Origin of the sequence: Streptomyces sp. MMG1533, assembly GCF_001279775.1 — a bacterium.
In the GTDB taxonomy this organism is placed as follows: Bacteria; Actinomycetota; Actinomycetes; order Streptomycetales; family Streptomycetaceae; genus Streptomyces.
This window is the reverse complement of record NZ_LGDG01000231.1, coordinates 1-56867: the sequence shown is the minus strand read 5'-3', so window position 1 is coordinate 56867 and position 56867 is coordinate 1. Positions and strand designations below refer to the sequence as shown.

Annotated in this window: 51 protein-coding genes, 3 tRNA genes and 3 pseudogenes (1 of these 57 running past the window's edge); 17 read left to right on the top strand and 40 right to left on the bottom strand. The window is 71.2% G+C overall.

Features of this window, described 5'->3' with window-relative positions; all coding sequences use genetic code 11:
• From ADK57_RS29015 to ADK57_RS28965, 12 genes are all read right to left on the bottom strand, one after another.
• Window positions 1-302, bottom strand: the start of a protein-coding gene (locus ADK57_RS29015; RefSeq protein WP_053752561.1) for a polyprenyl synthetase family protein. 766 nt of this gene lie to the left of the window's left edge; the window shows 302 of its 1068 coding nt (coding positions 1-302); it begins with the start codon at window positions 300-302; its stop codon lies beyond the left edge, outside the window.
• Between the two features lie 62 nt (window positions 303-364).
• Complete coding sequence (gene hpnE / locus ADK57_RS29010) at window positions 365-1792, bottom strand: hydroxysqualene dehydroxylase HpnE (RefSeq protein WP_053752560.1); 1428 nt, start codon at window positions 1790-1792, stop codon at window positions 365-367.
• Entirely contained in the window at window positions 1789-1929 is a 141-nt protein-coding gene (locus tag ADK57_RS52600) for a DUF6380 family protein (protein WP_420711909.1), read from the bottom strand. The genes hpnE and ADK57_RS52600 overlap by 4 nt, the downstream gene beginning before the upstream one ends.
• Window positions 1929-2879, bottom strand: coding sequence for a presqualene diphosphate synthase HpnD (hpnD, locus tag ADK57_RS29005; protein WP_053752559.1), 951 nt, complete (start codon window positions 2877-2879; stop codon window positions 1929-1931). Before hpnD ends, ADK57_RS52600 begins: the two co-directional genes overlap by 1 nt.
• Window positions 2876-3787: a squalene synthase HpnC gene (gene hpnC / locus ADK57_RS29000; protein WP_053752558.1), complete on the bottom strand. Its 912-nt coding sequence runs from the start codon at window positions 3785-3787 to the stop codon at window positions 2876-2878. Before hpnC ends, hpnD begins: the two co-directional genes overlap by 4 nt.
• Before the next feature lie 388 nt (window positions 3788-4175).
• The gene (locus ADK57_RS28995) at window positions 4176-4955 is read right to left on the bottom strand and encodes an ABC transporter ATP-binding protein (RefSeq protein ID WP_053752557.1); all 780 of its coding nucleotides are present in this window, start codon (window positions 4953-4955) and stop codon (window positions 4176-4178) included.
• Complete coding sequence (locus tag ADK57_RS28990) at window positions 4948-5877, bottom strand: ABC transporter permease (RefSeq protein ID WP_053752556.1); 930 nt, start codon at window positions 5875-5877, stop codon at window positions 4948-4950. The genes ADK57_RS28995 and ADK57_RS28990 overlap by 8 nt, the downstream gene beginning before the upstream one ends.
• 96 nt (window positions 5878-5973) lie before the next feature.
• Window positions 5974-6819, bottom strand: coding sequence for a glycosyltransferase family 2 protein (locus ADK57_RS28985; RefSeq protein ID WP_420711911.1), 846 nt, complete (start codon window positions 6817-6819; stop codon window positions 5974-5976).
• A gap of 44 nt (window positions 6820-6863) precedes the next feature.
• Window positions 6864-7643, bottom strand: a complete 780-nt coding sequence (locus tag ADK57_RS28980; RefSeq protein WP_078973398.1) for a CDP-alcohol phosphatidyltransferase family protein — start codon at window positions 7641-7643, stop codon at window positions 6864-6866.
• Window positions 7621-8682, bottom strand: a complete 1062-nt coding sequence (locus ADK57_RS28975; protein WP_053752554.1) for an iron-containing alcohol dehydrogenase family protein — start codon at window positions 8680-8682, stop codon at window positions 7621-7623. The genes ADK57_RS28980 and ADK57_RS28975 overlap by 23 nt, the downstream gene beginning before the upstream one ends.
• Entirely contained in the window at window positions 8670-9422 is a 753-nt protein-coding gene (locus ADK57_RS28970; RefSeq protein ID WP_053752553.1) for a sugar phosphate nucleotidyltransferase, read from the bottom strand. The genes ADK57_RS28975 and ADK57_RS28970 overlap by 13 nt, the downstream gene beginning before the upstream one ends.
• A complete protein-coding gene (locus ADK57_RS28965) occupies window positions 9419-11206 on the bottom strand; it encodes a DUF5941 domain-containing protein (RefSeq protein WP_053752552.1) in 1788 nt (595 codons plus the stop codon). The genes ADK57_RS28970 and ADK57_RS28965 overlap by 4 nt, the downstream gene beginning before the upstream one ends.
• A gap of 287 nt (window positions 11207-11493) precedes the next feature.
• On the opposite strand from ADK57_RS28965, the gene galE reads away from it, so the two are divergent.
• From galE to idi, 3 genes are all read left to right on the top strand, one after another.
• Window positions 11494-12465 carry a UDP-glucose 4-epimerase GalE gene (galE, locus tag ADK57_RS28960; protein ID WP_053752551.1) on the top strand — a complete coding sequence of 324 codons (972 nt, stop codon included), beginning with the start codon at window positions 11494-11496 and terminating at the stop codon, window positions 12463-12465.
• A gap of 156 nt (window positions 12466-12621) precedes the next feature.
• Entirely contained in the window at window positions 12622-13572 is a 951-nt protein-coding gene (locus ADK57_RS28955; protein WP_053752550.1) for a cation diffusion facilitator family transporter, read from the top strand.
• 187 nt (window positions 13573-13759) lie between these two features.
• Window positions 13760-14353: an isopentenyl-diphosphate Delta-isomerase gene (gene idi, locus ADK57_RS28950; RefSeq protein WP_053752549.1), complete on the top strand. Its 594-nt coding sequence runs from the start codon at window positions 13760-13762 to the stop codon at window positions 14351-14353.
• Between the two features lie 3 nt (window positions 14354-14356).
• On the opposite strand, the gene ADK57_RS28945 is transcribed toward idi, so the two are convergent.
• A complete protein-coding gene (locus tag ADK57_RS28945) occupies window positions 14357-14866 on the bottom strand; it encodes an ATP-binding protein (RefSeq protein WP_053752548.1) in 510 nt (169 codons plus the stop codon).
• 280 nt (window positions 14867-15146) lie between these two features.
• Here ADK57_RS28945 and ADK57_RS28940 point away from each other — a divergent pair, with 280 nt between their 5' ends.
• Window positions 15147-15902, top strand: a complete 756-nt coding sequence (locus ADK57_RS28940) for an enoyl-CoA hydratase/isomerase family protein (protein ID WP_053752547.1) — start codon at window positions 15147-15149, stop codon at window positions 15900-15902.
• Here ADK57_RS28940 and ADK57_RS28935 read toward each other — a convergent pair.
• Window positions 15889-16524 carry a DJ-1/PfpI family protein gene (locus ADK57_RS28935; protein ID WP_053752546.1) on the bottom strand — a complete coding sequence of 212 codons (636 nt, stop codon included), beginning with the start codon at window positions 16522-16524 and terminating at the stop codon, window positions 15889-15891. The genes ADK57_RS28940 and ADK57_RS28935 overlap by 14 nt on opposite strands.
• A 10-nt stretch (window positions 16525-16534) precedes the next feature.
• A complete protein-coding gene (locus tag ADK57_RS28930; RefSeq protein WP_053752545.1) occupies window positions 16535-17494 on the bottom strand; it encodes a GlxA family transcriptional regulator in 960 nt (319 codons plus the stop codon).
• A gap of 149 nt (window positions 17495-17643) precedes the next feature.
• On the opposite strand from ADK57_RS28930, the gene ADK57_RS52040 reads away from it, so the two are divergent.
• From ADK57_RS52040 to ADK57_RS28920, 3 genes are all read left to right on the top strand, one after another.
• Complete coding sequence (locus tag ADK57_RS52040) at window positions 17644-17775, top strand: LPFR motif small protein (protein ID WP_252100555.1); 132 nt, start codon at window positions 17644-17646, stop codon at window positions 17773-17775.
• A gap of 96 nt (window positions 17776-17871) precedes the next feature.
• Window positions 17872-20244, top strand: a complete 2373-nt coding sequence (locus ADK57_RS28925; RefSeq protein WP_053752544.1) for a Tex family protein — start codon at window positions 17872-17874, stop codon at window positions 20242-20244.
• Between the two features lie 81 nt (window positions 20245-20325).
• Window positions 20326-20883 (top strand): putative glycolipid-binding domain-containing protein, encoded by a 558-nt coding sequence (locus tag ADK57_RS28920; RefSeq protein ID WP_053752543.1) that lies wholly within the window; start codon window positions 20326-20328, stop codon window positions 20881-20883.
• Here the strand turns inward: ADK57_RS28920 and ADK57_RS28915 are convergent.
• Entirely contained in the window at window positions 20880-22520 is a 1641-nt protein-coding gene (locus ADK57_RS28915) for an ABC-F family ATP-binding cassette domain-containing protein (RefSeq protein ID WP_053752542.1), read from the bottom strand. The genes ADK57_RS28920 and ADK57_RS28915 overlap by 4 nt on opposite strands.
• A 49-nt stretch (window positions 22521-22569) precedes the next feature.
• Window positions 22570-23592 (bottom strand): hypothetical protein, encoded by a 1023-nt coding sequence (locus ADK57_RS28910; protein ID WP_053752541.1) that lies wholly within the window; start codon window positions 23590-23592, stop codon window positions 22570-22572.
• A 66-nt stretch (window positions 23593-23658) separates the two neighbouring features.
• On the opposite strand from ADK57_RS28910, the gene ADK57_RS28905 reads away from it, so the two are divergent.
• Window positions 23659-24609, top strand: a complete 951-nt coding sequence (locus ADK57_RS28905) for an FAD-dependent oxidoreductase (protein WP_053752540.1) — start codon at window positions 23659-23661, stop codon at window positions 24607-24609.
• Window positions 24610-24629: 20 nt separating this feature from the next.
• Here the strand turns inward: ADK57_RS28905 and ADK57_RS28900 are convergent, their stop codons facing one another.
• From ADK57_RS28900 to ADK57_RS28890, 3 genes and pseudogenes are all read right to left on the bottom strand, one after another.
• Window positions 24630-26330, bottom strand: a complete 1701-nt coding sequence (locus ADK57_RS28900; protein WP_053752539.1) for a BCCT family transporter — start codon at window positions 26328-26330, stop codon at window positions 24630-24632.
• An 88-nt stretch (window positions 26331-26418) separates the two neighbouring features.
• Window positions 26419-27321 (bottom strand): annotated as a pseudogene (locus tag ADK57_RS28895) (hypothetical protein).
• Window positions 27318-29270 (bottom strand): annotated as a pseudogene (locus tag ADK57_RS28890) (Xaa-Pro dipeptidyl-peptidase). The pseudogenes ADK57_RS28895 and ADK57_RS28890 overlap by 4 nt, the downstream one beginning before the upstream one ends.
• A gap of 198 nt (window positions 29271-29468) precedes the next feature.
• Between ADK57_RS28890 and ADK57_RS28885 the strand changes: the two are divergent.
• Entirely contained in the window at window positions 29469-30983 is a 1515-nt protein-coding gene (locus ADK57_RS28885) for a M1 family metallopeptidase (RefSeq protein ID WP_199830706.1), read from the top strand.
• A gap of 100 nt (window positions 30984-31083) precedes the next feature.
• Here ADK57_RS28885 and ADK57_RS28880 read toward each other — a convergent pair whose 3' ends face one another.
• From ADK57_RS28880 to ADK57_RS28870, 3 genes are all read right to left on the bottom strand, one after another.
• Window positions 31084-32034, bottom strand: a complete 951-nt coding sequence (locus tag ADK57_RS28880; protein WP_053752537.1) for an adenosine kinase — start codon at window positions 32032-32034, stop codon at window positions 31084-31086.
• A 143-nt stretch (window positions 32035-32177) separates the two neighbouring features.
• On the bottom strand, window positions 32178-32657 hold the full coding sequence (locus ADK57_RS28875) for a macro domain-containing protein (protein ID WP_053752536.1): 480 nt from the start codon (window positions 32655-32657) through the stop codon (window positions 32178-32180).
• 43 nt (window positions 32658-32700) lie between these two features.
• Entirely contained in the window at window positions 32701-34167 is a 1467-nt protein-coding gene (locus ADK57_RS28870) for an amino acid permease (protein WP_053752535.1), read from the bottom strand.
• 234 nt (window positions 34168-34401) lie between these two features.
• Between ADK57_RS28870 and ADK57_RS28865 the strand changes: the two genes are divergently transcribed.
• On the top strand, window positions 34402-35103 hold the full coding sequence (locus ADK57_RS28865; protein WP_053752534.1) for a MerR family transcriptional regulator: 702 nt from the start codon (window positions 34402-34404) through the stop codon (window positions 35101-35103).
• 221 nt (window positions 35104-35324) lie between these two features.
• Here ADK57_RS28865 and ADK57_RS28860 read toward each other — a convergent pair whose 3' ends face one another.
• The 5 genes from ADK57_RS28860 to ADK57_RS28840 form a co-directional block, all read right to left on the bottom strand.
• On the bottom strand, window positions 35325-37499 hold the full coding sequence (locus ADK57_RS28860) for a 3-hydroxyacyl-CoA dehydrogenase NAD-binding domain-containing protein (RefSeq protein WP_053752533.1): 2175 nt from the start codon (window positions 37497-37499) through the stop codon (window positions 35325-35327).
• 47 nt (window positions 37500-37546) lie between these two features.
• Window positions 37547-38761 (bottom strand): acetyl-CoA C-acetyltransferase, encoded by a 1215-nt coding sequence (locus ADK57_RS28855; RefSeq protein WP_053752532.1) that lies wholly within the window; start codon window positions 38759-38761, stop codon window positions 37547-37549.
• Between the two features lie 20 nt (window positions 38762-38781).
• On the bottom strand, window positions 38782-39924 hold the full coding sequence (locus tag ADK57_RS28850; RefSeq protein WP_053752531.1) for an acyl-CoA dehydrogenase family protein: 1143 nt from the start codon (window positions 39922-39924) through the stop codon (window positions 38782-38784).
• Window positions 39921-41075: a CaiB/BaiF CoA transferase family protein gene (locus tag ADK57_RS28845; protein ID WP_078973396.1), complete on the bottom strand. Its 1155-nt coding sequence runs from the start codon at window positions 41073-41075 to the stop codon at window positions 39921-39923. The genes ADK57_RS28850 and ADK57_RS28845 overlap by 4 nt, the downstream gene beginning before the upstream one ends.
• 116 nt (window positions 41076-41191) lie before the next feature.
• Entirely contained in the window at window positions 41192-41572 is a 381-nt protein-coding gene (locus ADK57_RS28840) for an MmcQ/YjbR family DNA-binding protein (RefSeq protein WP_053752575.1), read from the bottom strand.
• Between the two features lie 93 nt (window positions 41573-41665).
• On the opposite strand from ADK57_RS28840, the gene ADK57_RS28835 reads away from it, so the two are divergent.
• Window positions 41666-42844: a saccharopine dehydrogenase family protein gene (locus ADK57_RS28835; protein WP_053752529.1), complete on the top strand. Its 1179-nt coding sequence runs from the start codon at window positions 41666-41668 to the stop codon at window positions 42842-42844.
• 7 nt (window positions 42845-42851) lie between these two features.
• On the opposite strand, the gene mmpA is transcribed toward ADK57_RS28835, so the two are convergent.
• Both mmpA and ADK57_RS28830 read right to left on the bottom strand, forming a co-directional pair.
• Complete coding sequence (gene mmpA / locus ADK57_RS50615; RefSeq protein ID WP_199830705.1) at window positions 42852-42998, bottom strand: morphogenic membrane protein MmpA; 147 nt, start codon at window positions 42996-42998, stop codon at window positions 42852-42854.
• A gap of 185 nt (window positions 42999-43183) precedes the next feature.
• Window positions 43184-43873, bottom strand: a complete 690-nt coding sequence (locus ADK57_RS28830) for an endonuclease V (RefSeq protein ID WP_053752528.1) — start codon at window positions 43871-43873, stop codon at window positions 43184-43186.
• A gap of 49 nt (window positions 43874-43922) precedes the next feature.
• Here ADK57_RS28830 and ADK57_RS28825 point away from each other — a divergent pair, with 49 nt between their 5' ends.
• On the top strand, window positions 43923-44219 hold the full coding sequence (locus ADK57_RS28825; RefSeq protein ID WP_053752574.1) for a YciI family protein: 297 nt from the start codon (window positions 43923-43925) through the stop codon (window positions 44217-44219).
• Between the two features lie 2 nt (window positions 44220-44221).
• On the opposite strand, the gene ADK57_RS28820 is transcribed toward ADK57_RS28825, so the two are convergent.
• Both ADK57_RS28820 and ADK57_RS28815 read right to left on the bottom strand, forming a co-directional pair.
• The gene (locus tag ADK57_RS28820; protein WP_053752527.1) at window positions 44222-44551 is read right to left on the bottom strand and encodes a hypothetical protein; all 330 of its coding nucleotides are present in this window, start codon (window positions 44549-44551) and stop codon (window positions 44222-44224) included.
• 71 nt (window positions 44552-44622) lie between these two features.
• Window positions 44623-45735, bottom strand: a complete 1113-nt coding sequence (locus ADK57_RS28815; protein WP_234390452.1) for a WD40/YVTN/BNR-like repeat-containing protein — start codon at window positions 45733-45735, stop codon at window positions 44623-44625.
• Between the two features lie 245 nt (window positions 45736-45980).
• On the opposite strand from ADK57_RS28815, the gene ADK57_RS28810 reads away from it, so the two are divergent.
• Entirely contained in the window at window positions 45981-46397 is a 417-nt protein-coding gene (locus tag ADK57_RS28810) for an SsgA family sporulation/cell division regulator (RefSeq protein ID WP_053752525.1), read from the top strand.
• Between the two features lie 12 nt (window positions 46398-46409).
• Here the strand turns inward: ADK57_RS28810 and ADK57_RS52285 are convergent, their stop codons facing one another.
• The 3 genes and pseudogenes from ADK57_RS52285 to ADK57_RS28800 all read right to left on the bottom strand — a co-directional run bounded on the left by ADK57_RS52285 (window position 46410) and on the right by ADK57_RS28800 (window position 47624).
• Window positions 46410-46742 carry an isocitrate lyase/phosphoenolpyruvate mutase family protein gene (locus tag ADK57_RS52285; RefSeq protein ID WP_324612212.1) on the bottom strand — a complete coding sequence of 111 codons (333 nt, stop codon included), beginning with the start codon at window positions 46740-46742 and terminating at the stop codon, window positions 46410-46412.
• 140 nt (window positions 46743-46882) lie between these two features.
• Window positions 46883-46948, bottom strand: a pseudogene (locus tag ADK57_RS52280) (hypothetical protein); the annotation flags it as partial.
• A 37-nt stretch (window positions 46949-46985) separates the two neighbouring features.
• Entirely contained in the window at window positions 46986-47624 is a 639-nt protein-coding gene (locus ADK57_RS28800; protein WP_053752524.1) for a GOLPH3/VPS74 family protein, read from the bottom strand.
• A 296-nt stretch (window positions 47625-47920) separates the two neighbouring features.
• Here ADK57_RS28800 and ADK57_RS28795 point away from each other — a divergent pair, with 296 nt between their 5' ends.
• From ADK57_RS28795 to ADK57_RS28780, 4 genes are all read left to right on the top strand, one after another.
• On the top strand, window positions 47921-49543 hold the full coding sequence (locus ADK57_RS28795; protein ID WP_053752523.1) for an ABC-F family ATP-binding cassette domain-containing protein: 1623 nt from the start codon (window positions 47921-47923) through the stop codon (window positions 49541-49543).
• A gap of 10 nt (window positions 49544-49553) precedes the next feature.
• The gene (locus tag ADK57_RS28790; protein WP_053752522.1) at window positions 49554-51809 is read left to right on the top strand and encodes an ATP-binding cassette domain-containing protein; all 2256 of its coding nucleotides are present in this window, start codon (window positions 49554-49556) and stop codon (window positions 51807-51809) included.
• Window positions 51810-51894: 85 nt separating this feature from the next.
• The gene (gene ddaH, locus ADK57_RS28785) at window positions 51895-52671 is read left to right on the top strand and encodes a dimethylargininase (protein WP_053752521.1); all 777 of its coding nucleotides are present in this window, start codon (window positions 51895-51897) and stop codon (window positions 52669-52671) included.
• Between the two features lie 210 nt (window positions 52672-52881).
• Window positions 52882-53859 carry an acyl-ACP desaturase gene (locus ADK57_RS28780; protein ID WP_053752520.1) on the top strand — a complete coding sequence of 326 codons (978 nt, stop codon included), beginning with the start codon at window positions 52882-52884 and terminating at the stop codon, window positions 53857-53859.
• A 22-nt stretch (window positions 53860-53881) separates the two neighbouring features.
• On the opposite strand, the gene ADK57_RS28775 is transcribed toward ADK57_RS28780, so the two are convergent.
• The 5 genes from ADK57_RS28775 to ADK57_RS28755 form a co-directional block, all read right to left on the bottom strand.
• Window positions 53882-53957 (bottom strand) — tRNA-Trp (locus tag ADK57_RS28775).
• Window positions 53958-53970: 13 nt separating this feature from the next.
• The gene (locus tag ADK57_RS28770) at window positions 53971-55158 is read right to left on the bottom strand and encodes a ribonuclease inhibitor (protein WP_053752573.1); all 1188 of its coding nucleotides are present in this window, start codon (window positions 55156-55158) and stop codon (window positions 53971-53973) included.
• Entirely contained in the window at window positions 55155-56483 is a 1329-nt protein-coding gene (locus ADK57_RS28765; protein ID WP_053752519.1) for an SDR family oxidoreductase, read from the bottom strand. The genes ADK57_RS28770 and ADK57_RS28765 overlap by 4 nt, the downstream gene beginning before the upstream one ends.
• A gap of 28 nt (window positions 56484-56511) precedes the next feature.
• Window positions 56512-56586: transfer RNA gene (locus ADK57_RS28760), tRNA-Asp, on the bottom strand.
• Window positions 56587-56597: 11 nt separating this feature from the next.
• Window positions 56598-56669 (bottom strand) — tRNA-Ser (locus ADK57_RS28755).
• Window positions 56670-56867 lie beyond the last annotated feature (198 nt).

Below are 56867 nucleotides of genomic sequence, written 5' to 3'. Positions count from 1 at the left end.
GAGAAGTTGTGGACCAGCTCCACGGCGACGGCGCCGGGGATGCCGGCCTCGGGCTCGGCTCCGGTGACCTCCGCGGAGAGCACCGCGAGGGCGGGGCGTACGGCCTTGCCGCCGTCCCCGGCCGCGGGGTTGCCCTCGGCGTCGATCCAGCCGAAGTGGTAGGCGGCGACAGTGTCCATGGGAGGTGCCAGGCGGTCGATGGCCGCCCGCAGTACCGGTGTGGCAAGGGTCCGGCCGCGCTCCAGGAGCGCGGACACGTCCACCGCGTCGGCAGCCGTCGAGGCCGGGGGCACAGTGGGCACAGTCTCTCCTCTTGTTGCGGTACCGAAGGTGCGGGGGCCTGCCGTGCCCTGTTGATCGAGCGTCACGCCGCCTCCTCGAATTCGAAGAGGTGACGGGGGCGGGGCCGGCCCAGGGCGTCGAGCGCGGCGTCCGCCGCACTCACACCACTGCGGACCGCACTCTCCATGGTCGCGGGCCACCCGGTGGCGGTCCACGCTCCGGCCAGGTAAAGGCCGGGTGCCTTGGTGCGGGCGCCGGGCCGCAGCCGTCCGACGCCGGGAGTGGGAGCGAACGTCGCCGTGCGTTCCCTGGTCACGAAGAAGTCCTTCACCTCGGCCCCGCGCGCGCGGGGCAGCAGCCGCTCCAGCTCGGGCAGGTAGCGCTCGCGCAGCGCGGCGACGGGCTCGTCGATCTCGTCCTGCGCGGCCGACTGCGACAGCGCCAGATACTGACCGGCCTTCAGCCCGGAAGCCTCGGTCCGGTCGAACACCCACTGCACCGGGGTGCCGAGGGCCGCGAAGAACGGCCGGGAGAGCACCTTCCGGTCGTACACGACATGCACGTTGAGGATCGGTGCGGTGCCGATCTCCAGCACCCGCTCCGGGGCGTCGAGCGCTCCCGCGGGCAGCAGGTCGTGGGCCTCGCGCGGCGGTACGGCGAGGACGACCGTGTCCGCCCGGAGCGTCTCGCCGGGAACCTGAACGCTCCAAGTCCCGTTTTCGTCAGTAGAGATGGAGGTGACGCGTGTACGGACCTCGGTACGCACGCCCGCGGAGTCGAGCGCCTTGCGGGCCAGCCGGTCATGCAGTTCGCCCAGCGGGACGCGCGCCCATCCGATGTCGGCCGCGCCCGGGTCGGACAGCAGACCGGTCTTGAACACCATCGCGGCGAGCCCGAGCGAGGCGTCGCCCGCGACCGCGTTGAGAGTGGCGACCCCGACCAGGTCCCACAGGGCCTCGACGGCGCGCGCCGACTGACCGTGCGCGGTCAACCAGCTGCCGAAGTCCTGCGTGTCCAGGTTCGGATCGGCGAGGTCGAGCCCCTTGAGCGCGAGCGCGGCACGCCCCACCCTGGCCCGCTCGGCGAGCGAGAGATGCGGGTACGTCGCGAGGCTGCGCCCCAGATGCAGGGGCACCGGCAGCGCGTCGCGCCGCAGCCTGCCGAGCCGCCGTCCCTCGGGCCGGTCGACGTCGAGTACGGGCACGTCGAGACGATCCTGCAGCGGAGCCAGCGCCGCGCCCTCGATGCGGTCGAGGAACCAGCTGTAGGCGGTGCAGCAGCGCAGGTACACGTGCTGTCCGTTGTCGACGGTCAGTCCGTCGCGCTGGAAGGAGAAGGCGAGCCCGCCGAGTCGCGGCCGGCCTTCGAGCAACGTCACCCGGACTCCGGCGTCGGCGAGCGCGAGCGCGGCGGTGATGCCGGCGAGCCCTCCGCCGATCACCACGGCGTCCCGGCCGGGCCGCCCCGCCGTGTCCGCGAGCGACCCACCGGACCACGTACCGTCCGTCATCGTGCACCCTCCCCCGAGCGCCGGCCGTGCGCGGTGAACCGTGCACGGCCGGCCGTTGCAGTCAGGGACGCTGTCCCCACCCGGAGGGTTGCGTGCCACTTTTCGCCACCGGCACCACCTTGGACCGAATTGTCCATCAGGCGCGCCTCCTGACGGTCCTGCGGGTCACATGCCGGGCGTCCAGACCGGACAGACCGCGCACCGCGACATACGCCTTCTCCCGCCCGGGCAGCGAGACCCGGCCGCGCAGCACGGCCTCGGGGTCGCGCTCGATGCGGTCGAGGAGGCGGCGGTAGATGCCGGCCATGGCGGCGACACAGGCGCCGCTGCGCCGGTCGAGCATGGGGAGCAGCCGGTAGCCCTCGGCGAAAAGGGCGCGGGCCCGACGCACTTCGAAGTGCACGAGGCCCGCGAAGTCGGCGCCCTCCGGCGGTTTCGCCCCCTTGAAGCCGGCCGAGCAGCCGAACTTGGCGAGGTCGTCGGCGGGCAGATAGGTACGCCCGCCCACGGCGTCCTCACGGACGTCTCTGAGGATGTTGGTGAGCTGGAGTGCGAGCCCGAGCGTGTCGGCGTACTCCGGCGCGCGCTCGGCGCCGCGCGCCCCCGCTTCCGCACCGAACACGCCGAGGGAGAGCCGCCCGATGGCGCCCGCCACACAGCGGCAGTACACCTTCAGGTCGTCCCAGGTCTCGTAGGTCTCGCCGCGCACGTCCATCAGCACGCCGTCGATGAGTTCGTCCAGGCCGCCGAGCGGGATCGGGAAGGTCCCGGCGGCGTGGGTGAGGGCGACGGCGACCGGGTCGGTGTCGTCCTCGGCGACCGAACCGTCGCGCACCCGGGCCAGCATGGCCCGGGTGTCCTCGAGTCTCGCGCTCTTGACGTCGTCGGCCAGCGCGCCGTCGCCGATGTCGTCGACGCGCCGGGAGAAGGCGTAGAGCGCCGACATCGCGCGGCGCTTGGGCGTCGGCAGCAGTCTGATGCCGTACGCGAAGTTGCGGGCCTGCTGTCCGGTGACGGCCTCGCAGTAGCTGTAGGCGGCGAGTACCGGTGCGGACACGTCTTGTTCCGACTCCACGGTCCGGATCACCCCTCTCCTCGCAGAGTCACGCCCACCTCACGCAGCAACCGGAGCTTGCCGGGCTTGGGCGGGCCGGGAAGTACGTCGTATTCGGTGGCGGCAATCGCGTGGATTGCCGCCCTTCCCCCCGCCACGAACCCTGCGAGCAGCAGCCTCAACCTGCCGTGGACGCTACCCACCAGGGGGGCGCCTTCATTCAGGAGATCGCTGGCGCGTTGCGCTTCGTATGCAACCAGTGCACGCACGGATGCGCCTCCGGTTTTCGCGGCGAGATCCGCTTCCTGGACGTGAAAGCGCTTCATGTCCTCGGCGGGCAGGTAGATGCGGTCGCGGCCGAGGTCCTCGGCGACGTCCTGGAGGTGTTCGACGATCTGGAGGGCCGTGCAGATCGCGTCCGACAGACGGACCCGCTCGGGGGTCGAGGTGCCGGTGACGGCGAGGACGAGACGACCGACGGGATTGGCGGACAGTTCGCAGTAGGCGACGAGGTCGTCGTAGGTCTCGTAGCGAGTGACGAGCTGGTCCTGGCGATTGGCGCCGATCAGACCGAGGAAGGGCTCGGGGGTCAGCGCGCGGCGGCGAACGGTCGGCCGGAGGCGGCGCAGCAGCGGATGGCGCGGCCCTGGGCCGGCCGCGTCGAAGACCCGGCGGAAGTCGGCCTCGAAGGCGTCCAACATCACCAGGCGGTCCTCGGACTCCGCGGGCGACACCCCGAGCAGACGGGCGTCGGCGCCACCGGGGGCGAGGTCGCCGTCGCCGATGTCGTCGACGAGGCGGGCGAAGCCGTAGACGGCCATGAGGTCGTCGCGCCAGTTGCGGGGCAGGAAGAAGGGGGCCACGGGGAAGTTCTCCGCCGCGGCCTTGTCGAGCGTGCCGCGCTCCGTCCGGTCGGGGCGCGTCGTGCCGGTTCCCGTCACCGCCGACTGCCCGGGGCGGGGACGGCACGTGCTGCGTGGAGCTGGGGAGTTTCCGTAGCCATCGCCGTCACATCTCCCGTTCTACACCGCGGACCCAATACACACTATTTCGGACACGCCGCCCGGCCGTGCGCGCGGCCGCCCCAGTTAGAGGGTGTCGCGCATTATCGCCCTACTTGCCGCGATTCGGGACCGGTACAGCTTACGTTGTACAACGCGTCACGGATCTCCGGGGTGTCCTGCGCATCACAACAACACACCGATTGGCCCCAAGATTCCTAAGGCGGGCCGAAGTTGACGTTTCCTTTGCAGACGCGGAGCCCCGCCGGAGCAGTTCCGGCGGGGCCCTGGGAAGCGGGGTGGGCTCTTTCGCCCGAGTCCGGGTGGACTACTTGCCCGTGAACTTCTCGTACTCCTTGAGGACCTCGTCGGTCGGGCCGTCCATGCGCAGCTCGCCGCGTTCCAGCCACAGGACGCGGTTGCAGGTGTCACGGATCGACTTGTTGTTGTGACTGACGAGAAACACGGTCCCGGCCTCCTTGCGCAGTTCCCGGATGCGCTCCTCGGAGCGCTTCTGGAACTTGCGGTCGCCGGTGGCCAGGGCCTCGTCGATCATGAGGACGTCGTGGTCCTTGGCGGCGGCGATGGAGAACCGCAGACGGGCCGCCATGCCGGAGGAGTAGGTGCGCATCGGGAGGGTGATGAAGTCGCCCTTCTCGTTGATGCCGGAGAAGTCGACGATCTCCTGGTAGCGCTCCTTGATCTGCTCCCGGGTCATTCCCATGGCGAGCCCGCCCAATATGACGTTCCGCTCGCCGGTGAGGTCGTTCATGAGGGCCGCGTTGACGCCGAGCAGGGAGGGCTGGCCGTCGGTGTAGACCTTGCCCTTCTCGGCGGGGAGCAGACCGGCGATGGCGCGCAGCAGGGTCGACTTGCCGGAGCCGTTGGAGCCGATCAGACCGATGGCCTCGCCCCGGTAGGCGACGAAGGAGACGCCCCGGACGGCGTGCACCTTGCGCACGCCGCGTTCCTCGCCGCGCTTGACGATGCGGCTGAGGGCGGCGGTGGCGCTGCCCTTGCCGGCCTTGGCGCCGTTGACGCGGTAGACGATGTGCAGCTCGTCCGCGATGACGGTGGGGATCTGCTCGTCGATGGTGTGCTCAGCCACGGCCGTACCTCTCCTCCGCCTTCCAGAAGTACACGAATCCGCCGAGGGCCAGGAGCAGCGCCCAGCCACCCGCGGCCGCCCAGACGTGGTTGGGCAGGTTGTCGGAGCCGTAGCCGTCGATGAGCGCGAAGCGCATCAGGTCCATGTAGATGGCGGCCGGGTTCCACTGCAGGACGGTCGCCATCCAGTCCGGCTTGTCCTTCAGCATGATCGGGATGGAGAACATCACGCCGGACGCGTACATCCACGTACGCATCACGAACGGCATGAGCTGTGCGAGGTCCGGGGTCTTCGAGCCGGCCCGGGCCATGATCAGGGCGAGGCCGGTGTTGAAGAGGAACTGCAGCACCAGGATCGGGACGATCAGCGCCCAGGACAGGTCGGGGTAGCTGCCGAAGGCGGCCGTCACCGCGAACAGCACGATCATCGAGGCCAGCAGCTGCTGGAGCTGCTGGAGTGCGAAGGAGACCGGCAGTGAGGCGCGCGGGAAGTGCAGGGCGCGGACCAGGCCGAGGTTGCCGGAGATCGCGCGCACACCCGCCATCACCGAGCTCTGCGTGAAGGTGAACACGAAGACACCCGTGACCAGGAACGGGATGTAGACCTCACGGGACATGCCGCGGTCGGCCTCGAGGATCACACCGAAGATGAAGAAGTACACGGCCGCGTTCAGCAGCGGCGTGACGACCTGCCACAGCTGGCCCAGCTTCGCCTGGCTGTACTGGGCGGTCAGCTTCGCCCGGGAGAAGGCGAGGATGAAGTGACGCCGGTCCCAGAGCTGGCGGACGTACTCGACGAGGGAGGGCCGGGCGCCGCTCACGGTCAGGCCGTACTTCTCGGCGAGCCGTGCCGCCGTCAGGCCCTCGTCGGGCGGTACGGGCGCGCTCACCGCGACCGTGCCGTCGTGCGTTGTCTCACTCACTAGTGGAAACTTTCGTCTTCGGGATGCGCAGCCTGTGCGGGCATGGCATGAGCCCGGAACCTCGGTACGGCCCCGGTGCTCTCAGGAACGAGCTTGTCAGATGACAGGGGGCCGGCCCAGCCGAGTCAGCCGCCACACCGTACGCCACTTCATGGGCCGGCGCTGGCCGCAGGGCGTGGTCCAACCTTCCCGGAATCCGCCGAACCACGCCTTCAGGGCGGGGCGCGAGGGGCGGCGCACCAGGGTGAGCAGCAGCCAGACGCCGAGGTAGACCGGGATCAGGGGCCTGGGCAGGTTGCGGCGGGCGAGCCAGACCCGGTTGCGGGCGACCATGCGGTGGTAGACCGCGTGCCGCGAGGGCGCGGTCGTGGGGTGGTACAGCACCATGTCGGACCGGTAGTCGATCATCCAGCCCGCGTCGAGGGCCCGCCATGCCAGGTCGGTTTCCTCGTGGGCGTAGAAGAACTCGTCCGGGAGGCCGCCGACTTCGGCGAGTACCTGGGTGCGGACGGCGTTGGCGCCGCCGAGGAAGGTGGTGACCCGGGAGGAGCGCATCGGGTCGGAGGCGCGCAGCCGCGGGACGTGGCGGCGTTGGGTGACACCGGTCTCGGGGTCGGCGATGCGGAAGCTGATGATGCCGAGCTCGGGGTCGGCCTGGAAGGCCTGGCGGCACAGTTCGGCGGTGTCGTGGCCGGCGAGCAGGCCGTCGTCGTCGAGGAAAAGCAATATGTCGACGTCGCGGCCGCTGGGGCCGAAGGCCTCGATGCCGACGTTGCGGCCGCCGGGGATGCCCAGGTTCTCCGGCAGTTCGATCGTACGGACGCCTTCGGGGACGTCCGGGACGGGCGAGCCGTTGCCGACGACGACCGCCTCGACCGGGGCGCCGTCCTGCTTGGCGACCGAGTCGAGCAGGGCGCGCAGTTCGTCGGGGCGGTTGCCCATGGTGATGATGACCGCGCCGACCTTGAGGGAGGATGTCACGGCACTCACCGCAGTCTGCTCGACGCGAGGATGGACACGAGGTGCAGCAGGGTCTGCAGGAGCGCTATGCCGGCCAGCACCGCGACGCCGAGCCGGGAGAAGAACAGGTCGTCGCGCACCTGGTCCAGGACCGCCAGGACCAGGATCAGCAGGGACGCCTCGATCCCGAGCACCAGCCGGTGGAACTTCAGCGCCGCGGCGGCCTTGCGGGCCAGCGCCATGCCCGAGGAGCGCGGCTCGGACGCCGCTTCCTTGACCGGGGGCAGGCCGCCCTGGTGGCGGGCGACACCGACGAGGTCGGTCTCGGCCTTGATCAGGATGGCGCCGAGTGCGGCCAGGGTGCCGAGGAAGGCCCACAGCCAGTCGATGCGCCCGGAGCCCCACAGGTCGGCGGCGCGCAGTCCGAAGCCGACGAGTACCGCGGCGTCGGTCAGATAGGCGCCGACCCGGTCCAGGTAGACACCGCCGAGCGAGTACTGCTTCTTCCAGCGCGCGATCTCGCCGTCGACGCAGTCCAGCAGCAGGTACATCTGGACGCACACCACGCCGAGCACGGCGCCCGGGATCCCCGGCACCAGGAGTGCCGGGGCCGCGAGGACGCCGAAGACGGTCATCAGGTACGTGAGCTGGTTGGGCGTGACCCTGGTGTTGACCAGGTAGCGGTCGACCCGCAGGGACACCTCGCGCATGTAGAGGCGCCCCATCCAGTGCTCACCGCTGCGCCGGTCCTTCACCCCTGCGGGGTGGACGACCGGACGGAGTTCAGCTACCGATGGCCTTGACATAGTCGGCGTAGATGTCCTTGATCTGTTCGGTCTTGAGGTCGAGGTGTTCGAGGATCGTGTAGCGGCCGGGCCTGGTCTCGGGGGCGAACTCCACGGCGCGGACGAACTCGGCCACCGTGAAGCCGATCTCCTCCGGCAGCACCGGCAGCCCGTGCCGGCGCAGTACCTCGGCCATGTAGGCCGACTCCTCGTGGGCCCCGCGCAGGTACATCGCGAAGGCCGCGCCCAGTCCGCACTGCTCGCCGTGGGCGGCCGCCCGCTTGGGGAAGAGCAGGTCGAAGGCGTGGTTGATCTCGTGGCACGCCCCGGAGGACGGCCGTGAGTCGCCGGACACCGACATCGCGATACCGCTGAGGACCAGCGCCTCGGCGAGGACCTGGAGGAAACCGGTGTCCCCGATGCCGCCGGGGTGCCTGAGGACCGCCTCACCGGCCTGGCGGGCGATCGCGGCGGCGAGGCCGTCGATCTTCTCGCCCTTGACGCGGTTGGCGAGCTCCCAGTCGGCGATCGCGGAGATGTTGGAGATCGCGTCGCCGATGCCCGCCCGCACGAAGCGCACCGGCGCCTCGCGGATGACGTCGAGGTCGATGACGACCGCGATCGGGTTCGGCACACCGTAGGAGCCGCGCCCGGCGTCGTTGTCGAGGGTGGCGACCGGCGAGCACAGGCCGTCGTGCGCGAGGTTCGTCGGTACGGCGACCAGCGGGAGGCCCACGCGTGCCGCGGCGAACTTGGCGCAGTCGATGATCTTGCCGCCGCCGAGGCCCACGACCGCGTCGTAGTGGCCGGCCTTTATGTCACCGGCCAGCCGGACCGCGTCGTCGAGGGTGCCGCCGCCGACCTCGTACCAGGTGGCGCCGGTCAGCGAGGGGGCGAGGCGCTCCCGCAACTTGGCGCCGGAGCCGCCGCTGACGGCGATGGCGAGCCTGCCGGAGTGCGAGATGCGCTCGTCGGCGAGGACGCCGACCAGGTCGTCCAGGGCACCCGGGCGGATGTCGACGACGACCGGCGCGGGGATGAGCCGGGTCAGTAGAGGCACGCGATCTCCCGTCCACGGGCGAGATCGTCGTGGTTGTCGATCTCCACCCACTTGACGTCGCCGATCGGCGCCACGTCGATCCGGAAGCCGCGGTTCACCAGCTCCTGGTAGCCGTGCTCGTAGAACTGCTGCGGGTCGGTCTCCCAGACCGTCTTCAGCGCGTCGGCCAGCTCCGGGGCGGCGTCGCCCTCGATGAGGGTGACGCCGATGTACTCACCGGTGGCCTCGGACGGGTCCATCAGCTTGGTGATCTTCGTCATGCCCTTGGCGGGGTCGACGACGACCTTCATCTCCTCGTCCGCGAGGGACTTCACCGTGTCGAGGGCAAGGATGATCTTCTTGCCGTCGCCGCGGGCGGCGAGCAGCGTCTTCTCGACGGAGACCGGGTGGACGGTGTCGCCGTTGGCGAGGATCACACCGTCCTTGAGGGCGTCACGGCCGCACCAGAGGGAGTAGGCGTTGTTCCACTCCTCGGCCTTGTCGTTGTCGATGAGGGTGAGCTTGAGGCCGTACTTCTGCTCCAGGGCCGCCTTGCGCTCGTACACCGCTTCCTTGCGGTAGCCGACGATGATCCCGACCTCGGTCAGACCGATCTCGGCGAAGTTGCCGAGTGTCAGGTCCAGGACCGTCGGTTCGCCCTCTATGCCCGCGGGCCCCACCGGCACCAGCGCCTTGGGAAGGCTGTCGGTGTAGGGGCGCAGACGCCGTCCGGCGCCGGCCGCCAGCACGAGGCCGATCATGCGGGTTCTCCTTCATCGTGTACGGCGGGCGCCCCGGAGGACGCCCAGAAGCGGATGCTCTCGACGAGCACCACCAGGGCGACGGCCACGGCGAGGACCGTGAGCGCGACCTTGAACTGCGAAGCGGTGAGCACCGCAGCCAGAACGGTGACGAGCAGCGTCCGCCCTTCGTGCCCCCCGATGGCGCGCACCAGCCAGGCCGGGGGCGCTCCGGCGTTGCCGCGGATGCGGTACACCGTGTCGTAGTGATGGTAGGCGACGGCCGCCACCAGGCCGAAAGCCGCAGGAAGGGCCCCGTTCACGTCCGCTTGGGCCGCCAGTACCAGGACGGTGCCGTATTCGGCGGCGCGGAAGAGCGGGGGGACGAGCCAGTCGAGGGAGCCCTTGAGGGGGCGGTACAGCGCCTGGCCGGCGGTGATGGTGTACACGACGGCACCCGCGACCGGCGCCCAGGTCGCTCCGGAGAAGAGAGACACGGCGAGGACAATGGTCCCGGCCAGCGCCACCAGCAGCGGGGTGCCGAGGCGGGCGCGGGTGGCATGCGCCACAAGTGAGGCGAGCGGCCCGTTGTCCGCGAGGTCCGCCAGGGCCTGAGCGGCCCGGTCCGTGCGCCGCGCCTTCCGCGTCAGCGACCGCAGCACGCGCCCCGCCGTCGTGTACGTCGCCGCGAACGCGCACCCGATGAGCAGCGCGTAGAAGGTGATACGAGGAGTGGTCACCGCGGTGAGGACGGCGATCATCGCCCAGCGCTCGCCGATCGGCAGGACGATCATCCGGCGCACCCACACGGTCCACCCGACGCTGTCGAGCTTGTCCGAAAGGGCAGCCGTGGGGCTGGTGTTGGCGGTGGCGTCGTGGTTGGCCTCGTTGAAGGAGAAGTCCACGACGTGCCGGCAGGTCTGCAGGACCATCGCGCCGAGGGCGAGGGCCCATACGTCTTCGCCGCCTCGGGCGGCTCCCAGGGCGAGGCCCGCGTAGTAGGCGTACTCCTTGGCCCGGTCGAAGGTGGCGTCCAGCCAGGCGCCGAGCGTCGAGTACTGCAGGGAGTAGCGGGCGAGTTGTCCGTCGGTGCAGTCGAGGACGAAGGAGAAGATCAGCAGGATGCCGGCCGCGACGAAGCCTTCGCGGGTGCCGGTGGCCGCGCAGCCCGCCGCGATCAGCGCGGTGATCAGGGAGGCGGTGGTGACCTGGTTCGGGGTCAGGCCCCGGCGGGCGCACCAGCGGGCGATGTAGCGGGAGTACGGGCTGATGCAGTAGGTGGTGAAGAAGCCGTCGCGGGCCTTCACGGCCGACTTCAGGCGTACGGCTTCGTCGTCGACGGCGGCGACGGCCTGCCGTGCCTCGTTGCGGGCCTGCGGGTCGGCCGGGACTTCGGCGACCAGGCTGCCGAGCTCGGGGCGGTGCACGTCGGTGCCGTCGGCCGCGAGGGCGGTGACGATGCGGTCGGCGAGGCTGTCGACGGCGACGGCCGTACCGCCGCCGGCGGAGTTCTCGCGGGCCACCGCCCGGGTCAGGGCCTGGCGGCCGGCGGGCTGGGCGGTCACGGCGCCCGGCACCGCGGCGAGCGGGAAGCGGGGGTCGGTGAGGCCGAGGCGCAGGGCGTGGACGTGGCCCACGAAGCGGGCGTCGACCACGGCGGCCCGCTGGTCACCCGGCACCTGGGCGAGGAGCGCCTCGGCGTCGGCGGTGTCGGCGGCTATCCGGACGTCGAAGCCGAGGGACCGCAGATCGCCCTCGATCGACGATCCGGGGACCGGCTGACCGGTGAGGATGGCGGTCGACAACCGAACTCACTCCCTGAGTGCCGACGCGGGGGGCGCCGGGCATGTGCATGGTGGGGCGCCCCTTGGCGTGGCTGGCTGCACCAGCCGGGCGGCATGTCGGCAGAGGCTATCGGATCCCCGGAAGGCCGTGTTCACCGCCCGTTCACGGGCAGATCAGCACCGTCTCCACCGGCCTTTGCCGCGATCATCATCGGTGATTGCGGGCTCCGCCCACAAACCTGCGCCCCCAGAGCGGGCATACAGGACATTGCGCGCGGCGTCGGAGCCTCGGCATAGGGTGGGCGACCATGACATGGCTGATCACCGGCGGTGCCGGGTACATCGGGGCACATGTGGCGCGGGCCATGACCGACGCCGAAGAGCGCGTCCTCGTCCTTGACGACCTCTCCACCGGGGTGCCCGCACGGCTCCCGGCACACGTCCCGCTCGTCCACGGCTCGTCGCTGGACGCGGACCTGCTGAAGCGGGTGTGCGCCGAGCACGGGGTGACGGGTGTGGTGCACCTCGCGGCGCGCAAGCAGGTCGCCGAGTCCGTGGCGCAGCCGGCGCGCTACTACCGGGAGAACGTGGGCGGTCTCGCCACGCTCCTGGAGGCGGTCGCCGAGGCCGGTGTCGAGCGCTTCCTCTTCTCCTCCTCGGCAGCCGTGTACGGCAACCCCGACGTGGACCTGATCACGGAGGACACTCCGTGCGACCCGGTGAACCCGTACGGCGAGACCAAGCTCGCCGGGGAGTGGCTGGTGCGGGCGGCGGGCCGGGCGCACGGGATCTCGACCGTGTGCCTGCGCTACTTCAACGTCGCCGGGGCGGCCGCGCCGGAGCTGGCGGACACGGGCGTCTTCAACATCGTTCCCATGGTCTTCGACCGGCTCACCCGTGACGAGGCTCCGCGGATCTTCGGCGACGACTATCCGACGCCGGACGGCACCTGCATCCGTGACTACATCCATGTCGCCGATCTCGCCGAGGCCCACCTCGCTGCGGCCCGGCGACTGACCGGAGCCACCACTCCCGGTGACCTGACGGTCAACATCGGTCGCGGCGAGGGCGTATCCGTACGCGAACTGATCACGGTCATCGGCGAGGTGAGCGGGGACCGACGGCCGCCCCTCGTCGAGGCCCGGCGCCCCGGAGACGCGCCCCGCGCGGTCGCCTCGGCCTCGCGGGCCGCCGAGGAGCTGGGCTGGACGGCCCGGCGCGAGGTGCGCGAGATGGTCGAGTCGGCCTGGCAGGGGTGGCTGCGGCACCACGGCGGGTGAGCCGCGAACGGGCCGGCGAAGCATCGCCGACGCCCTGACCTGCGGATCGTTTCTGCAGGTCAGGGCACATGACAACGGTGTTCAGTGCCGCGTTGCCCCATACCCCCCACCCGTAGTTCACTGTGATCCCGGGCGGAACATCAGGAGGACGCTTTCATGGGGGCTGGGCACGATCACGGGCACGCGCACGGGCATACGCACGGTGCGTCGGCCGGCGGTACGGCGACCGCGGCGTACCGCGGGCGGCTGCGGGTCGCGCTGTCCATCACGCTCGGCGTCATGGTGGTCGAGATCATCGGAGGCGTGGTCGCCGACTCGCTGGCGCTGGTCGCCGACGCGGCGCACATGGCGACCGACGCGCTGGGCCTCGGCATGGCACTTCTGGCGATCCACTTCGGGAGCCTCCCGCCGAGCGATCGGCGCACCTTCGGGCTGGCCCGCGCCGAGATCCTCGCCGCCCTCGCCAACTGCCTGCTGCTGCTCGGGGTCGGCGGATACGTCCTGTACGAGGCGGTCCACCGGTTCCTGACGCCCGCCGGGACCGAGGGCGGGCTAACCATCGTGTTCGGCGCGATCGGTCTGGTCGCGAACATGATCTCGCTGTCGCTGCTGATGCGCGGACAGAAGGACAGTCTGAACGTGCGCGGCGCGTTCCTGGAGGTGGCCGCGGACGCACTGGGCTCGGTCGCGGTGCTGATCTCGGCGGTCGTGATCCTCACCACCGGCTGGCAGGCCGCCGACCCGATCGCCTCGCTCGTGATCGGCCTGATGATCGTGCCGCGCACCTGGAAGCTGCTGCGCGAGACCCTGGACGTGCTGTTGGAGGCGGCCCCCAAGGACGTCGACATCGCGGAGGTTCGGGCCCACATACTCGCCCTGGACGGTGTCGAGGACGTCCACGACCTGCACGCCTGGACGATCACGTCCGGGATGCCGGTCCTGTCCGCGCACGTGGTCGTGCGCTCCGACGTCCTGAGCGCGATCGGCCACGAGAAGATGCTGCACGAGCTCCAGGGCTGCCTCGGCCACCACTTCGACGTGGAGCACTGCACCTTCCAGCTGGAGCCGAGCGGGCACGCGGAGCACGAGGCGCGACTGTGTCACTGACACACCGGTACGGCCCCTGAAACACGGGTTCCGACGGAACGCATCGGTCCGGTGCGCGGCTGCGTCCTCATGCTCACAGCCCCGCCCCGAACGGTTCCGCAGCCGCCGCGCCGGGCACGATCAACTGCCGGGAGTGCCGGATTCGTACGGCACACTTGGGGCGCGAAGACCAATGCGAAGGATGGGTATGCCGATCACACCTGCCACCGCGACGCACAGTTCGTCGAACGGCACCGTGGACGCGATTTTGCTGGAACTGGTCGACGAGAACGGTGTGACGATCGGCACCGCGGAGAAGCTCGCCGCCCATCAGCCGCCGGGGCAGCTGCACCGCGCCTTCTCGGTGTTCCTCTTCGACGAGCGGGGCCGGCTGCTGCTCCAGCAGCGTGCCCTGGGCAAGTACCACTCCCCCGGCGTCTGGTCCAACACCTGCTGCGGCCACCCCTACCCCGGTGAGGCGCCCTTCGCCGCGGCCGCCCGGCGGACGTACGAGGAGCTCGGTGTCTCCCCGTCGCTGCTCGCCGAGGCGGGCACGGTCCGCTACAACCACCCCGACCCGGCCTCGGGCCTGGTCGAGCAGGAGTACAACCACCTCTTCGTGGGGCTGGTGCAGTCCCCGCTGCGGCCGGACCCGGAGGAGGTCGGCGCGACGGCCTTCGCGACGCCCGCCGAGCTGTCGGAGCGACACGAGAAGGACACCTTCTCCTCCTGGTTCATGACCGTCCTGGACGCGGCCCGACCCGCGGTCAGGGAGCTGACGGGCGCGTCCGCCGGCTGGTGAGCCCTACGGCACCCGCGCGGGCTTGAGCGGCAGGGCGACCCAGATCACCTTGCCGCCGCTCGTGGTGTGCTCGACGTCGCACACCCCACCCGCCTCCCTGGTGATCTCGCGCACCAGAAGGAGTCCGCGGCCACCGGTCTGGCCGTGGTCGGCCTCCAGGGCGGTCGGGCGGTAGGGGTGGTTGTCCTCCACGGCCACCCGCACCCATTCCGCGCCGACGGCGATCTCCACGGCGAGCATCGGCGAAAGCAGCGCCGCATGCCTCACCGCATTGGTGACCAGCTCCGAGACGATCAGCAGCAGCCCCTGGACGAGGTCGTCCGAGACCGGCACTCCCTGGCGGTGCAGCAGGTCCCGTACGGCATGTCGCGCCTGTGGGACCGAGACGTCGACGGCGGGAGCGGTGAACCGCCACACCCCCTCGTACGGCAACGGATCCGGCGGCCTCGGGTCGAGGGGCTCGTCCGTGCCGCCTGCTGGGCGTGGGGCCGACCCGCGCCCATGGTCTTCCATTGTCCGGTCGCCACCCTTGCGCTCGATTGTCACCACATCTCGAGTGTTGGCAACGAGCTGCTCCGCCCCGAAGAGCTGAACAGAAGTCAGCAGATATCGAGCACTTCTGACCGTTGGCGTATGACACCGTCAGATGTGGGACCGCTCCTGTCCCCCTCGCGCAGCCTTCGCGAACTATTCGGGTTGTACGGGTTTGACGGCCACCGCGCGCGATGCGTACCGCCTGCCGCTCACGACCTCTCTTGATCGCCTGTCCACCTGGGCGGATAGCATCCGGCCCATGGAGCCGCAGCTGCTGCACACCGTCACCGACTCGGTCGCCACCGTCGTCGTCCACCATCCGGCCAAGCGCAACGCCATGACGGCCGCGATGTGGCGCGCGCTGCCGCCGCTGCTCCAGGCGCTGGCCGCCGATCCCGACGTACGGGCGCTGGTGCTGACCGGTGAGGGCGGGACGTTCTGCGCGGGGGCCGACATCTCCACGCTACGGGGGTCTCCGGAGGAGGCGCAGACACTGGCCGTGCGTGCCGAAGAGGCCCTCGCCGGCTTCCCGAAGCCGACGCTCGCGGCGGTCCGCGGTCACTGTGTGGGCGGCGGGTCACAGCTCGCGGCGGCCTGCGATCTGCGGTTCGCCGAGGAGGGCGCGCTGTTCGGGGTGACTCCGGCGAAGCTCGGAATCGTGTATCCGGCCTCCTCCACCCGGCGGTTGGTGTCGTTGGTGGGCCCGGCTGCCGCCAAGTACCTGCTGTTCTCGGGCGAGTTGATCGGCGCGGAACGGGCGCTGCGCACCGGCCTGGTGGACGAGGTGCTGCCCGAGGGCGAACTCGCCAAGCGCGTCGCGGAGTTCACGCGGATCCTGGTGTCCCGCTCGCAGCTGACGCAGGCCGCGGCGAAGGAGTACGCGAACGGACGTACGGACCGCGACGCGTACTGGACCGAACAGGCGCGCGGCAGCGGCGACACCTCGGAGGGCGTCGCCGCGTTCCTGGAGCGCAGACAGCCACGCTTCACATGGAACGTGCCTACGTCAGGATGAAACGGCTCTTGCCGCGGAACTCCTCGACGAGGTGCGCCGGGGCCTTGTCCGGGGATCCGGCGTCGTAGGGCGGCTGCGGGTCGTACTCCGTCAACAGCTGTACGGCCTGCGCGTGTTCGTCGCCCGCGATCCTGCCGAGCAGGGTCAGGCCCATGTCGATGCCGGCGGAGACGCCGGCCGCGGTGACGTACTTGCCGTCGAAGACGACCCGCTCCCCCGTCGGCTCGGCCCCGAACCGCTTCAGGAAGTCGAGCGCCAGCCAGTGGGAGGTCGCTCGGCGCCCCTCGAGGAGTCCGGCGGCGGCGAGCAGCAGGGAGCCGGAGCACACGGAGGTCGTCCAGGTGCTGGTGGCGTCGGCGGTGCGCAGCCAGTCCAGCAGGGTGTCGTTCTCCATCTGCGGGGTCTGGCCGGGACCGCCGGGCACGACCACGATGTCGGGGCTCGGCACCTCGGCGAGCGTCCGGTCGGCGGTGAGGGCGAGGTTCCCGGTTTCGGTGCGCACGGGGCCGGTCCGCTCGGCGACGAAGACGGTCTCCGCGTCCGGGAGGCGGCCCAGCGTCTCGTACGGGCCGACGGCGTCCAGGGCGGTGAAGCGCTCGAAGAGGACGATGGCGATCTGCATCTGTTTCCTTTCAGCGGGCGGGTGCGGGGCTGAACCGGCGGCGGTACTCCGCCGGGGCCGCGCCGAGCGCCTTGAGGAAGGCGCGGCGCATGGCCTCGGGGGTGCCGTAGCCGCTGGCCCGGGAGATCTCCTCGACTCCGTCGCCGGTGTCCTCCAGGAGGCGGCGGGCGTGTTCGAGGCGGACGCGGTCCACGTAGCGGCCGGGCGTCATGCCGGTCTCGGCGCGGAAGGCGCGGGCGAAGTGGCGGGGTGACAGGCGGGCGCGTTCGGCGAGCGACTCGACGCTCAGGTCGCCGGCGGGATGCTCGGTGATCCACTGCTGGACATCGCGCAGCGGTTCGCGCCGGGCGGTCTGGGCAGCCAGCTGGGCGCTGAACTGGGCCTGGTTTCCGGGCCTGCGCAGGAAGACGACCAGGTGACGGGCGACGATGAGCGCCACGTCCCGGCCCAGGTCCTCCTCGACGAGGGCCAGGGCGAGGTCGATGCCGGAGGTGACGCCCGCCGAGGTGAAGACGTGCCCGTCCCGTACGTAGATGGGGGCCGGGTCTACCTCGATGGCGGGGTGGTCGCGGGCGAGTGTGTCGCAGTACGCCCAGTGGGTGGTGGCGCGGCGGCCGTCCAGCAGGCCCGCCTCGGCGAGCAGGATCGCGCCGGTGCAGACGGAGACGAGGCGCCGCGCGCGCGGGCCGTGCTCGCGCAGCCAGGCGGTCAGGCGCGGGTCGGGGGTGCGGGTGCCCTGGCCGCCCGGGACGAGAAGGGTGTGCGGGCGGGGTGTACCGGTGAGGGTCTCGTCCGGTACGAGGGTCAGGCCGCTGGAGGTGCGCACCGGAGCGCCGTCCACGGAGGCCGTGCGGACGCGGTACGTGCCCGGGGCGCACGTCTCGGCCCCGGCGAAGACCTCGACGGGGCCGGAGACGTCCAGGCTCTGGACGCCGTCGAAGAGGACGACGAGGACGGTTCGCTGCGGCATGCGGCCGATTCTTCGCCGACGGCCGGCTGGCTGCAATGACGAGTAACCCACCTTTACTGCCATCGGACGTGGAGTCGCGCGCATGGGCGGCGATCTCCGAGGTACTCGGCCGTCCCGGCCACGGTGTCGGGAGAGGAAAGGGGAATCACGTGTTCCGTGCGATCGCAGACGTTCTGCGCCAGATCGGTGGTGCCATCGCCACCGTCGTGACGCTGCCCTTCAGGGCTCTGGCCCGCCTCTTCGGGGGTGCCTCGGGTTCGACGCGCAGCCGCCGGGCCTGACGGCCCGCCCCGCCGGGTTGCCGCCCTGATCCCCGACTGTCGGTGTCACCTGCCACAATTGCCGCGCAACCTCAGTGGAGAAGGCGGTACGGGATCGTGACGACACCCCTCGCAGGGTCGATCGAAGGCAGGATCGCCGAGGAACTCGGCGTACGGGAGCGGCAGGTCAGGGCTGCCGTGGAACTGCTCGACGGCGGTTCGACGGTGCCCTTCATCGCCCGCTACCGCAAGGAAGCGACCGAGATGCTCGACGACGCGCAGCTGCGCACGCTCGAGGAACGGTTGCGCTATCTGCGGGAGCTGGAGGAGCGGCGGACGGCGATCCTGGAATCGGTGCGCGAGCAGGGCAAGCTGACGCCCGAGCTCGAGGCGCGGATCCGCGGTGCCGAGACCAAGGCGCGGCTGGAGGACATCTACCTGCCGTTCAAGCCGAAGCGGCGCACCAAGGCGCAGATCGCGCGCGAGGCCGGTCTCGAGCCGCTGGCGGAAGGGCTGCTCAGCGATCCGAGCGTGGATCCGTTCGCCGCGGCCGCCGCTTTCGTCGACGCCGACAAGGGTGTCGCCGATCCGCAGGCGGCTCTCGACGGCGCCCGGGCGATCCTCACCGAGCGGTTCTCGGAGGACGCCGACCTGATCGGTGAACTGCGCGAGCGGATGTGGGTGCGCGGGCGGCTGGCCGCCAAGGTGCGGGAGGGCAAGGAGGAGGCGGGCGCCAAGTTCGCCGACTACTTCGACTTCGCCGAGCCGTTCACCGAGCTGCCCTCGCACCGCATCCTCGCGATGCTGCGCGGCGAGAAGGAGGACGTCCTCGACCTCGTCCTGGAACCCGAGGAGGCGACGGAGGGGCCTTCCTCGTACGAGGGGATGGTGGCGCACCGGTTCGGGATCACCGACCGGGGCCGTCCGGCCGACAAGTGGCTGCAGGACACGGTCCGTTGGGCCTGGCGCACCCGTCTGCTCGTGCACCTCGGCATCGACCTCAGGCTGCGGCTGCGGACGGCCGCCGAGGACGAGGCCGTCAACGTCTTCGCGTCGAACCTCCGCGACCTGCTGCTCGCCGCCCCGGCCGGCACGCGCGCGACACTGGGGCTGGACCCCGGTTTCCGTACCGGCGTCAAGGTCGCCGTGGTCGACGCGACCGGCAAGGTGGTGGCGACGGACGTCATCCACCCGCATGTCCCGGCGAACAAGTGGGACGAGGCGATCGCCAAGCTGGCCCGCCTCTCGAAGGAGCACGCGGTCGAGCTGGTCGCCATCGGCAACGGCACGGCGTCCCGGGAGACCGACAAGCTCGCCGGTGAACTGATCGCCAAGCACCCCGAGTTGAACCTCACCAAGGTGATGGTGTCGGAGGCGGGCGCCTCCGTGTACTCGGCCTCCGCGTTCGCCTCGCAGGAACTGCCGGACATGGACGTGTCGCTGCGCGGCGCGGTCTCCATCGCCCGGCGGCTGCAGGACCCGCTGGCCGAGCTGGTGAAGATCGACCCGAAGTCCATCGGTGTCGGCCAGTACCAGCACGACCTGTCCGAGGTGAAGCTGTCGCGTTCGCTGGACGCGGTGGTGGAGGACTGTGTGAACGGCGTGGGTGTCGATGTGAACACCGCGTCCGCGCCCCTGCTCGCCCGGGTCTCCGGCATCTCGTCCGGGCTCGCCGAGAACATCGTGGCGCACCGGGACACGAACGGCCCGTTCAAGTCCCGCGCGCAGCTCAAGGGGGTGGCACGGCTGGGCCCCAAGGCGTACGAGCAGTGCGCGGGCTTCCTTCGGATCCGCGAGGGCGACGACCCGCTCGACGCGTCCAGCGTGCACCCGGAGGCGTATCCCGTCGTACGGCGGATGGTGAAGACCGCGGGCCAGGAAGTGGCGTCGCTCGTCGGCAACACCGGTGTGCTGCGCTCGCTGAAGCCGCAGGACTTCGTCGACGAGACGTTCGGTCTGCCGACGGTGACCGACATCCTCAAGGAGCTGGAGAAGCCGGGGCGCGACCCTCGGCCCGCGTTCAAGACGGCCACCTTCAAGGAGGGAGTCGAGAAGATCTCCGACCTGTCCTCCGGGATGATCCTCGAGGGCGTGGTCACGAACGTGGCGGCCTTCGGGGCGTTCGTGGACGTCGGCGTCCACCAGGACGGCCTGGTGCACGTCTCCGCGATGTCGAAGACGTTCGTCAAGGACCCGCGGGACGTGGTGAAGCCGGGCGACATCGTCAAGGTGAAGGTGCTGGACGTCGACATCCCGCGCAAGCGGATCTCGCTGACGCTCCGCCTCGACGACGAGGCGGCCCCCAAGGAGCGGCAGCCGGCCGCGGGCGGCGGCGAGCGTCGGCAGCGGGGCGGACGCCCGCCGCAGCAGCGGCAGAACCGGGGCGGTGGCGGCGGCGGCTCGCGCCAGGCTCCGCCGCCCGCCAACAGCGCGATGGCCGACGCCCTGCGCAAGGCGGGGCTCGTCGACCCCAAGAAGGGCCGGCGCTGAGCGGCAGGGGTTGACCCGTCCGGCCCGGACTCTCCGGTACGCCACGGAGGGTCCGGGCCGGTTCGTCCGTAAGGTGGCGCCATGCGGACATCACGTGTGATCACCTGGGACGTGTCCGGGAGCGAGGGCTACGAAACGGCCTGGATCGACCTCGACGAAAGGACGCTCCGGGCACGTGGCAGGGCCATCGGTACCGTGCCCGAGACGTACTGGATCTCGTACGCGCTCGACACGACCGACGGCTTCGTCACCCGTCGGCTGCTGGTGGAGGCCGCCACCACGCACGGCACCCACCTCCTCGACCTGCGCCACGACGGCGAGGGACGGTGGACCGCGAACGGCGAGCGGATCGCCCAGGCCGACGGCGCCCTCGACTGCGACCTCGGCCTGTGCCCGCTGACCAACACCATGCCGGTGCTGCGGCACGGCCTCCATCGGGCACCCGGTGAGCGGGAGTTCCTCATGGCGTGGGTGTCCGTGCCCGATCTGACCGTGGAGCCGTCCCGGCAGACCTACACCCACCTCGGCTCGGGGCTGGTGCGCTTCGCCTCCGGCGACTTCCGCAGCGACCTGGAGGTCGACGAGGACGGGTGCGTGGTCGAGTATCCGGGCCTGGCTCGGCGTCTGACCTCGTCCTAGCGCTCCGTCACCTTGCCGTCGGCCACCTCCAGGCGGCGGGTCACGTGGATCGCGTCCAGCATGCGGCGGTCGTGGGTGACCAGGAGGAGCGTGCCCTCGTAGGCGTCCAGCGCCGACTCCAGCTGCTCGATCGCCGGCAGGTCCAGGTGGTTGGTCGGCTCGTCGAGGACCAGGAGGTTCACGCCTCGGCCCTGGAGCAGGGCCAGCGCCGCCCTGGTGCGCTCGCCCGGGGAGAGCGTCGATGCCGGGCGCAGGACGTGGGCCGCCTTGAGGCCGAACTTGGCCAGGAGCGTGCGGACTTCGGCCGGTTCGGTGTCCGGGACGGCAGCACCGAAGGCCTCCAGGAGGGCTTCCGTGCCGTGGAACAGCTTGCGGGCCTGGTCGACCTCGCCGACCAGGACACCGGAGCCGAGAGCGGCCGCACCCGCGTCCAGCGGGACGCGCCCCAGCAGGGCACCGAGCAGCGTCGACTTGCCCGCGCCGTTCGCTCCCGTCACCGCCACCCGGTCCGCCCAGTCGATCTGGAGGGACACCGGGCCGAGCACGAAGTCGCCGCGCCGGACCTCGGCGTCGCGCAGGGTCGCGACGACCGCGCCCGAGCGGGGGGCCGACGCGATCTCCATGCGCAGGTCCCACTCCTTGCGGGGTTCCTCCACGACGTCGAGGCGTTCGATCATGCGCTGGGTCTGGCGGGCCTTGGCGGCCTGCTTCTCGCTCGCCTCGCTGCGGAACTTGCGGCCGATCTTGTCGTTGTCGTTGCCCGCCTTGCGGCGCGCGTTCTTCACGCCCTTGTCCATCCAGGAACGCTGGATCTGGGCCCGCTCCTGGAGGGCGGCCTTCTTGTCGGCGTACTCCTCGTAGTCGCCGCGGGCATGCCGGCGGGCGACCTCCCGCTCCTCCAGGTAGGCCTCGTAGCCGCCGCCGTAGAGGGTGATCTGCTGCTGGGCCAGGTCGAGTTCGAGGACCTTGGTGACCGTGCGGGTGAGGAACTCGCGGTCGTGGCTGACGACGACGGTACCGGCGCGCAGGCCGCTCACGAAGCGTTCGAGGCGCTCCAGGCCGTCCAGGTCGAGGTCGTTGGTCGGCTCGTCGAGGAGGAAGACGTCGTAGCGGGACAGGAGGAGGGAGGCGAGGCCCGCTCGGGCCGCCTGGCCGCCCGACAGCGACGTCATCGGCTGGTCGAGGTCGACGGCGAGGCCGAGCGTGTCGGCGACCTCTTCCGCCCGCTCGTCCAGGTCGGCACCGCCGAGGTCGAGCCAGCGCTCCAGGCTCGTCGCGTAGGCGTCGTCGGCGCCCGGTGCGCCGTCGACCAGGGCCTGGGTCGCCACGTCCATCGTGTGCTGGGCCTCCGCGACTCCGGTGCGGCGCGCGAGGAACTCCCGTACGGACTCGCCGGGCCGTCGCTCCGGCTCCTGCGGCAGGTGGCCGACGGTCGCCGTCGGCGGGGACAGACGCAGCTCGCCCTCCTCGGGGGCGAGGAGGCCGGCGAGCATCCGGAGCAGCGTGGACTTGCCCGCGCCGTTGGCTCCGACCAGCCCGATGACGTCTCCGGGCGCGACGACGAGGTCGAGCCCGGAGAACAGGGAGCGGTCGCCGTGGCCGGCGGCGAGGTTCTTGGCGACGAGGGTGGCAGTCATCAGACCGCCGATGATAGTGGCCCGCCCCGGCGGACCGCGTCCCGGTTTCTCAGTGGGCCATCGCCTCCACCAGCACACTCCCCGACGTCCGGGCCACCACGAAGGACTCCCCCTTCACTGCCCTGGCGTCCAGGGCGATGCGATGACGGCCCGGTTCCAGGATGCCGTCGAAGACCTCGTGGGTGTGGATGCGGTAGAGGCGGTCGAGGCGGTACGCGGTGAGGCGGACCCGGCACGGGGAGGTGACCTCGACGCCCGCCTCGCCGTCGGCGGCCACCAGGCGGGTGAGGCGGCGCCGCTCCAGGGGGCTGCGGTCCAGGGCGTTCTCTATCTGGGCGACGAGGAGGGGGACGATGGGGGCGAGGCCGTCGACGTAGACCACGTCGACTCCCGCGCGCTCGAAGGAGTGACGTACGGCGGCGCGTTCCTCCTCGGTGATCGCTCGGCCGAAGGCGACCGCGCCGTAGGCGCGCAGTTCGTCGGCGGGGACGTCGTGCGCGTCGCGGGTGATGTCGGCGCCGATGCCGATGGTGCGCAGGGCGGCGGCGAGCTTGGCGAGGAGGGCGACGCGGGCGCCGATGAGCAGGACGCGGCGTCGGGGGGTGTCGGCGGAGGTGTCCAGGAGGGAGGTGAGCGCCGCACGGTATTCGGCGCCGTGGAAGCGGAACGGGCCGATGCCGTGGTAGCCGTTGCGCTCCAGGTCGGCGTGTTCGTCCGTCTGCCAGGCGAAGTCCCGCCAGACGAAGTCGTCACCGTCGCGGTCGATCACCGCGGTGACGGCGCCGCACCCCAGGTCCTCGCACTCGGGGCAGCCGTAGACGACGTAGCGGCCGCCGGGCAGCGGCGCGTCCGCCTCCAGGAGCAGGCTGCGGACCTGGGCGGTGAAGATCGCGGGTGGGACGTCGGAGGCGAGTGGGGAGACGGCGTCGAGGTCGGAGAGCTGGAAGAGCAGCGGGCGCCCGTCGACGATGAAGTCCACGAAGTCCCGGTGTATTTGGTAGTCACCGTTGGCGAGGACTCCACCGGCACGCATCGCCGGTGCCAGGCCGAAGGTCGCGTACTCGGCAGACATGCTGTGAGTATCCCCAGACTGGGCCCGATGTGAGCACGGCATGACATATTCCGCTAGCGTCCCCGCGTGAAAAGCGAACTGAAGGACGACGTCGTCGTGGTCGGTGGCGGTGTCATCGGGTTGACGACGGCCGTCGTGCTGGCCGAGCGCGGCCGACGGGTGCGGGTGTGGACGCGGGATCCGGTCGAGCGGACCACCTCGGCGGTTGCCGGGGCGCTGTGGTGGCCGTACGCGATCGAGCCGGTCGCCCTCGCGCGTACCTGGGCGCTGCGCTCGCTGGACGTCTACGAGGAGCTCGCGGCCTCGCCCGAGGCGACCGGCGTACGCATGGTCGAAGGGGTACAGGGCGAGGCGGATCCGGACACGTCCCAGGCGTGGGCGGGCGCGCGGCTGCCGGGGCTGCGGGCGGCGACGACCGAGGAGTACGACGGGACGGGGATGTGGGCGCGGCTGCCCCTCATCGACATGTCGACTCATCTGCCGTGGCTGCGGGAGCGGTTCCTCGCGGCGGGCGGGGCGATCGAGACGCGTACGGTGTCGGACCTGGCCGAGGTCGAGGCTCCGGTCGTGGTCAACTGCACGGGGCTGGGTGCCCGCGAGCTGGTGCCGGACCCGGCCCTGCGTCCCGTGCGCGGGCAGCTGGTCGTGGTGGAGAACCCCGGCATCCGCACCTGGCTGGTCTCCACGGACGCCGCCGGGGAGAGGGCGTACTTCTTCCCGCAGCCCGGCCGGCTCGTGCTGGGCGGCACCGCGGACGAGGACGAGTGGTCCCTTGAACCCGATCCCGCGGTGGCGGAGGCGATCGTACGGCGGTGTGCGGCGCTGCGGCCCGAGATCGCCGGGGCACGGGTGCTGGCGCACCGGGTGGGACTCAGGCCCTCCCGGGGCACGGTCCGGCTGGATCGTGAACTCCTTCCCGGCGGGCGGGTGTTGGTCCACAACTACGGTCACGGCGGTGCGGGGGTGACCGTGGCCTGGGGATGCGCGGAGGGGGCGGCCGGGCTGGCCGCCCCCTGAGAGCCCGAGCCGGAGCGTGCTCAGCCGTGGTCGTGGCCGAGTGGGTCGCCCTCCGTCTCGGTGCCCGCGCCGGGGCCGACCCTGATCTCGAAGTCGCCGTCGTACCTCTTGTGGCCCTCGATCACGGCGAGTGCGACGGCCTCGGAGCCCATCTCACCGCGCACGATGACCGGGTCCTGCCGCAGGTCGCGCATGAGGGCGACGCACATGCCGATCATCACGAGGACGAAGGGTGCGGCGGCCAGGATCGTGAGGTTCTGCAGGCCGGTGAGCGCGTCGCCCTGGCCGCTGCCGACGAGCAGCATGATGGCGGCGACGCCTCCGGTCACCACACCCCAGAACACGACGACGAACCGGCCCGGCTCCAGGGCGCCCTTCTGGGAGAGCGTGCCCATGACGATGGACGCGGCGTCGGCGCCGGAGACGAAGAAGATGCCGACGAGGATCATCACGAGCAGGCTGGTGACGGTCGCGATCGGGAACTCCTGCAGGACGCCGAAGAGCTGGCCCTCGGGGGTCGACTCGCCGCCGAGCGCGCCGCCCTCCTTCAGCTTCATCGCCGTACCGCCGAAGACCGCGAACCAGACGAGGCTGACGGTGCTGGGCACCAGGATGACGCCGCCGACGAACTGCCGGATGGTGCGGCCGCGGCTGATACGGGCGATGAACATGCCGACGAAGGGCGTCCAGGAGATCCACCACGCCCAGTAGAAGACGGTCCAGCTGCCGAGCCAGTCCGCGACGCCCTCGCCGGCGGCGGCCTCGGTGCGGCCGGCGAGCTGCGGCAGGTCACCGAGGTAGGAGAAGACCGAGGTGGGCAGCAGGTCGAGGACGATGATCGTGGGGCCCGCGATGAACACGAAGACGGCGAGCACGAGGGCGAGCACCATGTTGATGTTGGACAGCCACTGGATGCCCCGCTCGATGCCGGAGACCGCCGAGGCGACGAAGGCCAGGGTCAGCACGGCGATGATGGCGACGAGCAGGCCGGTGCTCACGTCGTCCATCCAGTCCAGTTCCTGGAAACCGGAACCGATCTGGAGGGCGCCCAGGCCCAGCGAGGCCGCGGAGCCGAAGACGGTGGCGATGATCGCGAGGATGTCGATGACCCGGCCCGCGGCACCGTTGGCGTGCTTCTCGCCGATGAGCGGCGTGAAGACCGCGCTGATGGTCTGGCGCCGGCGTTTGCGGAAGGTGCTGTAGGCGATGCCGAGGCCGACCACCGCGTAGATCGCCCAGGGGTGCAGCGTCCAGTGGAAGAGGGTGGTGGCCATCGCCGTCTCCATGCGTTCGGCGGAGTCGGCGGGGCTGGTGCCCGGCGGTGGGGTCGTGTAGTGCGAGAGCGGTTCGCTCACGCCGTAGAACATCAGGCCGATACCCATGCCGGCGCTGAACATCATCGCGACCCAGGACACCGTGCGGAACTCGGGTTCCTCGCCTTCGGCGCCGAGGTGGATCCGGCCGTAGCGGCTGACTGCCAGCCACAGCGCGAAGACCACGAAACACGAGGCGGCCAGCATGAAGGCCCAGCCGCCGTTGTGGATCAGGCCGTTGAGCATCTTCGTGGAAACGCTCTCCAGCGAGTCCGTCGCCGCCGCGCCCCAGATCACGAAGGCCACGGTGATGACGGCGGTGACGCCGAACACCACCCGGTCCGTCTGACGGCCGGGAACGTCCGAGGGACTTTCCCGGCCACCCCTCTTCTTCAGATCTTCTGTCATGTGCAGCGCCTTGCCGAGGAAGCCATCCGTACACCTGTTGTGCGTGGTGCCCTACGGCCTACCACAGCTGCCGCCGGTCTCAACCGCCTCAGCAGCCGGTGTCGGGCTCCCCGACCGTGAGGTGGTACGGGGCGCGTTCGTCGAGGAGCAGTGGGACGAGGGCGCGCAGGGGCTGGCGGAGCGGGACGTTGGTGCCCTTCGTTCGTACTCCGTGCAGGGCGAGTTCGTCCTTCACCTCCGCGTACTGGTCGGCGGTGAGCCGGTAGCCGCAGGGCTGGTCCTGGATCACCTCGGCCGGTTCGGGCGGGTCGTTGTCCGCGCCGCCGACGTAGACGGGCCCGGTGGCGGTGTACCCGGCGCGCCGGGCCGCGTCCGTCGAGGCCCCGACCTGGGCCCGGCGCTCGTCGGCGAACCCGAACAGCCCTTCCAGTGCGGCGAGTTGGGAGTTCACGCGGCGCTTGTTGTTGACCGCTTCATCGACGTCCGTCAGGGCTCCACCCGGCTCTCGATGAGCAGGCCGAGGGCGTGCTTGACTCCGGACATGTTCCGCAGGATGCGCTCCTGGCCGTCCCCGGCGACCTGTCGGATCGGGTCGCCGGTGACGGGGTCGGTCCAGATGCCGTACGTGCCCGTGGTGTACCCGGCGCGCTGCGCGGCGGGCCGTCCGGGACCAACGCCCCGACGTGATCTACGACTTGCACGAGTACGGCGCCACGCACACGAGCAGCACCTTGTCCGGGGCGTGCCGTGCGCCGACCTGGACGAGTTGGAGCGGGCGGCCCTGTTTCGTCGTACCGACGGAGGTGACGGAGACACGGCTGCTCCCCCTGTCGACGGCAGCCAGGAATTCCTGTTCCTCGGACTCCCCTGTCCAGCGGGCGCCGTCCGACTCCTCGAAGCCGGTGCGGGGCGGGGTCGGGGCGGCGTCGGACGGGGTCGCGACGAGGGACGCGGCCAGGGCCGCCGTCGCGAGTGTCAGGGTACGGATCACCGGGCTCCCTCCGGGACGCGCTGGGCGGTGCGCGGTCCCTGGACCCCGTCGAGGGCCGTGGCCTCGGGGGCGGCGGACGCGGAGCCCGAGGTGGCGCGCGCGAACGCGGCCGCGCCGCCGATGAGCGGCACGCGTGCGGACGTACGGGACAGGTCCACCGTCAGCGTCGGGTTGCTGGACGGCGGGTCGATGAGGTCCTTGTCCGTGCCCGCGACGATCAGTGCGAGGCGGTGGCCGGCCGGGACGACGTGGTCGGTGGCCCCGAGATCGAGGGTGATGGTGTACGCCTTGCCCGGAGTGAGCGGGACGCCCGTGCCGGAGGCGTGGTTGCCGAGGTCGGCTCAGCCGCGGCTGACGACCGTGTAGCCGACGTCGGTGGTCTTGGCCTGCGTCTCCTTGAAGCAGGCGCTGTCGCCCGTCGTGCTCACGCCCCAGCAGGTGCGGTCGGTGAGCGTGCTGATGCCCTCGCCGCTCGCCGCGTAGTCGCGGATGGTGTCGGGGCCGAGGTCGACCAGGACGGCGGACAGGTGGGCCGTCGAGGTGGTCGGGGTCGCGGTGACGGTGACCTGGGAGGAGCCGGACACGCGCAGGTCCCGGGTGAGCGGCCCGGTCACGAAGCCCGCCTTCTCGGGCGTCGACGTGTCGATCCGTGCCGCCCAGTCGGTCTCGCTCAGCTGCGGGTTGTCGGTAAAGGTCTCGGTGCCGGTGCCCTTGCGCAGGCCGAGGGTGCCGACGCCCTCCTGGCTGCCCTCGGCGGGGCGCAGGGTCGTGGCGCTGGTGCCGCGCGGCGGCCAGGACTTCGAGGTGGCCCACTGGTCGGGGTGGCGTTCGATGTCGGCAACGGGCTCGCGGTCGATGCCGTTGTCGTAGCCGAGGAGTTCGTGGTCGAACCAGCGGTGCAGGGTGTCGACCCAGGTGGCGCGGCGGAAGTCGAAGGGGTCGACGTGACCGGTCTGGGAGAGCCAGATCTTGCGCTCCACGCCGTTCTTCGCGAGGGCGTCCCACCACGGACCGACGTGCTGCATACGGACGTTGAGGTCCTGCATGCCGTGGATCAGGAAGACGCTCGCCTTCACCCTGCTCGCGGCCTTGACGTAGTCGCGCTCGCTCCACAGCGGGGTCCGGTCGCCGGTGCGCGGCGCTCCGTCGACGAGTTTCTGCTGGACCGCCGCGCACTTGGCGCGGGCGTCGGGGCTGTCGACGTAGTCGGACAGCCAGTCGGGGCCGGAGTCGTAGAGCGGGGCGCCCTTGGAGAAGTAGTAGTCGTACCAGGTGGAGATGGCGCTGATCGGGACGATCGTCTTCAGGCCCTTGACTCCGGTGGCGGCCACGCCGTTGGCGATGGTGCCGTCCCAGCTCTTGCCGATCATCCCCGTCCTGCCGTTGGTCCAGGTCGCCTTGGCCGCGGTGGTGCCGGTGCGGCTGGTGTAGGCCTTGGCGCGGCCGTTCAGCCAGTCGACGACGGCCTTCGCGGACTGGATGTCGGAGCGTCCGCCGACGTCCACGCAGCCGTCGGAGCGGTTGGTTCCGGCGAGGTCGACGCCGACGAAGGCGTAGCCGCGGGGAACGAAGTAGTTGTCGTAGAACAGCGGCATCCGGACGACGTTTCCGGCGGCGTCGTACGTCTTCTTCTGGCTCTCGTTGCCGCGCCCGCAGCAGGAGTAGTACGGGCTGGCGTCCATGATCACGGGTATCTTGCGGCCCTGCTGGGCGGGTTCGCGCGGCCGGACGATGTCGACGGCGACGCGGTCCGTCTTCCCGTCGCTGTCGCCGTCGAGTCCGGTGTCCACCCAGACGGCCTCGCGGACGGCGTTCTCGTACGAGTAGACCGGTCGGCTCTCCTGCGGGGCGGCGTGGGCGGCCATCGGGGTGACGAGGGCTGCCACCAGGGCGGCGACGGCGGCCGTGGCGAGCGATCTCCAGGTCGTGAAGCGCATGCGTATCGGCATGCGCGGGACGGTACATCGGTCAACTCCCGTGCAGAAGAGGGCAACCGGACGTTTACGGGGCGCGTGAGGCATGCGGAACGGCGGGTTCATGACGGCCGAATGGCATTCGTGTGACAGGGGTGGCCATGGACAGACTCGGGCCCACAGGGGATCAATAGGCTGCGAACAGACTCCGTGCCCCTACGACTTGGAGCTTTTGTGCACCGCAGAATCATCGCGCCGGGCGCACTCGCAGCGGCCACCCTGTTGCTGGCGATCCCGGCATCGGCCGCGAGTCACTCCCCCGGAGCGCCGGGTATCGGCGACCCCTACTACCCGGACTACGGCAACGGCGGATACGACGTCTCCCACTACGACCTGCGACTGAAGTACCAGCCGTCGACCGACGAGTTGGAGGGCACGGCGACCCTGCTGGCCCGCACCACACAGGACCTGTCCCGCTTCAATCTGGACTTCCTGCTCGATGTCGGCGAGGTGCGGGTCAACGGCGCGAAGGCGTCGTTCACGACCTCCGGCGAGCACGAGCTGGAGATCACCCCGAAGACCCCGCTCGCGAAGGGCACCGACGTCACCGTCGTGGTGCGCTACAGCGGTGTGCCCTCGTCGAAGCAGGCGTACGGCTTCACCAGCTGGCACCGCACGCCGGACGGCGGGGTCGGGGCGAACGAGCCCGAGGCGGCCTGGTGGTGGTTCCCCGGCAACGACCACCCGCTGGACAAGGCCACCTTCGACGTGTCGGTGCTGGTGCCGGACGGCAGCCAGGCCATCTCCAACGGCACCCTCCAGTCGACGAGTTCACGCGCCGGCTGGACCCGCTACAACTGGCGTTCCAACAAGCCGCAGGCCACGTATCTCGCCACGCTGGCGGTCGGGAAGTTCGACATCACGACCGGCACGACCGAGAGCGGCATTCCGGTCGTCAACGCCTACAGCAAGGACCTCGGCGACAACTACGGCGCCGCGCGGGCGAGCATCGAGCGGACCGGGGAGATCGCGGACTGGCTGACCGGCTACTTCGGGCCGTATCCGTTCAACGCGCTCGGCGGGTACGTGCCGAACACCAACACCGGGTACGCGCTGGAGACCCAGACCCGGCCCTTCTACAGCCCTCGGCAGTTCGCGGGCGGGACGAACACCTCCGTGGTCGTGCACGAGCTGGCCCACCAGTGGTACGGCGACCTCGTGTCCGTCGCCGGCTGGAAGGACATCTGGGTCAACGAGGGCTTCGCGCGGTACGCCCAGTGGCTGTGGTCCGAGCACGAGGACGAGGGGACGGCGCAGGAACTCGCCGACTACGTGTACGCCTCGCATCCGGCGGACGACGCCTTCTGGACGGTGAAGCCCGGAGGCCCGGGGCCGGAGAACCAGTTCCACCTCGCCGTCTACGACCGGGGCGCACTGGCCCTGCAGGCGTTGCGCAACGAGATCGGTGACGAGGCGTTCTTCGCGATCCTCAAGGGCTGGCCGCAGACCTACGCGCACGGCAACGCGTCGGTCGCCGACTTCCAGAAGTACGCCGAGCAGGTGTCCGGGAAGCCACTGGCCGCACTGTTCGACACGTGGCTGTTCCAGCCGGTGAAGCCGTCGGCGCCCGCGGCGCGGGAGGCGTCTCTCGCCAGGGCGGCGGCTCCCGTTCAGCCGAAGTCGTGGAAGAAGATCGCCGCGACGAACGACGTGCACGAGCACGAGCACGAGCACGAGCACGAGCAGTAGCAGTCGCACGGCCGACGTCACGACGACGACCACCAGGGCCGACCACTGCGGTTCGACGGCCCACGGTCTGCGGCCTACGGTCCAAGGCCGACGGCCGGCGTCATACGCGGCCGCCGGCCGGCTCGGCCGGCTCCGTTGCGGACGTGTCCCACAACTCCGCCGCGCGGGCCAGGAGTTCGGCGCGCGAGATGGCGTCGGCGCGGGTGGAGGGCACGGTGCAGGCGTAGGCGCCGGCCACCGCGCCGTACCGGGCGCAGCGCAGGGGGTCCTCGCCGCCCAGCAGGCCGAGGAGGAAGCCGGAGGCGAAGGCGTCTCCCGCGCCGTTGGAATCCACCACCGGTGCGGGGGGCGTGGCGGCCGGTACGTGCGTCAGCTCGCCGTCGGCCAGCAGGTACGCGCCGTCGGCCCCGGCGGTGGCGACGACGATCCGGGCCCGGCCGCGCTCGGCGATGTCCCGCATGGTGCGCTCCGGTTCTGCCAGGGCGGCGGTGGACAGGAAGACCAGGTCCGCCTCCAGGGCGAAGGCCTCGTGGTAGGGGTTGGCGCCGTCCCAGTCGTGCAGGTCGGTCGAGATGGTCACCCCGGCCTCCCGCAGCAGGGGCAGCGCGTACGCGCACGGGTGGGTGATCACGACGTGCGCGTGGCGGCAGGCGGCGGCGAGTTCGCGCACCGTCGCCTCGGGCAGCCGGTCGGACTCCTGGCTGCGACTGATGTCGTACAGGGACAGTCGCCGCCCGTCGGGGCCCACGAGGTTGACGGCCCGCTTGGTGCCGCACGGCTGCAGGACCGCGGTGAAGGGAATGTCCCGGTCGCGGTGGAGCGCGCGCACCAGATCGCCCTCGTGGTCGTCGCCGATCATGTCGAGGTGGTGGGTGCGCAGGCCCAGCGCGCTCAGGCCGAGCGCGACGAAGTCCCCGCTCTGACCCGCGCGGGTCTCGATGCCCGGCCGGATCATGTAGCTGTCGGCGAACGGGAGTGGCAGCTCGGGGACATGGACGATCGTGTCCACGCCCGCGCCGCCCAGGACGAGGACATCGCTGTCGGCGGTCATGGGGTTCCTCTCGGCCGGCGTCGGCAGCCGAGTCAAACAGCCGACCCCACCCTTGGCAAGAACTTGCAGCAAGTTTCGGCAAGTTGCCCTGCGTCAGCCCCAGGGGTCATACCTGCGTCAGTCCCCGTGGTCGTACACCTGCGTCAGTCCCCGTGGTCGTACACCGTGACCGCGATCCCCCGCTGCACCAGGCGCTCGGTGATCAGCGGCTCCACCCGCGACCATTTGCCCCCGGCCAGCCCGCACCCTATTCGGGGCATGTGCACGGAGGCCCCGAGCTCCACCGCTTTGTCGGCCACCCGTCCGAGCGCTGTGTCGATCGCCTCGTAGCGCACGGGGACGCCCTTGCTGCCGGTGCGTATGCCGCGTTGTCCTACCATGTTGGCCACCCACACGTACCGCTCGACCTGCACGAACTGGACCGCGCCCAGCCCGAAGTCGTTCGCCGCGCGGTCGCGGTGCCAGGCGCGGAACGCCGCCTCCGGTTCCGGCCAGCGCCGCGAGACGGCCAGGACGAACCCCTTGCCCCAGCCCCCGATGTCGTTGCAGACATGGGCGATCACCTTGACGCCCTTGACCGACGGAGCGGTGGCGTCACCCCGGACATACATGATCTCCGACATGACGCCACCGTAGGCGCTGCCACTGACAGTGGCCCCTGAGCTGCTACTTCGTGAGGTCGGTCAGCTCCCGGTCCGTGGTCTGCGACACCCTGCGCCGGATGCCGAACCACCCCGCCGTCAGCAGGGCCGCGATCACCGGGATGAGCAGCAGCGTCTTGCGGCCGACCTCGGGGTCGTTCCACATCATGCCGAGGCAGGCCAGAAGGAAGGCGATCGTGGTGATCTCCGTGACCGGGCTGCCCGGGAGGCGGAAGGAAGGGCGGACCAGCAGGCCCGCGCGTGCGCGGTGGACGAAGACCAGGTGGCAGACCATGATGATCACCCAGGTGCTGATGATGCCGAGGGAGGCGACGTTCAGCACGATCTCGAAGGCCTGGCTCGGCATGAGGTAGTTGAGGCCGACGCCGAGGACGCAGACCGCGCAGGTGAGCAGAATGCCGCCGTAGGGGACCTGGCTGCGGTTCATGCGGGCGGTGAACTCGGGGGCCGAGCCCGCGGTCGCCATGGAGCGCAGGATGCGGCCGGTGGAGTACAGGCCGGAGTTGAGCGACGACATCGCGGCCGTCAGGACCACCAGGTTCATCACGTCGTCGGCCGCCGGGATGCCGATCTTGGAGAGCACCGTGACGAAGGGGCTCTCGCCGGCCGAGTAGACCGAGCCGGGCAGGAGAAGGGCCAGGAGGACGACGGAGCCGACGTAGAAGAGGCCGACGCGCCACATGATCGAGTTCACCGCGCGCGGGACGACCTTCTCCGGCTCGGCGGTCTCGCCGGCCGCGACGCCGACCAGTTCCAGGGCGGCGTACGCGAAGATCACGCCCTGCATGACGAGCACGACGGGCATCAGGCCGTGCGGAAAGACGCCGCCGTTGTCCGTGATCACTCCGACGCCGGGGGTCCGGCCGCCGACCTCGTGCCGGGTGGCCAGCAGGAAGATGCCGATCAGCATGAAGCCGACGAGGGTGGCGACCTTGATGATCGCGAACCAGAACTCCATCTCTCCGAAGATCTTGACCGAGATCAGGTTCACGGCCAGGACCACCGCGAGGGCGATCAGGGCCAGGGTCCACTGCGGGATGTCGGTGAACAGGCTCCAGTAGTGGGTGTAGAGCGCGATCGCGGTGATGTCGGCGATGCCGGTCGTCGACCAGTTCAGGAAGTACATCCAGCCGGCGACGTAGGCGCCCTTCTCGCCGAGGAACTCACGCGCGTACGACACGAAGGAACCGGACGACGGGCGGTAGAGGACCAGCTCGCCGAGGGCCCGGACGACGAAGAAGGCGAAGACTCCGCAGACGAGGTAGGCGAGCGCGAGCGCCGGGCCCGCGGTGTGCAGGCTGCCGCCGGCTCCCAGGAAGAGTCCGGTGCCGATCGCGCCGCCGATGGCGATCATGTTGACGTGACGGGCCTTGAGGTCCTTGCTGTAGCCGGCGTCGCCCGCGTCCACGGGCGTCGTGGCCGCCCCGGTGCGGGAGCCGGCCTGTGCCGATTCCACGGCGTCCTTGCTCACGGGTGGTTCCACTCTCTGGTGCGCCCCGGCGGGTCTCGCTCGGGTGTCCGGACGTGACTCGGCCCGTGCCCCTGGATGAAAAGGCACAGGCCGAGGGGGCACCTTCCCCGGAGGCCGCCTCACACGCGGTGGCACGCGTCACAGCGGGACCCGTCTCGCACAGGCGTGACGTCATGATCGGCGACGATGCCCAAGAGGTTTCACACCATTGGTGAGACAGCGATACTGCTGCACATGACGACCGACACCACCGATGCCGGGGAGCCTGCCCTCACCATCGACGAGCTGGCCGCGCGGGCGGGTGTCACGGTCCGCACGGTCCGTTTCTACGGCACCAAGGGTCTGCTGCCCCCACCGGTGATCGGTCCGCGACGGGTCGGGCACTACGGCCGGGAGCACCTCGCCCGGCTCGCACTGATCGAGGAGTTGCAGCAGCAGGGCATGACGCTGGCGGCCATCGAGCGCTACGTGCAGCAGCTGGCGCCGGATCTGAGCGCGCACGACCTCGCGATCCACCGGGCGGTGGTGGCCTCCTGGGCGCCGGACGCGGTCGAGACGGTGTCGCTGGAGGAGCTCCGGCGGCGGTCGGGGCGGGAGCTGGGCGAGGAGGACGTGGCGCGGCTCGCCGCGATGGGTGTGGTCAGGGCGGACGGCGGCTCGTACCGCGTCGACCTGGGCCTGCTGCGGCTCGGCGTCCAGCTGCTCGACGTACCGCTGTCGCAGGAGGCGATCCGCGCGTCGCGGAAGGTCCTCGTCGAGCACTCGCGCGCGGCGGCCCACGAACTGGCGGAGCTCTTCCGCGGCGAGGTGTCGGAGCGGGACGCGCGGGATGTGAAGTCGCTCTCGGCGCACATGCATCCGCTGGTGGTGCAGGCGCTGCTGACCACCTTCCAGCGGTCGTTGCAGGAAGAGCTGCGCGAGTGGCTCACGCGGTGATGGGACGTCCGACGGCGGTTCTCGCCCCCGCCGCCCCCACCCGTTCCCGTCCTTCTGGGGCTCCGCCCCAGACCCCGCTCCTCAAACGCCGGAGGGGCTGATTTCAGCCCGTCCGGCGTTTGAGGACGAGGCCCGTTCAGGGCCGAAGGGGGGTCTGGGGGCGCAGCCCCCAGGGACGGGACGGGGCGGCGGGGGCGGGAAACCCCCGAGGGCCAGGGATCTCACGCGTCCCGGAACCGCTCCCCCTTCTCTGCCTTCTCCACCAGCAGCGCGGGCGGTGTGAACCGCTCCCCGTACCGCTCGGCCAGTTCACGCGCGCGTGCCACGAATCCCGGCAGGCCGCCCTCGTAGCCGTTGATGTATTGCAGGACGCCCCCCGTCCACCCCGGGAAGCCGATACCGAAGACGGAGCCGATGTTGGCGTCCGCGACGGACGTGAGCACGCCCTCCTCCAGCAGCCTGACCGTGTCGAGCGCCTCGGAGAAGAGCATGCGTTCCTGCATGTCACGGAAGGGGATCTCCGCGCCCTCACGCGTGAAGTGCTCCCGCAGTCCCGGCCACAGGCCGACCCGCCTGCCGTCCTCCCCGTACTCGTAGAAGCCCGCTCCCCCACTGCGGCCGGTGCGGCCGAACTCGTCGACCATGCGGTCGATGACGGCATCGGCGGGGTGGGACGCCCAGGTCCCGCCCGCTTCCTCCACCGCACGCTTCGTCTCGCCCCGGATCTTGCGCGGGAGGGTCAGCGTCAGCTCGTCCATCAGGGACAACACCTTGGCCGGGTAGCCGGACTGCGCCGCCGCCTGTTCGACCGACGCGGGCTCGATGCCCTCGCCGACCATCGCCACGCCCTCGTTGATGAAGTGCCCGATGACACGCGAGGTGAAGAAGCCGCGCGAGTCGTTGACGACGATCGGCGTCTTCTTGATCTGCCGGACCAGGTCGAAGGCGCGGGCGAGGGCCTCCTCGCCGGTGCGCTCGCCCTTGATGATCTCGACGAGCGGCATCTTGTCGACGGGCGAGAAGAAGTGCAGCCCGATGAAGTCGGCCTGGCGCTCCACGCCTTCGGCGAGGGCGGTGATGGGGAGGGTCGAGGTGTTGGAGCACAGCAGCGCGTCCGGCTCGACGAGGTGCTGGATCTCCTGGAACACCTTGTGCTTGAGCGAGGTGTCCTCGAAGACGGCCTCGATGACGGCGTCGCAGCCCGCGAGGTCGGAAGGGTCGGCCGTGGGCGTGATGCGGGCGAGCAGCGCGTCCGCCTTGTCCTGGGTCGTACGGCCCCGGGAGACGGCCTTGGCGCACAGCTTCTCGGAGTAGCCCTTGCCCTTGACGGCCGCTTCCGGGGAGACGTCCTTGAGGACGACGTCGATGCCCGCGCGGGCGCACGAGTAGGCGATGCCCGCACCCATCATTCCGGCGCCGAGGACGGCGACCTTGCGGACCGGACGCGGTTCGACGCCCTTGGGCCGGTTCGCGCCGGAGTTGACGGCCTGGAGGTCGAAGAAGAACGCCTGGATCATGTTCTTCGAGGTCTGCCCGGCGGCCAGTTCCACGAAGTAGCGGCCCTCGATGACCTGCGCGGTCTCGAAGTCGACCTGGGAGCTCTCGACCGCGGCCGCCAGGATGTTGCGCGGCGCCGGGTAGGGAGCGCCAGCCGTCTGCTTGCGCAGGGTGGCCGGGAACGCGGGCAGGTTCGCTGCGAACTTGGGGTTGGCGGGCGTACCGCCGGGGATCCGGTAACCCGGCCTGTCCCAGGGCTGCTGCGACTCGGGGTTGGCCTCGATGAAGGCGCGCGCCTTGGCGAGCAGTTCCTCCCGGTTGGCGGCCACGTCGTCGACCAGGCCGTTCTCCAGGGCGCGCCGCGGGCTGTACTGGGTGCCCTGGAGGAGCACCTTCAGCAGCGCGTCGGCGATGCCCAGCAGGCGTACGGTACGGACGACGCCGCCGCCTCCGGGGAGCAGGCCGAGGGTGACCTCGGGACAGCCGATCTTCGAGCCGGGGGCGTCGAGGGCGATGCGGTGGTGGCAGGCGAGGGCGATCTCGTAGCCGCCGCCCAGGGCCGCGCCGTTCATCGCGGCGACGACCGGCTTGCCGAGCGTCTCGATGCGGCGCAGATTGCGCTTGATGGCCATGCCGCCGTCGAACAGCTCCTGGGCGGTCTCGGGGGTGACGCGGATGAGGTCGCGCAGGTCACCGCCCGCGAAGAAGGTCTTCTTGGCGGAGGTGATGATGATGCCGCGGATGGTGTCCTTCTCGGCCTCCAGGCGGTCGGTGATCACCGCGAAGGAGTCGCGGAACGCCTGGTTCATGGTGTTCGCCGACTGGTCCGGGTCGTCGAGGACGAGGGTGACGACGCCGGTGCGGTCCTGTTCCCAGCGGATGGTGGTGCTCTGTGTCATGACAGGGTCTCCGTAGAGGTCTCTTGGATCCGGATTCCGCCGGGGATTCAGATGCGTTCGACGATCGTCGCGATGCCCATGCCGCCGCCGACGCACAGCGTGGCGAGGCCGTACCGCTTGTCCTGGCGCTCCAGTTCGTCGACGAGCGAGCCGAGGATCATGGCGCCGGTGGCGCCGAGCGGGTGGCCCAGCGCGATCGCGCCGCCGTTGACGTTGACCTTGTCGAGGGACAGGCCCATGTCGCGCACGAAGCGCAGGACGACCGCCGCGAAGGCCTCGTTGATCTCGACGAGGTCGATGTCGTCGATGGTCAGCCCGGCCTTCGCCAGGGCCTTTCGGGTGGCGGGCGCGGGGCCGGTGAGCATGATGGTGGGCTCGGAGCCGGAGACGGCGGCGGAGACGATCCGCGCGCGCGGGGTGAGTCCGTGGCGCTCGCCGACCTCCCGGGAGCCGATGGCGACCAGCGAGGCGCCGTCCACGATGCCGGAGGAGTTGCCCGCGTGGTGGACGTGGTCGATCTTCTCCACCCAGTGGTACTTCTGCAGGGCCACCGCGTCGAAGCCGCCGAGGTCGCCGATGTCCGCGAAGGACGGCTTCAGTTTGGCGAGGGAGTCGGCGGTGGTGCCCGGGCGCAGGTACTCGTCGTGGTCGAGGACGACCAGGCCGCTGCGGTCCTTGACCGGCACGACGGAGCGGTCGAAGCGGCCCTCCTTCCAGGCGGTCGCCGCGCGCTCCTGCGAGAGGGCCGCATACTCGTCGACGTCCCGCCGGGAGAAGCCCTCGATGGTGGCGATGAGGTCGGCGCCGATGCCCTGCGGCACGAAGTTGACGGCCAGGTTGGTCATCGGGTCGTTGAACCAGGCGCCGCCGTCCGAGGCCATCGGCACTCGCGACATCGACTCGACGCCGCCCGCGAGGACGAGGTCCTCCCAGCCGGAACGCACCTTGGCGGCGGCCATGTTGACGGCCTCCAGACCCGAGGCACAGAAGCGGTTCTCCTGGACGCCCGCCACCGTGTCCGGGAGCCCGGCGGCGACGGCGGCGATCCGGGCGATGTCGGAGCCCTGGTCGCCGACCGGGCCGACGACGCCGAGCACGATGTCGTCGATCGCCGCCGGGTCGAGGCCGGGGAAACGGTCGCGGATCTCGTGGATGAGTCCGACGACCAGGTCGATGGGCTTCGTGCCGTGCAGGGCGCCGTTCGCCTTGCCGCGGCCGCGCGGGGTGCGGATCGCGTCGTACACGTACGCTTCGGTGCTCACATCAAGCCTTTCGGGGAGGGTCAGCCCAGCAGGGAACGGCCGATGATCTCCTTCATGATCTCGGTGGTCCCGCCGTAGATGGTCTGGATGCGCCCGTCGGTGAAGGCCCGGGCGACGGGGTACTCGGTCATGTAGCCGTAGCCGCCGTGCAGTTGGAGACAGCGGTCGGCGGCGCGCTTCTGCAGTTCGGTCGCCCACCACTTGGCCATGGAGGCTTCCACGGCTCCGAGTCCGCCGCGGGAGTGCTCCTCGATGCAGCGGTCGAGGAAGGCGCGGGTGACGGCGCACTCGGTGGCCATCTCGGCTATCTCGAAGCGGATGTGCTGCTTGCTCGCCAAGGGCCGGCCGAAGGCCTCGCGCTCCTTGACGTACTCCGTGGTGATCTCCAGCAGGTGCTCGGCGGCGGCGATCGCGGCGACGGCGATGCTCAGGCGCTCCTGGGCGAGGTTCGTCATCAGGTGGACGAAGGCGCCGTTGAGCTCGCCGAGCAGGTTCTCCTTGGGCACACGCACGTCGTGGAAGAACAACTCGGCGGTGTCCTGGGCCTTCTGGCCGATCTTGTCGAGGTTGCGGCCGCGCTCGAAGCCCTGCATACCGCGTTCGACGACGAGGAGGGACAGGCCGTGGGCTCCGCCCTCCGGAGTCGTCTTCGCCACGACGATCACCAGGTCGGCCAGGATCCCGTTGGAGATGAACGTCTTGGAGCCGTTGAGCAGCCAGTGGTCGCCCCGGTCCTCGGCGTGGGTGCGGATGCCCTGGAGGTCGGAGCCGGCGCCGGGCTCGGTCATGGCGATGGCCGTGATCAGCGTGCCGTCGCAGAAGCCGGGCAGCCAGCGCCGCTTCTGCTCCTCGGTGGCCAGGCCGGTCAGATACGGCCCGATGATGTCGTTGTGCAGGCCGAGGGCGAGCCCCGGGGCACCCGCGCGCGTGAACTCCTCGGCGAGGACGGCGCTGTAGCGGAAGTCGGCGCTGCCGCCGCCTCCGTACTCCTCGTCGACGGCCGGCCCGAGCAGCCCCTGTTTGCCGGCCGCCCGCCACGCGTCGCGGGAGACGATGCCGTCCTTCTCCCACTGTTCGTAGTACGGCAGCACCTCCCTGGCCAGGAAGCTGCGCACGGTCTCGCGGAAGGCGTCGTGCTCGGGGGCGAAGATCTGCCGCTTCATGCGAGGCCCTTCATCAGGTCGGGTACGTCCCAGTCGCGGGCCACGTCCGCGGTGTCGGCGCCCGGCAGGGCGGGGCCGGTGCGGACCTTGGTCGGGGTCGCGGAGAAGCGGGGCGCGGGCGCGGGCTGGGTGATGCCGCCGTGGTCGGTGAAGGTGCCGCGGGCGGCGAGGTGCGGGTGGTGCGGGGCCTCGCGCAGGGACAGTACGGGTGCCACACAGGCGTCGGACCCCTCGAAGACGGCCGTCCACTCCTCACGGGTGCGGGATTGGAAGCGAGCGGCCACCGCCTCGCGCAGCTCGCCCCAGCGGGTCCAGTCCTTGCGGGCGTCGGCATGGTCCTGGAGGCCGAGCAGGTTCAGGAACTCCTCGTAGAACTGCGGCTCCAGGGCGCCCACCGCCATGTACCTCCCGTCGGCGGTCTCGTAGGTCCCGTAGTAGGGGCAGCCGCCGTCGAGGAGATTGGCGCCGCGCCGGTCCTGCCAGCCCCCGGCGGCGAGCATGCCGTGGATCATCGCGGAGAGGTGGGCGGTGCCGTCGACGATGGCGGCGTCGACGACCTGCCCGGTGCCGGTCGCACGGGCGTGGTGCAGGGCGGCGAGGACGCCGACGACCAGATAGAGGGAGCCGCCCGCGTAGTCACCGAGCAGGTTGGCCGGGACGGCGGGCGGCCGGGAGGGCTCGCCGATCATGCCGAGGGTGCCGGTGAGCGCGATGTACGCGATGTCGTGGCCGGCGCGCGGGGCGAGGGGGCCCTGCTGCCCCCAGCCGGTCATCCGGCCGTAGACGAGCTTCGGGTTGCGGGCGTGGCAGTCCGCGGGGCCGACGCCGAGGCGCTCGGCGACGTCGGGGCGGTAGCCCTCGATCAGGACGTCCGCGCGGGCGGCGAGGTCGAGGACGCGGGCGGGGCCGTCGGGTGCCTTCAGGTCGACGATCACCGAGCGCTTGTTGCGGTTGGTGACGTCGAACTCCGGGTCGATGGCGAGCCCGGCTCCGCCGGGCCGGTCCACGCGGACGACGTCGGCGCCCAGGTCGGCGAGGAGCATGGCGGCGAACGGGCCGGGCCCGATGCCGGCCAGCTCGACCACGCGTACGCCGGAGAGCGGGCCCGGCCCTGGCGTGGGCCCTGGCGTCGGCTCTGGCGTCGTTGCCATTCAGCCCCCATAGGTATGACACAACTGATGTAACACCAGTGATGCTAAGAACGCGTTCCACTCGGCACAAGACCCGGAGAGCAAGCGCTTAGTCGGATTGTGCCCCGCCGACCGGCTCAGCGTGCGTCCAGCTCCGCTATCAGCCGCTTCGGCGCAATCGTGCGGTAGCTCTCCTCCACCCAGTCGCACAGCAGATCCGGGGCCGGGGCGCCCTGCGGCTCCAGCGGGAGGCGCACCCAACCGGACCTGCCCAGGCCGTACCCGGCGGGTTCGGCACCGGGGCAGGTCAGCGCGTGGGCGTGGGCGGCCTCGTCCTTGAGCTTCACCGTGACGCCCAGCGGGTAGCTGCCGTCGTCGACGCCGAGGAAGACGAACACCTTCTTGTTGACCTTGGCAACGGACTCACCCCAGGGGAACTCCTCCGTGGCACCCGGCATCCCGAGGGCGAACTCGCGCACTTTCTCCCACTTCCTCAGGGCGTTCTCGGCCACGGCCACCTGCATACCTCCGGCCTCCTCGTCGGGCTCCGCACTCCTCACGCTAGCCTCGGCCACCGACAACGGCGCGTGCGGCGGAATCCGAGAGGTGTCATGAGCAGGCTGAACAGGACGGACCGTCCCTACGACATCGTGCTCTTCGGAGCCACCGGCTTCGTGGGGACGCTCACCGCGGAGTATCTGGCCCAGCACGCTCCCGAGGGGCTGCGCTGGGCGATCGCGGGCCGCAACGAGGAGAAGCTTCACCGGCTGCGGGAGGCGCTGCCCGGCGGCGCGAAGGCCGGGGTGTTGAGGGCCGACGTGTCGGATCCGGCCTCGCTGCGCGAACTCGCCGAGCACGCGCGCGTGGTGGCCACCACGGTCGGCCCCTATGTGACCTACGGGGAGGAACTCGTCGCCGCCTGCGCGGACACCGGCACGGACTATCTGGACCTCACCGGTGAGCCGGAGTTCGTGGACCTGATGTACGTCCGCCACGACGCACGCGCGCGTGAGACGGGCGCCCGGCTGGTGCACGCGTGCGGTTTCGACTCGGTGCCGCACGACCTGGGGGCGTACTTCACGGTCCGGCAGCTCCCGGAGGGCGTGCCCCTGACGGTCGACGGCTTCGTGACCGTGGACGCGACGCTCTCGGGCGGCACGTTCGCCTCGGCGCTGAACCAGTTCGCGCGCGGCCGGCAGATGCTGGCCGCCGCCCGGGACCGCGGTCGGCACGAGCCCCGTCTCGTGGGCCGGCGAGCCTCCGCACGGACCGGCGCGCCACGGTTCGCACCGGAGGTCGGTGCCTGGGCGCTGCCCCTGCCGACGATCGACGCGCAGATCGTCCGCAGGTCCGCGCAGGCGCTGGAGCGGTACGGCCCCGACTTCCGCTATCGCGAGTACGCCGCGGTACGGCATCTGCCGGCCGCGCTGGGCGGGGTCGCGGCCGTGGGCGCGCTGTTCGCCGCCGCCCAACTGCCGCCCGCGCGGCGCTGGTTGTCCGACCGGCTCAAGCCCGGGGAGGGGCCCGGCCCCGAGAAGCGTGCGAAGAGCTGGTTCCGGGTCCGCTTCGTCGGCGAGGGCGGCGGCCGGCGGGTGTACACCGAGGTGTCGGGCGGCGACCCGGGATACGACGAGACGGCGAAGATGTTCGCCGAGTCGGCGCTGTCCCTGGCCTTCGACGACCTCCCGCCGACCGCCGGTCAGGTCACGACCGCGGTCGCGATGGGCAACGCGCTGACCGAGCGGCTGCAGCGGGCCGGGATCACCTTCCGAGTGGCCCGGAGCCGGTGAGCCCGCCCTACAGCGGCCACTGGGCGACGGTGTAGATCATCCCGACGATCCAGGCGAGCCCCGCGAGGGTGGCGAGGATCAGCGCGGCCATCACGGCACGCTCGACGGGCCGGTCGGGGTCGGCGAGGGGCTTCGGGGAACGGTGCGAAGTCATGCGGCACAGCCTGCCGAGCGGGCGGTCGGCGCCACATCCGTACAAGTACTCAGACGACGTACTCAGACGACGTATTCAGGCGAGGTACACAGGCGAGGTACACAGAGAGCAGCGGTCTCCAACCGGCAGCCGGCGGAGAGCAGAGGTCTCGACCGGCAGCCGGCGCATCGAGTGGCCGCCGCCGCTCAGGGGGTCGCGTCCCGCAGCGCCCTGCGGCACAGGGAGTCGGACCTGCGGGTCGTCTCCGGCAGGCGGTACTCGGGGGTCAGCGCCAGGGTGTGAGCGCAGGCGTTGTCGAGACTCACCCGGTGGCCGACCGAGACGAAGACCGGCTTGACCGCCTCCCGGGTGCGCAGGGCGCGGCCGACCTCCTCGGCGCCGGCGAGGAGGGGGGCCGTGCTGCCGCGCGGGGTGTCGGGGTCGTCGTAGGTGAAGGTGAAGGGGTTCTTTGCGACGCCGATCGTGGGCAGGCCGGTGAGGACGCCGAGGTGGCTGGCGAGGCCGAAACGGCGCGGGTGGGCGAGGCCGTAGCCGTCGCAGACGACCAGGCCGGGCGGGCAGGGCAGGGCGTCGAGGGCCGCGAGGACCGTGGGGATCTCTCGGAAGGCCAGCAGGCCGGGCACGTACGGGAAGGAGATCCGGCCGACGGCCGTGGCCTCGGCGACGACGTCGAGGGTCGCCGCGTCCAGCACCACGGCGGCGGCCGCGACCACGTCGTGCTCGTCGTCGTAGGCCACGTCGACACCGGTCACGTGGCCCGTGCCGGGCGGCGGCCCCGGCTCGTCGAGCACCACTCGCCCGCGCAACTCGTCCTGGACCGCGCGGGCCTGCTCCTCGGTAGCGGGCCAGCCGGGGGGAATTCTTACCGTCGTCATGATGGGACGAGCCTACGGGCCGTCACCCCGGCGGCGTAGCCTCGTGATCATGTTCGTACTGGAGCTGACCTACACCGCCCCGCTCGATGCCGTCGACGCCGTGCTCCGGGCGCATGTCGCCTGGCTCGACGCGCAGTACGCGCAGGGCGTCTTCCTCGCGTCCGGGCCCAAGAGCCCCCGCGACGGCGGGGTGATCCTCGCCGTCGCGGGGGACCGCGCGCGGATCGAGGAGATCACCGCGGGCGACCCCTTCGTCACCGCCGGGGTGTGCGAGTACCGCATCACCGAGTTCACCGCGACGAAGACGGCACCGGACCTGGAGCGGTACCGGCAGACGCCCTCCTAGGCTCAGCTCTTGTTCCCCAGCGCCCGCTGCAGCTGGCTCTTGTTCATGTCCGAACGGCCCTGGATGCCGCGCCGCTTGGCCTCCTCGTAGAGCTGGTCGTACGTGGGCCCTTGGGAACCCTTCCCGGACCGTTGGCCGCCCCGCTTGCCCGACGACATGTCCTGGGTCGAGGTGCGGCCGGCGGTCTTGGACTCGCCGGACCGGGCGCGTTCCTTGTTCACCGTCCGCGCGGCGATCTCCTTGGCGCGGCCGGTGCTCTCGCCCCGGTCCTCGGCGCTCTCCTTGATGTGCTCGTACTGGCGCTCGCGCTTGGGGCTCGAACCACGTGGCATGTCCGCTCACTCCTCTCACGATCGGTGAACGGGTACCCGCTTTCCGGACCCATGCGCCACACCGAGCGCCCTCAGCCCTCCAGACGGGCGACGCGCCCCTGCTCGCCGGCCGCCCAGCAGCCCAGGTCGGGAGTGCAGTCGACGGTGTCGTACGAGCCCGTGTCCACCGTCCGCCAGGTGCGCCCCCCGTCGGTCGTCAGATCCGTGCCGGTGGGTCCGACCGCGAGAGCGGCCGTACGGCTGTACGGGAGCCAGGCGACGCCCGAGCGGTAGGCGGGCGGCGGCTCGGCGGCGGGCTGCCAGCCGCGGCCGCCGTCGGCGGTGCGTGCCGCCGGAGCGGTGGACGTCTGGTCGGGCCGGTAGTCACCGCCGACCGCCAGACCGTGCGTGCGGTCGCGGAAGGCGAGGGCGAAGACTCCGCGGGCCGGGTCGCCCGCCGGGATCGGCGTGTCGGAGGCCGTCCAGGTCAGCCCCCGGTCGGAGGAGTGCAGCACACGCGCGCGTGCCGCCCCGCCGGTGGCCAGCCAGACGTCCCGCGGGCCGGCGGAGACCAGGCACTGGCCGCTCGCCGCGAACCCGGCCTCGCCGTCCAGCGCGGCCGGCATGCCGGCGCCGGGCAGCACCTTCCAGGAGCGGCCGCCGTCGCTGGTCGACAGGATGCGGAACCTCCCGTCCACGGGGTCGCTCATCGCCAGGCCGTGGCGGCGGTCGAAGAAGGTGAGGCAGTCGTAGAAGGCCCGCGCGTCGGTGTTGCGGAAGGACTCGGTCCAGGTCTCGCCGCCGTCGTCGGTGCGGTAGACGCGGGACGCTTCGCCCTCGCCGATGGCCAGCACCACCGCGCGCCGCGCGTCGAACGCCTCGATGTCCCGGAACTGCAGCTCGCCGGCGCCGGGCGGCGAGACGTTCCGCCAGTTCGCCCCGCCGTCCGTGGTGCGCAGGACGGTGCCCTGGGTGCCGGACACCCAGGCGGTGTCCCGGCCGACGGCCGCGAGTCCCCGGAACCGCACAGCGGAACTGCCGGTGTCCTTGAGTTCCCAGTGCGGTGTCCGCTGCCCGGACTCCTGCGCCTGTGCGGGTACGGCGGTCAGGGCGGCCAGTGCCGCCGCGCACGCCACCCCCGCGCTCACCGCTCGCCTCGTCCGTCCCGGCCGTCTCGTGCGTCGCGTGATCCCCAAGCGCCTCATGGCGGGCGAAGCTAGCCCACCGCCCGGGTGCCGTCCAGAGGGCCCCGGCGGCCCTCCTCGGCCCGCCGTGCTCGCCACAACTGTCTTTCACACCCCCAGAAGAAGTACCTGGCCACTTCCGTGAATGAAGACGGTGACAGAGGTCACTCGACATCGGTGTGCACGGATTGACTCATTCCGGCGTCTCTTCCAGTGCCCGGCCTCACCCCCGGATGTCCGTCCCGCCGTCGTAAGGGAGCAAGGCGTTGTCCATCGTCATCGAGCAGCCCGTCGAGGCCCGACTCGTCGCCGCCGCGCCGCGGATGCCGAGCATTCCCGCCACGCTGCACTACGACCGGCGTGACCCGTTCGCCGTCCGCATGACCTTCCCGGCCCCGGCCACCCTGGAGGGCGTGGAGGTCTGCTGGACCTTCAGCCGCGAACTCCTCACGGCCGGTCTCCAGGAGCCCGAGGGCCACGGCGACGTGCGGGTGCGGCCGTACGGGTACGACCGCACCGTCCTGGAGTTCCACGCCCCCGAGGGCACCGCGGTCGTGCACGTCCGCTCGGGCGAGCTGCGCCGGTTCCTGGAGGCGACCGGCGAACTGGTTCCGGTGGGTCTGGAGCATCTCCAGCTCGACCTGGACCACGACCTTGCGGAGCTGATGCGGGACGCCTGCTGAGCCCGACCGCGTTCACCGGCCCGGAGACGTGTTGAGCTCGCCGTAGTCGAGCCCGTCCGCCGGCGCGTCGTACGTCCCCGCGCCCAGCGGTTCCCGGGCGGCCCGGCGGACCAGGGCGTGCGCGGCCGGCTCTGCGACGGGCAGGGCACCGGGGCCGGCCATCGCGTTCAGCGGAGCGTCCACGCCGTCGGCGAGCTGTTTCACGGTCTCCGGGTCGACGGCCCCGGGGGCGAAGATCCCGTCGGCGCCCGCGGCGAGGAAGGCGGCGGCGCGCTCCAGGGTGAGGTCCACTCCCCCGGCGCCCCGCAGGAACGTGTCGATCCGGGCGTGCACGAACTGCGGCACGTCCTGCGCGTCCGCGGCCTCGCGGGTGGCAGCGGTCCAGCATGTCGCCGTCCGCCGTCCGCCGTCCGCCGTCCGCCGTGCCCAGGCCCCAGGGCCCGGGCGAGACCCGCGCCGGTCGTCGCCACCGCGGCGGCACCCGCGTCCTCGACGATGCGCGCGCTCGCGGTGTCCCAGGCGTTCGGCAGGACGAGCGGGCTGCCCGGCACGTGCGGGGACAGGAATCCGGCATGGAGGTGAGGCGGCTCAGTTGGCGGCGGACGCAGCCGCCCTCGCCGTCCACACCTCCCGGACGGCCGTCCGCAGCACCGGGGCCGCAGCCCCGCAGCGCTCGGTGAGCTCTTCGAGGCGCCCCCGGTGCTGCCCGCCGTCGGCCAGTACCCCCGCGGCCCCCGCCAACACCGCGAGGGCCGCGTCCCGCTCGGAGACCTCCGCGACCGGAACCGGCCCCAGCAGAACCGCCCGTGCCTCCTCGCGCAGCGCGTCCACCACGGCCACGCGCTCCAAGGCGTACTCCACGGTCGGGAAGACCCCGAGGACCCGCCGCTTCTCGGCACGCAGTTGGCCCCCGGCCGCCAGTTGCTCCCGTACGGCGTCCAGGGTGATCCGCGCCCGCAGGGTCACCCAGGTCCGCCACCGGTGCGGCCGGGACTCCCGGACCAGCTCGAGAAGGCCGTCGAGGACGGGGTCCCCCGTCTCGGAGTCGAGGTCGGCCGGCGTGGCGACGCCCTCCTCGTCGACGAGCAGTCCGCGCCGGGCCAGCTCGACGAGGGCGCCGGCCCGGACCAGAGGGGGCAGCCGGTCGGCGCCGGTGACGTCCGTCTCCGCGCTGTCCCAGGCCAGCAGGCACAGCCTGGCCGGGAGCGAGAGTGAGCCATGGGGCACGGGGTCTCCTTCGGACGGTGGGATCAAGGCTCAGTTAATTCGTTGACAGCCCGCAAGGCCGCTCATACGTTGTACAGCGGTCCTGTTGCCGTCGATTGGAGAAGGACGTTGCTCGTCTGAGGTCCTGAGACACCACGTCACACACATGAGGTGTGTGCGCTGCGTGCGACCTCGGCGTTCGAGCCGTCCTCCGGAACAGGGCTTTCTTCATGCTCCCGGGGCCTGTCTCCCCTCGGTCGCAGGTGTCTCGATACGCGTTTGCCCCCGACCGGCTCAAGCAACCGCGGAGACCCCGTATGTCTACTTCCATCACCTGTACATCCCTCGCCTTCGCCTGGCCCGACGGCACCCACGTCTTCGAAGGCCTCGACGTGGCGTTCGGCCCCGGCCGCACCGGCCTCGTCGGCGTCAACGGGTCGGGAAAGTCCACCCTGTTGAAGCTGATCGCCGGAGAACTCACCCCGGCCGACGGCACCGTCCGCGTCGCGGGCGAGGTCGGTTGCCTCCCGCAGAACGTCACCCTCGACACCCACTTGAGGGTCGACGAGGCGCTCGGCATCGCCGCACAGCGGGCCGCGCTGCACGCCATCGAGGCGGGCGACGCGGCCGAGGAGCACTTCGAGACGATCGGCGACGACTGGGACGTGGAGGAGCGCGCACTGGCCACCCTCGGCGAACTCGGGCTCGACCACATCGAGTTGGACCGCACGATCGGTGAGGTGTCGGGCGGCGAGTCGGTGCTCCTGCGTCTGGCCGCACTGCTGTTGCGTCGGCCGGACGTCCTGCTGCTCGACGAGCCCACGAACAACCTGGACCTGTACGCACGCAGGCGGCTGTACTCGGCCGTCGCGTCCTGGCCGGGCGTCATGGTCGTGGTCAGCCACGACCGCGAACTCCTGGAACTGGTCGACCAGATCGCCGATCTGCACTCCGGGGAGGTCACCTGGTACGGCGGCAACTTCTCCGCCTACGAGGAGGCCCTCGCCACCGAACAGGAGGCCGCCGAGCGGATGGTGCGGGTCGCCGAGTCCGATCTGAAGAAGCAGAAGCGCGAACTGGCGGATGCCCAGGTCAAGTTGGCCCGGCGCAAACGCTACGGGCAGAAGATGTGGGACCAGAAGCGCGAGCCGAAGATCGTCATGGGGGCGCGCAAGCGCGCGGCACAGGAGTCCGCGGGCAAGCACCGCATCATGCACGAGGAGCGGCTGGCCCAGGCCAGGGAACGGCTCGACGAGGCGGAGGAGGCCGTACGGGACGACGACGAGATCCGCGTCGACCTGCCGTACACGGCCGTACCACCGGGCCGTACCGTCCTCACCCTCCAGGATCTGGAACTGGCGTACGGCGCACGCGTGGCGGGCGGCCTCGACCTGCGCGGTCCGGAGCGGATCGCGCTGATCGGGCGCAACGGCGCGGGCAAGACGACGCTGTTGCGCACGATCGCCGGGGAGTTGGAGCCGGTCTCCGGCGAGGCGAAGGCCCATGTCCCCCTTCGCTTCCTGCCGCAGCGGCTCGACGTGCTCGACGGCGAGCTGACCGTCGCCGAGAACGTGGCCGGGTTCGCTCCGGCCGCGACCAACAACCGGGTCCGGGCGCGGCTGGCCCGCTTCCTGTTCCGGGGTGCCCGTGCCGACCAGAAGGCGGCCACGCTGTCCGGCGGCGAACGCTTCCGGGCGGCACTGGCGGCGCTGATGCTGGCCGAGCCCGCGCCGCAGCTGCTGATGCTGGACGAGCCGACGAACAACCTCGACATGGCGAGCGTGCGGCAGCTGACGACGGCCCTGGAGTCGTACGAGGGAGCGCTGATCGTGGCCAGTCACGACCTGCCGTTCCTGGAGGGCATCGGCGTCACGCGCTGGCTGCTCCTCGACGGAGAACTCAAGGAAATCACGCCAGAAGCTGTCGGGTATCCCGCCTAGCGTCGGGTGCATGCCCGATTTCATCACCCTCACCGGAGCCCGGGAGAACAACCTCAAGGACGTCACCCTCCGCATCCCGAAAGGCCGGCTGACCGTGTTCACCGGCGTTTCGGGATCGGGGAAGTCGTCGGTCGTCTTCGACACGATCGCGGTCGAGTCGCAGCGTCAGCTGGCCGAGACGTTCACCTGGTTCGTGCGCAACCGGCTGCCCAAGTACGAGCGACCGCACGCGGACGCGCTGGAGGGCCTGACGCCCGCGATCGTCGTCGACCAGCGGCCGATCGGGGGCCACTCCAGGTCCACGGTCGGCACGATGACCGACGTCTACTCGGTGCTCCGGGTGCTGTTCTCCCGGCACGGCACGCCGAGCGCCGGACCGGCTACCGCCTACTCGTTCAACGACCCGGCGGGCATGTGCCCGGAGTGCGACGGCCTCGGCCGGACGGTACGCCCCGACTGGGACCGCATCCTCGACACGGGCCGCTCGCTCGCCGACGGTGCGGTGCGCTTCCCGCCGTTCGCCGCGGGGACCTGGCAGGGGCAGGCGTACACCAACACCGACGAGCTCGACCCCGACAGGCCGGTCGGCGAATTCACGGCCGCCGAGCGGGAGTTCCTGATGCGCGGCCGCCCCGGCAGCAAGGTCACCGTCAACGGCACGGGCGGCACCTGGACCACCGAGTACGAGGGCCTCGCCGACCGCTTCGAGCGGCTGTACCTCAAGCGCGACCTGTCCGCCATGAGCCAGAAGACCCGTGACCTGGTAGGGGAGTTCCTGGCGGAGGGTGTCTGCCCGGCCTGCGCCGGCGCCCGCCTCAACCGGGCCGCCCTCGCCACCCGGATCGGTGGCCGGAACATCGCCGACTGCACACACATGCAGGTCGGCGACCTGATCGGGGTACTGAAGGAGATCGACGCCCCGGTCGCCCGGCCGATCGCCGGGGCCGCCGTCGCCGCCCTCGAACGCATCGACGCGATCGGCCTCGGCTACCTCAGCCTCGACCGCGAGACCTCCACCCTGTCCGGCGGCGAGGGCCAACGGCTGAAAACCGTACGGCACTTGGGCTCCAGCCTGACCGGGATGACGTACATCTTCGACGAACCGAGCGTCGGCCTGCACCCGCGGGACGTGGGCCGGCTCGGCGACCTGCTGCTGCGGCTGCGCGACAAGGGCAACACCGTGCTGGTCGTCGAACACGACCCCGACGTCATCGCGCTGGCCGACCATGTCGTCGACATGGGGCCGGGGGCCGGTGCCGAGGGCGGACGGGTGGTGTTCGAGGGGACGCCGCAGGAGTTGCGTGAGGCGGGCACGCCGACCGGGCGGTGCCTGCGCCGCCGTACGACACTGAAGGAGCACGTGCGGGACGCCACCGGCGGGCTGTGGGTCAAGGGTGCCGACCGGCACAACCTGCGGGACGTGACCGTCGAGTTCCCGACCGGGGTGCTGACCGTGGTGACCGGGGTCGCCGGGTCCGGAAAGAGCACGCTGGTCGCGGAGTTCACCGCCGCCCACCCCGACGCCGTGGTCGTCGACCAGTCGTCCATCGGGATCTCCGCGCGGTCCACTCCGGCGACGTACATCGGGATCATGGACACGGTACGGAAGATCTTCGCGCGCGAGACGGGAGTCGAGCCGGGGTTCTTCAGCTTCAACTCGACGGGTGCGTGCGCCACTTGCGAAGGCCGCGGGATCATCTACACCGACCTCGCGTTCATGGACCCGGTGACGACGACCTGCCACGACTGCGAGGGGCGGCGCTTCAGGGACGAGGTGCTGCGGCTGGCCGTCGACGGCAACTCGGTCGCGGACGTACTGGAGATGACGGCCGATCAGGCCCTGGAGTTCTTCGACGACTCCGGTGTACGGCGCCGGCTGCGCGCGCTGCGGGACGTCGGCCTCACCTACCTCACGCTCGGCCAACCGCTCTCCACACTGTCCGGCGGTGAGCGGCAGCGCCTCAAGCTGGCGACGCGGCTGCACCGGACGGGGGCTGTGTACGTCCTCGACGAGCCGACGACCGGACTGCACATGTCGGACGTGGACGGGCTGCTCGGCCTGCTGGACCGGCTGGTCGACGCGGGGAACACGGTCGTGGTCGTGGAACACAACCTGGACGTGGTGGCGCACGGCGACCGGGTCATCGACCTCGGGCCGGACGGGGGCCGGGACGGCGGCCGGGTGATCTTCGAAGGGACCCCGCGCGAGCTCCTGTCCGCCCGGGGCTCCCGCACGGCGGAGCATCTCAGGAGGGCCACAGCCTGACACCGAGGGTTTTGCCCACGTGCACCGGCCCTGCATGATGGCGGGCAGGCCACAATCCTGTCCCACCCGATCCGGAGATCCCCTCGTGCCCAGCAAGAAGGCCCTCGTCCGCCGCCCCAGCCCCCGCCTCGCCGAAGGTCTGGTGACGCACATCGAGCGCGAGAAGGTCGACGTCGACCTCGCGCTCGAACAGTGGGAGGCGTATGTCGAGGCCCTGCGCACACACGGCTGGGAGACCATCGAGGTGGATCCGGAGGACGACTGCCCCGACTCGGTCTTCGTCGAGGACACCGTCGTCATGTACAAGAACGTCGCGCTGATCACCCGGCCCGGCGCCGAGTCCCGGCGCGAGGAGACCATCGGGGTCGAGGAGGCCGTGGCCCGCCTGGGCTGCTCGGTCAACTGGATCTGGGAGCCGGGCACGCTGGACGGCGGCGACGTGCTGAAGGTCGGCGACACCATCTACGTCGGCCGGGGCGGCCGCACCAACGCGGCGGGGGTCCAGCAGCTGCGGGCCGCCTTCGAGCCGCTCGGGGCACGGATCGTGGCCGTGCCGGTGAGCAAGGTGCTGCATCTGAAGACCGCGGTCACCGCACTGCCCGACGGGACCGTCCTCGGACGCATCCCGCAACTGGACGCACCCTCGCTGTTCCCGCGCTTCCTGCCGGTGCCGGAGGAGTCCGGGGCGCATGTGGTGCTGCTCGGCGGCGCCGAGCTGCTGATGGCGGCGAGCGCGCCGAAGACCGCCGAACTGCTCGGGGACCTCGGCCACGAGCCCGTCCTGGTCGACATCAGCGAGTTCGAGAAGCTCGAAGGCTGTGTGACATGCCTCTCGGTGCGGATGCGGGAGCTGTATGCATGAGCGGGTGAGCGCCTCACGTTTCCGGCCCTGGACCTGCGCTTCCGGGGCCGTTTGTCATGCCAGGGCAACACCGCTGATCAGGGATCTTTACACCGACCTTAACCTACGGTCTCGTAACCTACGGATACGTAGCCTACGATTCCGTAGGTACCGGCTCGGCACCGCTCGCCGGCTGCCCTCGTATCTGTTCCGCGTCCCCCTGGAGTACCCGTGACGATCACTTCCCCTCACCTCGGCAGCCCGTCCTCCGCCTGGACCGACGCCCGCCTGCTGTATGCGCTGGAGGAAGTCGTCGAGCAGGAGCTCAACCGGCACTTGAAGGTCGCCAAGGACTGGATGCCGCACGAGTATGTCCCGTGGAGCGACGGCCGCAACTTCCCGGGCATCTTCGAGGACGGCGAGGCGTGGGACAAGGAGCAGTCCAAGGTCACCGAGCTCGGCCGGATCGCGCTGGTGGTCAACCTTCTCACGGAGGACAACCTCCCCAGCTACCACCACGAGATCGCCAGCCTCTTCGGCCGTGACGGCGCCTGGGGCACCTGGGTGCACCGCTGGACCGCGGAGGAGGGCCGGCACGGCATCGTGATGCGCGACTACCTGCTCGCCTCGCGCGCGGTCGACCCGGACAAGCTGGAGCAGTTCCGGATGGCCCACATGGCCGAAGGCTTCGAGTCGGACAACCGCCACTCGATGCTGCACTCGGTGGCCTACGTCGCCTTCCAGGAGCTCGCGACCCGCGTCTCGCACCGCAACACCGGCCACCAGTCCGGGGACCCGGTCTGCGACCGCATGCTGGCGCGCATCGCGACCGACGAGAACCTGCACATGGTCTTCTACCGCAACCTGCTGAAGGCGGCCTTCGACCTGGCGCCCGACCTCACGATGCAGGCGGTGCGCGACGTGATCGTGAACTTCCGGATGCCCGGCCACGGCATGCCCGGCTTCGAGCGGGCCGCCGCGCAGATGGCGATCGGCGAGGTCTACAACATGCGCATCCACCACGACGACGTCCTCCAGCCCGTGCTGCGCTTCCTGAAGGTCCTGGAGATCGACGGCCTCGGCCCCGAGGGTCTCAAGGCCCAGGAGGAACTCGGCCTGTACATGGGCGGCCTGGACGCGGAGGCGTCGAAGTTCGACGAGAAGCTGGCCGCGCGCAAGGCGCGGATGGCGGCCCGCGCGGCCGGCTGACAGCCACTGCCGTCCAGGGGGGGGCGGGGCGACTGGATTCGAACCAGCGTGTTCCGGTTCTGGAGACCGGCGCGCCTGCCTCTGCGCTACGACCCCGCCCTTGATCTCAGACTAGCCCTCCGGCTGTTGCCGGGGGGCTGTTCTGTGCACGCTGCGTACGGCTGCCACGTCGGCCGGGACCTCCGGGGCCGGGACGTGGGCGCTGAGGGCGTCCAGGCGGCGTTTGACGCTGGTGGCGATGCCCCGGCCGAGGACGAAGCGGGTGGCTGTGGTGGCGTGGGGTGCGGTGTCGAGGAGGCGGTGGGCCTCGCGGCTGCGCATGCCGGTGTGGGTGAGGACGAGGTGGGTGAGGCGGTGGTCGGTGGCCGCCAGGGCCTCCGCGATCGTCCCGGCGGCCGACACGTCGATGCGGTTGTCGGTCGCACCGAGGACCGCCGCCGCCCGGACCCGGCCGAGGTCGAGCAGGGTCACACCGGCCGTGGTCGCCGCCGCCACCAGCCGGGCCGCGGCCTGCGGACCGATGCCGTTGCCGGCTACGGACAGGCGGACGAGTCGTCCGTAAGGTGCCCGCTCCAGGGCGTGGGAGAGATGGTCGGCGCCCACGTCGCCCAACCCGGCCGCGGAGACGTACAGTTCGTCGATCGCCCCGGCCTCGATCACTGCGGCGAGCGGTTCCGCCCCGGCTGTACCCAGCGGGTTGCCGCCGACGAAGAGCCGTTCGACACGACGCCCGTTGCCGGTGGCCGCGAGGAGCGCGTCGGCGAGGACGGCGACGCCCGCCGCGTCGAGGCCGGTCTGGACGAGGTCGAGGGTGCGCAACGACCGGGCCGACTCGACGAGTTCGGCCGCGGCCCGGCCTCCCCCGCGGCCCAACGGGTTGCGCTTCAGCCAGACGCCGGTGACGACCTGCGGGGAGGCGCGCAGCTGGTCGGCGATCCGGCAGGCGCCGCCCGCGGTGATGTTGTTGCAGCCGAGGTAGAGCGTCTCGACGCCGGTGTTCGCGCCGGCCACTACGTCGGCACCCGCGTCGCCGAGTCCGTCCGTGCCGAGCAGCAAGTGCCGTACGGGAGACGGGCCTTGGGAGAGCGCTTCGGCGACCAGGGCTGCGCCCTCGGCACCCAGTCCCTGCTTGCACAGGTCGAGGCGGCCGTCGGGGAGAGCCGTACCGGCCGTGAAGTCCAGGCGTTCCCCGGCCGGGCGGCCCGCCCGCAACCAGTCCAGCAGCGGGGCGAGTTCGAAGGGCGGGCGCGGCACGACGGGCGGGACACCGGCAAAGCCCGTCACGGGTCGGTCGCTCACCACTGCGCCTCCCGGTAGTCCTTGAGGAACACCCCGGACACGGGGTCCCCGGCCTCGCCGCGCACGATCGGGTCGTACACGCGGGCCGCGCCGTCCACGATGTCCAGTGGCGTACGGAAGCCCGCGCCCGCCATCCGGGCCTTCTTCGGCGCCGGGTTCTCGTCGGTGATCCAGCCGGTGTCGACGGCGCACATGTGCACGCCCTGCTCGGCGAGTTCGGCGGCGCTGGTCCGGGTGAGCATGTTGAGGGCGGCCTTGGCCATGTTGGTGTGCGGGTGGCCGGCCATCTTGTTGCGGACGGCGAACCGGCCCTCCACGGCGGTCACGTTGACCACGTACCGGCGCGGGTGCGGCGAGGCGAGCAGCAGGGGCAGCAGCCGGTCGCACAGCAGGGCCGGGGCCAGTGCGTTGACCAGCTGGGTCTCCAGGACCTCGGCCGGGTCGAGGGCGCCGAGCCGGGCCGACCAGGAGTTCTCCGGGGACGGGTCGGGCAGCAGTCCGGCCTCGTCGGCCTCGCGCAGCGCGACCGGCAGGGACGCGGCACCGCCGCCCAGCATGCGCATCGGCGTGAAGCCGGGCGCGTGACGTGCGTCCTCGGGCAGCGCGTCGTACTCCCCTGCCGCGAGCAGCGCGTACGACTCTGGCGGGCGGCGCACGGTCTGCGCGGCGTTGTTGACGAGGACGTCCAGCGGCTCGCCCTCCTGCCGCAACTCCTCGCACAGGCCCAGCACTTGGCGTGGGTCGCGCAGATCGACGGCGAGGACGGTCAGCCGGTCCAGCCACTTCTCGCTGCCCGGCTCGGCCCGGAAACGGCGCACGGTGTCGTGCGGGAAGCGCGAGGTGACCAGCAGCTGGGCGCCGTCGCGCAGCATCATCAGCGCCAGCTGGAAGCCGATCTTCACCCGGCCGCCGGTGAGGAGCACCCGGCGTCCGCCGAGGTCGGTGCTCAGGGCGCGGCGGGCCGTGTTGTCGGCGGCGCAGCGCGGGCACAGGCGGTGGTAGAAGGAATCGACCTGCCGGTAGGGCGACTTGCAGACGTAGCAGGTGCGCGGCTTGCGGAAGAGTCCGCCGGTACCCGCCGCGCCCAGTGGGGCGTCCTCGCGCCGGTCGGGCGCGCCGGTCGCGGTCGCGGCCATCACCTCGGCGTCGGCGGCGGACAGTTCGGCGCCCCGGGCCTTGCGGCGGCGCAGGCGTCCGTCCCTCGCGAAGGAGGCGGCGGCCTGCTCCGCGTGCAGGCGTACGGGGTCGTCGACGGGCAGCGCCCGTAGCCTGGCGACCGTACGGTGGAAGGCGGCCAACTCCTCCTCGCCGAGTGCGTCACGCATGTGTCCCCGCCCGTCCGGTGCCGTGCCGTGGTGGGCCGGGCCGGATTCGAACCGGCGTTTCCGCCCTGACAAGGCGGTGCGCCTGCCTCTGCGCTACCGACCCACCTGCGCGGGCCCGGACGACCGGATTCGAACCGGCGTATCCGCCTGAGCAAGGCGGTGCGACTGCCTCTGCGCTACGCCCGGCCGCGCCCCCGGATCCTAACCGCGCCCCCATCGGCGCGTCGCACGGTTTTACGGGCGGCCAGGGCGAGTGAGACGGACCGGACGTCGTCGTCGGACAGGGCCTAGAAGGCTGATGAAGATCTTGGGGTTCTGGCCCTGCCGCGTGAGCGGCAGGGCCAGACTCGTTGTGTGGCGATGGGTGAGTGGGTCGGCGAGATG

Coding starts and splice junctions, on each gene's coding strand:
- ADK57_RS28985 (WP_420711911.1), bottom strand. CDS start 6,819: ATGGGCAACCGCCCCGACGAACTGCGCGCCCTGCTCGACTCGGTCGCC.
- ADK57_RS28915 (WP_053752542.1), bottom strand. CDS start 22,520: ATGACTGCCACCCTCGTCGCCAAGAACCTCGCCGCCGGCCACGGCGAC.
- ADK57_RS28875 (WP_053752536.1), bottom strand. CDS start 32,657: ATGTCGGAGATCATGTATGTCCGGGGTGACGCCACCGCTCCGTCGGTC.
- ADK57_RS28980 (WP_078973398.1), bottom strand. CDS start 7,643: ATGTCAAGGCCATCGGTAGCTGAACTCCGTCCGGTCGTCCACCCCGCA.
- ADK57_RS28765 (WP_053752519.1), bottom strand. CDS start 56,483: ATGCGTGACGCACTCGGCGAGGAGGAGTTGGCCGCCTTCCACCGTACG.
- ADK57_RS28795 (WP_053752523.1), top strand. CDS start 47,921: ATGTCTACTTCCATCACCTGTACATCCCTCGCCTTCGCCTGGCCCGAC.
- ADK57_RS28820 (WP_053752527.1), bottom strand. CDS start 44,551: ATGCCACGTGGTTCGAGCCCCAAGCGCGAGCGCCAGTACGAGCACATC.
- ADK57_RS28910 (WP_053752541.1), bottom strand. CDS start 23,592: ATGTCTGCCGAGTACGCGACCTTCGGCCTGGCACCGGCGATGCGTGCC.
- ADK57_RS28860 (WP_053752533.1), bottom strand. CDS start 37,499: ATGACACAGAGCACCACCATCCGCTGGGAACAGGACCGCACCGGCGTC.
- ADK57_RS28930 (WP_053752545.1), bottom strand. CDS start 17,494: ATGCCGCAGCGAACCGTCCTCGTCGTCCTCTTCGACGGCGTCCAGAGC.
- ADK57_RS28945 (WP_053752548.1), bottom strand. CDS start 14,866: ATGGAAGACCATGGGCGCGGGTCGGCCCCACGCCCAGCAGGCGGCACG.
- ADK57_RS28900 (WP_053752539.1), bottom strand. CDS start 26,330: ATGACAGAAGATCTGAAGAAGAGGGGTGGCCGGGAAAGTCCCTCGGAC.
- ADK57_RS28880 (WP_053752537.1), bottom strand. CDS start 32,034: ATGACCGCCGACAGCGATGTCCTCGTCCTGGGCGGCGCGGGCGTGGAC.
- ADK57_RS28970 (WP_053752553.1), bottom strand. CDS start 9,422: ATGATCGGCCTCGTGCTGGCGGCCGGCGCCGGACGGCGTCTGCGCCCC.
- ADK57_RS28850 (WP_053752531.1), bottom strand. CDS start 39,924: ATGAAGCGGCAGATCTTCGCCCCCGAGCACGACGCCTTCCGCGAGACC.
- ADK57_RS28830 (WP_053752528.1), bottom strand. CDS start 43,873: ATGACGACGGTAAGAATTCCCCCCGGCTGGCCCGCTACCGAGGAGCAG.
- ADK57_RS28825 (WP_053752574.1), top strand. CDS start 43,923: ATGTTCGTACTGGAGCTGACCTACACCGCCCCGCTCGATGCCGTCGAC.
- ADK57_RS28920 (WP_053752543.1), top strand. CDS start 20,326: ATGCGGACATCACGTGTGATCACCTGGGACGTGTCCGGGAGCGAGGGC.
- ADK57_RS28835 (WP_053752529.1), top strand. CDS start 41,666: ATGAGCAGGCTGAACAGGACGGACCGTCCCTACGACATCGTGCTCTTC.
- hpnE (WP_053752560.1), bottom strand. CDS start 1,792: ATGACGGACGGTACGTGGTCCGGTGGGTCGCTCGCGGACACGGCGGGG.
- ADK57_RS28935 (WP_053752546.1), bottom strand. CDS start 16,524: ATGCAGATCGCCATCGTCCTCTTCGAGCGCTTCACCGCCCTGGACGCC.
- ADK57_RS28955 (WP_053752550.1), top strand. CDS start 12,622: ATGGGGGCTGGGCACGATCACGGGCACGCGCACGGGCATACGCACGGT.
- ADK57_RS28865 (WP_053752534.1), top strand. CDS start 34,402: ATGACGACCGACACCACCGATGCCGGGGAGCCTGCCCTCACCATCGAC.
- ADK57_RS28845 (WP_078973396.1), bottom strand. CDS start 41,075: ATGGCAACGACGCCAGAGCCGACGCCAGGGCCCACGCCAGGGCCGGGC.
- galE (WP_053752551.1), top strand. CDS start 11,494: ATGACATGGCTGATCACCGGCGGTGCCGGGTACATCGGGGCACATGTG.
- ADK57_RS28790 (WP_053752522.1), top strand. CDS start 49,554: ATGCCCGATTTCATCACCCTCACCGGAGCCCGGGAGAACAACCTCAAG.
- ADK57_RS28815 (WP_234390452.1), bottom strand. CDS start 45,735: ATGAGGCGCTTGGGGATCACGCGACGCACGAGACGGCCGGGACGGACG.
- mmpA (WP_199830705.1), bottom strand. CDS start 42,998: ATGACTTCGCACCGTTCCCCGAAGCCCCTCGCCGACCCCGACCGGCCC.
- ADK57_RS28940 (WP_053752547.1), top strand. CDS start 15,147: ATGGAGCCGCAGCTGCTGCACACCGTCACCGACTCGGTCGCCACCGTC.
- idi (WP_053752549.1), top strand. CDS start 13,760: ATGCCGATCACACCTGCCACCGCGACGCACAGTTCGTCGAACGGCACC.
- ADK57_RS52600 (WP_420711909.1), bottom strand. CDS start 1,929: ATGGACAATTCGGTCCAAGGTGGTGCCGGTGGCGAAAAGTGGCACGCA.